Genomic DNA, 46,033 nt, shown 5'->3' with positions numbered 1-46,033 from the left:
CCTGGGCGGCAGCTGACTGCTCGACGACGACGCACTCGCGGGTCGGGATTTTCTGAGCTGCCTGGGCGGCAGCTGACGTGCCCCCGGCAATGTACGTGCTGGGCTCGATTTTCTGAGCTGCCTGGGCGGCAGCTGACGCAGGCCAGGGCGATAACCAAGCTCGCGACGATTTCTGAGCTGCCTGGGCGGCAGCTGACATCCTGGCGACACCGTACTGAGCCCGTTCGGCTTTCTGAGCTGCCTGGGCGGCAGCTGACTTGATATGGAGCTGCCCGCCTGGGTGGCATAATTTCTGAGCTGCCTGGGCGGCAGCTGACGGGTGCTTTACGTATGCAGGCTCCGCGCTCAATTTCTGAGCTGCCTGGGCGGCAGCTGACGAGCGCGTGCAGCTCGACCAGCGCCCGGATGCTTTCTGAGCTGCCTGGGCGGCAGCTGACTCGGCTTGGTCGACGCTACACTTATACGACACTTTCTGAGCTGCCTGGGCGGCAGCTGACTAGCATCCACACCGCACCATCGACCGGAGTCTTTTCTGAGCTGCCTGGGCGGCAGCTGACCCGCCCGATATTCGTGTCGCGCTGCTGTTGCTTTTCTGAGCTGCCTGGGCGGCAGCTGACGCCGGGTTCGAGCCTGAGCGTGCCAAGCAACTTTTCTGAGCTGCCTGGGCGGCAGCTGACGAATGCATGCCTTTCCGTACGCTTTGGTATATTTTCTGAGCTGCCTGGGCGGCAGCTGACGCCTATCTCGACCGACTGATCCTGACGCTGATTTTCTGAGCTGCCTGGGCGGCAGCTGACGGCTCTTTCAAGCTGGCTTGGAGCGACAACCCTTTCTGAGCTGCCTGGGCGGCAGCTGACGACAACAATTGGCACGTGGTGCGCGGCGACAATTTCTGAGCTGCCTGGGCGGCAGCTGACGAGACCCTCATCGCCGACCCCGCGACGGACAATTTCTGAGCTGCCTGGGCGGCAGCTGACAAGGGTGCCGTCGGTCACGCCTCGATCTCTATTTTCTGAGCTGCCTGGGCGGCAGCTGACGAGACCCTCATCGCCGACCCGGCGACCGACCATTTCTGAGCTGCCTGGGCGGCAGCTGACATGCCGCGCCATGCATCACGCATCACGCTCGATTTCTGAGCTGCCTGGGCGGCAGCTGACACGCTGAACTCGACGACCCACACCCAGGGGTTTTTCTGAGCTGCCTGGGCGGCAGCTGACCGCTCGTACGACATGAAGCTGCGCATCATCGATTTCTGAGCTGCCTGGGCGGCAGCTGACAGATCATCGACGACTGGAAGGCCTGCCCATACCTTTCTGAGCTGCCTGGGCGGCAGCTGACATCGGCTACAACCGCGCCTGCCACCTGGTCGATTTCTGAGCTGCCTGGGCGGCAGCTGACTGCTCGACGACGACGCACTCGCGGGTCGGGATTTTCTGAGCTGCCTGGGCGGCAGCTGACAGTCTGCCAGGGTATTAACCTGACCTGTCCACGTTTCTGAGCTGCCTGGGCGGCAGCTGACAGCTCGGCCAGGAGTTGCTTGAACCCGTCGAGTTTCTGAGCTGCCTGGGCGGCAGCTGACACGCAAGCGCAACCATTAGCGTCACGGTGTCCTTTCTGAGCTGCCTGGGCGGCAGCTGACGATCTGACGGGCGTACCCACCTACGACTATGATTTCTGAGCTGCCTGGGCGGCAGCTGACCTGGTCATCCGCAATAACATCGAAGTCTTCATTTTCTGAGCTGCCTGGGCGGCAGCTGACCCAGCAAGAAACCTCGGGTGGTGCAGTTCAGCTTTCTGAGCTGCCTGGGCGGCAGCTGACTACTCCGAGTGGTCAACGGGGGCTTATGCCACTTTCTGAGCTGCCTGGGCGGCAGCTGACGAGCTGGTCGAAGAATCAAGCCACAAGGTGTTTTTCTGAGCTGCCTGGGCGGCAGCTGACGCGCCCAAATACTTCACCGGGTTCCGCGATGATTTCTGAGCTGCCTGGGCGGCAGCTGACCGGCAGCGAGCCAGCGGGGGAGCGAGCCAGCGTTTCTGAGCTGCCTGGGCGGCAGCTGACACGTTTGACGAAACGGCATCCGGGGCTCTCAATTTCTGAGCTGCCTGGGCGGCAGCTGACATGCAGCGCCTCGGCCAGTGTCCGAAAGTGTTTTTCTGAGCTGCCTGGGCGGCAGCTGACGAGTTAGGGACATCCTACTTTCGGGGGTCATGTTTCTGAGCTGCCTGGGCGGCAGCTGACCACCGGGGACTGAGTGAAGGTCTCGTTCGTCTTTTCTGAGCTGCCTGGGCGGCAGCTGACTCTGCAAGCGCCCAGTGATGACCCTGGCGTATTTTCTGAGCTGCCTGGGCGGCAGCTGACTTGGTACGTCACTAGATCCGCTCCCAGCGAAATTTCTGAGCTGCCTGGGCGGCAGCTGACGAGCATAACGGTAACTACCATGCCCAGCGTAAGTTTCTGAGCTGCCTGGGCGGCAGCTGACAAAGAAGCCCACCACTAGGGACAACTGGTGGCTTTCTGAGCTGCCTGGGCGGCAGCTGACGAGTCCAGGCCCACAGCGGTGTCGAGGTAGCTTTTCTGAGCTGCCTGGGCGGCAGCTGACTAGAGCTTATCACGGCTAAATATCTGATTGTTAAAGAGCATTCACCTAAAGAAAGCGCCACACCCTTTTCCAGGAGGTGGCGCTAGGATTTTGATTTAAAAGGGTTCTATAGAACTTTCCCAAAAAGGGTCAAAACCACGGCACTGTCGCTTCACGACTCAGCCCATAGTGATTGAAGCGTCCTGCTACCGGGGTTTCTTGGGGTTCGCCATGCTCGATAAACAACGCAAAGCGTTGGCCGCTAGAGCGACTGTTCACTTGCACGAACGGCAATGAGATCTTGCGCTCAGCAGGTGCCGACATGCATTGGCGCGCTTCTTCTTCGCTGATGTCGTGCCGGCGTGCGTAACGCTTGACCCGGCTAGGCCCGCCCGTATTGAACTGGCGGCGTACCACACGACGATGACTCACTTCCGCCGGAACCGGTGCAATGTCCGCCAACTCGACATGATCACGCATCCCTGCCAGCCACGGGAGCGCCATGAGCTGTTCCAGGCGATTGTGTCGAGCGTGGAGCCGAAGCCGATCCCCCGGCGTGCGCGCACGCACGCCGGTTTTGTGGTCGGGCAGGCTCACGCCGATATCATCGGCCTGCAGATCAAACAGTGCCCGATGAAGCTTGCTGTAAAGTGCGTTCATCAGCATTGCCGCCGGAAATTCCGGGTCCGGTCGCAGCCGAATGTCGAGATAATGATCCATGGCTTACCCCGCTTCGCCGAAGACACCACCGCGAATCAAGGTCGCCATCACGAAGTGCTGCTGCTCCGTATTCGGCACTTGATCTTTGAGCATCCAGTTATCCAGCAGCGAGTAGAAGTCCACCTTCTGCTTGGGCTGGCGATAGGCGCTGCCCTGAGTGGTCACGGAGCCATAAGGCTCGACGGCGATGGGACCAAGGTCGCTGCCATCTTCCGGCGTTGGGTACCAGGTATCGATGGTGCGAATGGCATTGCCCAGCTTCTGGGAGTGAATGCCGGCCACGCCACCTACTTGATAAAGCGTCTTGCTCTTGTCACCGCGTCCACGCTCCAGAATCAGCTCTTGCGAAGGGAAGACCTCTTGCCCATTACCGACATGCGCAAACGCGATCACCTCAAGAATCAGATGGCGTTTACCCGCCAAGGCGTCGGCAATATCTTGCGCCAACTCCGAGGTCTGCGTATCGCTGTCGAAGCCGCGTAATGACAAACTCAATGCATCGAAGGTCCACTCTTGCGCGACCTTGCCATGCTCCATGCGCCGAATACGAACCTCGACTTGTTCGGCGCCGACCCGGTTACGCCACATGAAACGCCCATTCGCCAAATTGTGAGCATAACGCCGGGCCAGTTCGTCAAACCCTTGCGTCTGCACATACTCGGTAACGGCCTGTTGCAACTTGGCTTGATAGTCGGCGTTATTGCATGCCGATGGCGTACCAGCGCCTCCCAGTACACGTAGTGTGAAACGCGCCATCAATGTATCGGTATCATGCGGCAAGGTAGCGACATCGACGGTCTGGAGGTTGGGGTTCTCGATTGCAGCATCGAGCTTCGCTGGGTCCTGCTCCTTGGCCTTGAGGCGGTTGGAGATCGTACCGCGTACCGACTTTTCACGAACCGTGACTGGCTGCCAGTCGTCCAGCGCGTCGCGCTGGGACCATTGCCCGGCGTACAACAGCGCATCGGAGGGATCGAGCTTGCGCTCGAAAGCGAGAACGGAGGCGGTTTTCAAAGCGTCGTCTTTCTTAGCCATTATTGGGCTCCTTGTCATTAAGCGCTATGTGCACGCTGGGCATAGTCGTTGTTAAGGCGATAAAGGCCGGCATCGAGATCGTTATCGACGTACCAAAGCAAGTCTTCGGGACACGTCAAACGGTGAGGACTAATCCATTGACCGATGGAATAAATGCTTTCCACGAAGCGAAACGGGAGCTGCGTATCTCGCGCATTCGCCACGCTACCCGGCTCGAACTGCTCCGATATGGCGCCATAACCGACCGGAATCGGCACCAACCAGCCCGGATAAGAGCGCCGTACTTCCCAACGCACCTGCTCACTCTCGGAATCGACATGGCATTCGTGGTTGAGGCGCGAAAGATCGAGCCAGGCATCCAGCGCTGTCGCGTTTTCGTCTTTGGCTTGAAGCGTCTCGGTGTGTTCAGCCAGACGGTCATCGCGTAACACCAAGGCAAACCCTGGCAACCAACGGCGCTTCAAACGCTTGAACTGTTTTTCACGTTCACTCGAGTCGTCATCCAGCGCGATCCACACCGGGCGTTGCCGGTCAGGAGAAACACGAGAATTGGGCATCACACTGCCACCCGCGATGCGCATCCCGGCCACGATATCTCCCGCCTGTTGTGCAATATGCTGGCGCTGTTCGTCCGAGGCTTTGGCATCGATAGCGAATATCAGGGTGATATCCAGGTGCATGCGCCCTTCTTCGACAATCGACGCCGTACCACCGGTTTTATCGACAGGGTTACGGGTAAGATGAAAGGCGCGGGTATAACCGCCCTCGGTCGCTTGCGCCTCAACGTCATGACACACCACCCCGACACGCTCCAACGATACGTTGATATCCGCTGCGGCGAGCTTGCGTTCCAACGCTTGCATCATGCCCACAAAAGCACTCATGGCCGGAAAGCCCCACGTCATCGGGCTCGAAATCGCATTCGCGTTTTGTACGCGGAGACGCGGAAGTATCAATAAATTTGCAATCTCATGCATCCTCTAGCCCCTTAAGCCAATCACTTAACTCCTTTTCTAGAGATGTCACCCAGCGACGATCACGGTCCAATTGACGTTGGTAGGAAGCATTCTGACGAAGCTCTTGCTTCCAGTGATGGAATTCAACATCTCCCACAGGAAGCCTGTGACCTAATGCAGCATTTAACCAATTAGCAAACCTGTTAATAATTTCGTTAGGCCAATCGGTATTTTTGCGGCCTTCATGGAAATGGCTGTCATCTTGAGCACGCCCCGGATCCAGCCAAAAGGCCTCCGAATCAGGTAGCAAACACTGTTCGCGCGCACTCCAACCTGGTTCAATTTCTTGAATCCTGGCAGCAAACAACACCATTTCGTCAATTAGTGAGGAATTAATCCAATCTATTTTGGAACGGGTATGAAGGTTGGGCGAGGGGTCACTATTAAGAAACCAAGAGAGATGGCTTAAAAGGCGCCTTACACTCCCTAAACGTTCAAATCGCTCAAAGATAGATATCACACCATAAGGTGGTGAGGTTTCACGCTTCTCCCACTGTGGTGGCAAAGAAGCTAGCAAGTAGTTATTACCACCTCGCTCACTATTCAGTTGCGAGATATTCTGCGGCTTGGTACCACCCATCTTTTGTGTGGCGATATCGGGGTAAGCATGAACTTCTTGCTCGCTAAGCCGCTCCTCGCGCTTAGCCTTGCGTGCTTCTTTGGCCACGTCACTGAAGCGATCATGATTGATCGTCTGGAATACGTGATGCGCCAGCGAGGTTGCATAGAGCGGCGCCAGCAGGTGGAAGTCGTCATTATCGACCGCATCTTCACCCGTCAGCCAATACATTTGCTTGGCAAGGGTATGAGAAGCGTGCTCACCGCGAGGCTCGGTAATGCCAGAAAAGGCCTTCATCCAAGCTTGTGACTGCTCTGCATTATCGCTCAAGGCACGCGCTAGCTCGGCGTCTTCCTCAAGCACCCGCTCTAGCAATGATTTGCCTTCGTACTCGAGCTTCAAGAATTTATAAACATCAAGAGCGGCGGCATTACCCACAACATCGCCATCGAAGTCCGTTGGCAACACATGACTTCCCACCGCTTTATGCGTAGCAAGAGACTCAGGAGGTACATATAGATTAGAGCCCTTGGCATCAGGGTGGATGGGTTTGAGGGAGTGGGTCACGACTTGTAGTTGACTGACACGTCGTGCGGCGTCATTGAGCCAGTTTCCACGCTGGAATTGTTCAACCAACGCTTGATACTTGAGGTCATCGGGAGCCAGTTTTTCCGCTTTGGCATCGAAGCGCTCATTCAGGAAAAGATCTATTAAATTTCGTATGTTTGATAATCCATTACTATAACTATCAGGCACGGGCCAAGCCCCTTTGCATGAGAGTGGAATTCGTGCAAAATGAGCCCTGAGGGTTAAACCCTCAGGGCTTTAGCAGGCTAAAACCTGCTACTCTGCTCTTCTAACGATGTGGTAGCTAACCACACTAGAATCCTCCTTTCTCTTCCACTTCTGGGAGAGATCAGTCATACGAATAGTGCCTTTTACCCGTGAGTGTTGCCCCACTCACGGGATTACTTTAGTGTGTGTAAAAAGGCGCTGTCAAGCAATAATTCAAAGCCGATTGCTGACGCACCTAAAAGTGTAATGGATAAAAAGCAATGCCCTACTGCTCCTACCTACCGTACAGGTAGCTTAGAAGATTACCCTATTGGGTGCTCAAGCAACGTATGCTGCCGTAAAGGCAGCCAGGGCTGGCCTCAAGCCAGCCCTCACTTCTTCACAAACCCCAGCACGGGGTGATAGCACCATCCATGCGTGCTTTCGGGTACGCTGACGATGCCGAATGTCCGTGCAGCTCGATCAAGCGAGATATCCAGGTCCTCGGCGAGGTCGGCAAGCGTCGTCAGATAGTCGTCGGCTCCCCAGGGTTGAATCCGGTCGCCTTGCTTCGCCGCCAGGTCGATTCGCGTCAGCAGGCTCTCTTCCACTTCCACGTAGAGCGTTTCGCCACGCTTGGTGCCATCTTCCACGCGGTGCAGTGTCCAGGTTTCACCGCCTTCGTCGGGTAACAACGCGAGTGCCACATCTGTCTGCGTTTGCTGACGAAATGGCTGACGCTGGATCAATACGCCGGTCAAATGCATGTGCGGCACGACATACCAGCTATAAGCCCCTAGTGGTGGTAATGGCGGTGTTTTGCCCAACCTGAGCTCTTTCTTGGTTAATGGTGCGGCGCGCTGCTCGATCATCTGCGTTGTCAGCCGCTGATGTTCCAGGTCCACCAGACTGTCACGAGGTTGCAGTTCCTCACGCGATAGCACACGCGGGCGAGCATCAATGACCTGGTACTCATCCGGCGTGAGCAACGCGTTCAACGAGTGATTATTGAGCCGCCAAGACTCGTCGGTCTCGAACCCCGGGCGCTGGAAGGCGAGGCGCCCAGAATCTTCCAGGTGTTTGAGGTTGGTCTCCAGGAGTTGGATATTCGGCGTGTCGCAACGCTTGTCGCGATGACGCCAGACACGCCCGGCAAGCTGAATGATCGAGCGCATGGAGGAGGGCTCGACAATCGCCCAGTCGTAATCGTGATCGCGACCGACTTCGGTTACCGGCGAGCCTAGAACGATAAACAAATGATCGGCTTCGTCACTGCCATCAAGGAGACGCCGAATGTCGGCCTGCTCGAACACTCGATCCGGTTCGGCACGTTGCAGCGTTTGGTCCAGGCGTCGCTCGATCGCCGAGCGCATGACGAGCGGATGGCGGGAATGATAGACACACAGGTGAATCCGCTGGTCATCGAGGGCGCCCAGTTGAAACAGTTCGGTGGCGACATCCACCAGTGGGTCGATATTGGCCATGCGTATCAGGCCAAAGCTCACGCGCTTGCCCGTTACCGGGTCGCAAGAATGGTGACGCTCGTGTAGTTGAGCAGCTTGGTCACGTAGCAATGCGGCCAGGCCAGCGCGAATTTCTTCCGGCCGTTTCCCCAGAGGCGGCATGGGGATGAGCTCCCCCCGCCGCCGCACAGGGCTATCGGCCAAGCGCTTGAGCCGACGTTCGGCAAAGGCGGCATGCGCGGCGCTGAACGCGTCACCATCGGCACAGTCATGATGCTGACGGTCATTTTCGTCGAACCACGCGCAACAAATATCCACCGGCAAACCAGGCTCGCCGCGATGGCGCTGGTACGCTTCGCGCCCACTGCGGTAGGCATCGTACAAACCCCGCACCAGGGCAGGGGGCAAGGTGGCCGATGACAACAACACGCGCGAGCCGAGCAATCCAGCCCAATGCACTAATCGCGTCAATGCGGGTAGATCGTTGATATCGAAGTCGTCGATTTCATCGAGCACCAGATCACTGCTCATCAGACGCAACATGGGGACGATTTGCTGGCCCCCTCGCGTGCTTTCGGTCGCCGGCACCAAATGATCCACGGTGCATACCAGAATGGGGGCGGCCACCAGCGAACGCGTCCCTGGTTCTTCTCCCAGCCGTTTGAGCAGCGGGTGACTCTCGAAGTTACCCTCGAACACGACGTGGGCATCTTCATCGATCAGCCCCTGTCGAGAAGCAGAACCGCTGGCCTCGGCTTCACGCTCGTAGTGATCGAAAAGGGCTTTATTGGCACTGCCGCCGACGCGCACCGCGAGTTCGTCCTCTCCCAGGTGGAGGCGTTCACGCAAGGCTTGGCCGGTTTGCAGCGTGAGCGTGCGCAGCCCCAGCGCGATACTAAAGCGTGCACCCTGCTCCGGGTCGGCCAGCGCATACATGATACGCCCATTGGCCAGTGTCTTTCCGCAGCCCGTGGATGCCATGTTGATACCGAAAAAACCTTGGCGCTGGCTGCGCTCACGCAGCGACTGGGCAAGATCGAACGCCTTGTCCTGCCAGCGGAAACGCGCATGGTTACTACGTTTGCGGAAGCCTTTATGTCGTGCCAGGCGTGGCAGATGGCTATCCATACTGGGGAGCGCCCGCGCCACCACGGCCGCATGCTTCTCGACACCCAGAATGTGTTCATCCAGCAATTGATTGGGTTGCCCCGTCTTGCGCACGGTATTAGCGACCAGCGGATACTGCGGCTCACCGAGCACACGGTGCCTTGGGTCTTCGAGGCTTGAGTAGTGATGATCGGCAAGCATCAGGCACAGGCGGGAGAGATGCATGACATAAGGGCTATCGAGCCAATTCGTGTCATCGGATAATCGCGCCAGTAGCCGTTTCGCCTGCTTGGCAGCCCGCTCCCGCCAACGACGTGTGTCCACCGGTAGGCCATGCTTGAATTGCCAATAAGGCGTGATGCGTGCCGGCTCTTGCGTCGAGGGAATTTCATTCCATTGCGCGTCGATGAGCCCTAGCAGATCATCCAACTGCTCCATTTGGAGCGTGACATTGCGGCTCCCCCGGGTCGACGGGTCCGACGTGTCGTCGGGAGGCTTGAGAGGTAAACGATGATGGCTAATGACTAACCAGCCAAGCGCCGCCGCTAACGGCGGCAAGCGGCGGAATATGGCGGAAGGCTCGGCATCGAGCCCATCGCGCTCCAATGCCTTTAGCCAGTCTTGCGTCTGATAGCGGCCTTCGGCGAGCCGCGTTAACCAGGTCGCGTCATCGTCATTACCGACAAAGACTTGGAAAAGCCGCAACGACACCCACTCATGGCGGTACAGGTTGCGCCCTTCCAATTTCCCTTGCAGACGTTGCTGGAACGCTACGGTCGCTTTACCCAAATCGTGCAAAAGCGCCGCCATGGACGCCAGCAACAGTATATCTTCGCCACTGTGCCAGTCGTTTTCGTCTTCGCGGCGCAGAATATCGCGCGACGTCGTATTGGTCGGCACTGCCCCTTGTAGATTGAAGCGCTTGGCATCGCCCACTACCCACACCAGTTCACTATGGTCATGGCCACGAATCCAGTGGCACGCCACGGCGGTATTCTTGCGCGCCGTCTTGCGTAGCAATTTCCTTAGTGTGTCGAGCCCTTCGAGCGTAATCGGGGTTTGCCAGGTACGCTCTCCACGGCGTTCGGCGAACTGATCAAGAATGCGCCGCGTTTCCTTGAGCGCGTTCTTATTGCACTGGGAAACCAGCAGCACATTCATGTGTCAGGCCCTCCGAGGTCGAGGGCCACGGCTTTGAGCGTATCGATCATGAAGTCGAGGGATTCGGTACGCGTCAGCCGCTCAATGCAGGCCTGGCGAAACTCTTGTTCCTCGTCACCTCGCATAGCGGACAAGAACGCTTGCGGGAGGATGATGGCGTCCTTGACCAGGTCCGCGACATCAAAGACCAAGCCACCCCGGCGGGTCTTGCCATGCAATACCGCCAGACCGTGGGGAATCCCCAATACCCAGGTCGCCGTTGCCGCCAGACCGTAGGCGAGGTAATTGCCATGATCGAGAAATCGATTCGCGGGATCGGTCCCACTGCCACGCTTGGCACGCGTGAACTGGCCATACGTCACCGCTTGAGCCGCTAGCTTGAACAACGTCTTGGTCAAACGAGCTTCGAGCGTCAGTAATTCCACGTTATCGGATGCACTGACAATCGCTTCTCGATGTTGTGCCAGTGCATCACTCAAATGCTGCGCTGATATGTCAAAACCCGCTTCCTTGAGCGGCCGACTTTGCCAGAGCGATTCAATGCGCGATAACCGCGCCATCTGAAACGCGCGAGCCGCGTCGAGGCGCTTATCATCATCGAACCAGAAGCGCACCCAATGCTGTAGATACTCCGTGGGCCGGTATTCGCTCTGCGGGGTCAACCAGGCGACATCCACGTCCACTTCATTAGCCGCGAACAGTGGCGTACCACCGCCACCGCAAAAGCCGACCAACACACCGGCCTTGGCCAATTCGCGCATCGCCGCCTGAGTAATCGAGGTGCCGGTCCCCAGCAGCAGCGATGTCGTATTGGCTATAGGGATGTTCCAGTAACGCGACTGCTTGCCCTCGTCGGTGACGTACTCAACACGGCCTCCATTGACCAGGACCCGGCAATGCTGGAGGTAATACAGGTTCGCACGCTTCGAGTGCAGGATCGTCTTTAGATCCGACGGTGACAAATCATCCATGGAACCTCCGGCATTGGGGGCGGCTACAACGGCTTACGCTCTGTTACCCTCATATAAGCAAAGTCGATTGAGCCCGACTACCCCATGGATAAAACACCAGGGGAATTTTCCGGCCGGTTTCGCAAGGGGAAGATCATGAGGGGTACGTCATGAAGGAGACGGCATCGTTCGCCTGGGATACCTGGGCGCGGTATCACGTGATCGAGCTGCTGGCGTACTGGGAGGGACGCGTCACGGCCTCCGCGCTGCGCGAGGCCTTTCAACTGGGCAAGGACCGGGCGCAGCAGGTGCTACGCATTTATCGCGAGGATGTCGCGGTGGATAACCTTGCCTACGATACTTCTCGCAAGGCCTGGATACCGACACCGCAGTTCACCCCATACTTCATTCGCGGCCATGTGGATGAGTATTTGCACCTGCTCGGCACGCACGATGCGTTGAATCCGCAGTTCGTGGGGCTTGGTCTGGGCGCGACCAATACGGAATCAGTGCCAATGCCGATTCGCGATGTCTCGCCCGAGGTCGTACGAGCCGTGGTCTCGGCGGCGCGTGAACGGCAGCGCCTAGAGGTCGTCTACGCGAGTTTTTCATCGCCACGCGGCGAGGACAGGGTCATCGCCCCGCATACGCTGGTCTATGCCGCGGGCCGCTGGCATGTCCGCGCGTATTGCGAGAAGAATGCGGCGTTTCGCGACTTCGTGTTATCGCGCTTTCGTGGTGTGCCTGAGGCCATTGGCGATGCCTTGCACGCCGCGGCCCAAGCGAACGATGCAGACTGGGAGAATCGCCTGACACTGGAGATCATCCCCGATCGGCGCCTCAGCCAAGCGGAACGCGAGCTCATCGCGCAGGACTACGCCATGGAGGAACACATGCTGGCGATCACCTGCCGCTGCGCGCTCGCCCAATACGTGCTGCGCGAATATGGGATCAACCATCGCCACGTGGAAGGCGATCCGCGTGCCCAGCAAATCGAACTCGGCAATCGCGAAGCCCTACGCCAGTGGCTTTATTGAGGCAAGCGACACCTGCGTTTGCGGGGCTTGGACGATAACGCCTGGCGCTTTGTGATTCGCACATTGATGACACGCATATGGCCAAGTCACGCGAAAATGGTCTCGCACTGTACGGTTTATTTTGCGCTATCTTTGACATAGGATTCTATCTTCCTAGCGCTGCAACGTCGGCAAGATAACGTGCTGAACGTATAGCGTTGGAAAACATTATTCAGGAGTAAGGTCATGAAACGTCGCGTAACGAGCAGCCGTACCCTGCGTGCAGCAGGCTCCGTGATGGATGTTTGGCCAGTCGAAAACTACGCCCAGTACATGCCCAAGGGCAGTGATCAAGAACGTATTGCCCAACATTGGACAACTGTTGGCAGTCACCTCCGTTCAGCCTTGAGCCAATATGCCTTCAACCACGCCACCAAACGGTGAGCAGCCTTCTCAACGCGACCTCTCCCTTCAAGACGGGCAACAGGTCGACGAGGAAACTCAAAAGGAGTTCGTCGGCCTTATTGAGCAGTTGCATCATGGACAGCTTTCCGAGGAAGAGCAGGTACGGTTAGGCGATCTGATCGTCAGTGCCCCCACACCCGAGCCACAAAACCAATCTGTCGCCATGATGCGGCAAGTGAGCTATCAAGGCCCTCTCCCGCCTCCAGAGCAACTGAATGCCTATGATGAGGAAACACGTCGCCTCATCGTAAATATGGCCGTCGACGAGCAGCACCATACGCACGACATGCGTAGCAAGGGTTTAGAGGGTGCTATCAAGAAAGATGAACGTGGCCAACGATACGGGTTAGCCGTTGCCATCGTCGGCCTCGTGGCAGCCACCGTGATCGCACCCTTCAGTTCTGTTGCTGCGGGCGTCATCGGAACGCTGGATCTCGTTGGCATGGTCGCGATATTCGTTGCTCCTCGCATTCTGGAAAAGCAACGCACAGGTAGCCAGCCACCAGAAGACGACGCCTAACGCACCCTACCCTGAATCCCACCGACTATTTTGCGCTTACGGTTCACCCCCGCGCCTGCGGGGAACGGATCCGCAAACCCTACCGGATCATGTTTCGAGACGGTTCATCCCTGCGCCTGCGGGGAACGGCTCATTGGAGGCATTGCCATCGCGCAGGACTACGCCATGGAAGAGCACATGCTGGCGATCACCTGCCGCTGCGCGCTCGCCCAATACGTGTTGCGCGAATACGGCATCAATCATCGCCACGTGGAAGGCGATCCCCGTGCCCAGCAAATCGAACTCGGCAATCGCGAAGCCCTACGCCAGTGGCTTTATTGATTCGGGAGACTTCCTATAAGCGTGAGCAAGCAGTCCTTCACCTCCCGATCACCCCGTCGCGTGCAGTGGTGTCACCTGGGCGCGAGGCAGCTGCGATGCTTGCCACAGTTCATACTTGAGCTGCATCTCCAGCCACATCTCTGCGCTGGTACCCAGGGCTTGCTCGAGGCGTAACGCCATATCCGCCGAGATGCCGGCGCTGCCATTGAGAATCCGAGATAGCGTAGCGCGCGTTACACCCAGTCGCTTGGCGGCCTCGGTAATAGAGAGATCGCCAATGTACTCGCGCAAGACGGCGCCAGGGTGCGCAGGATTATGCATACGCTTCATGCGACGACCTCCTAGTGGTAATCCTGATAATCAACCAAAATGGCGTCCTCACCCTCGAAAGTGAAGGTGAGGCGCCAGTTCCCGTTGACGATGATAGCCCAGTGCCCTTTCAGGCTTCGGGACAAGGGGTGCAGCCTCCAACCCGGCGCATTCATGTCATCAGGGCCTGTCGCGCTATCCAGCGCAGTTAGCTGTATTTGCAGCTTGGTTGCGTGCTTTGCCTGAATGCCAGCAGTGGAGCCGGTTTCAAAGAACTTGCGCAGACCTTTGTGTCGGAAGCTCTTGATCATTCGTATAGTGTATAGACTCGGTATACGAAAAACAAAGGATCGTACTCGGTAACCGCACGCCCAGACGATTCGCAGCCTTTGGTATTACTAGTCCCTCTCGCGCAAAAACCCCCGGCCGCATCGCGACCGGGGGCTCAAGCTTTTTAAGAGACCGGTCGCGCATAACGGCCGACCGAGCCCACCTTATGAAGGTGGCTGTTCCGGGCTGTCGGGCATGTTGATGTTGCCCGGCTCGATCCGGTTGAGGTGCAGGAACTGCATGTGCAGTTCGTACTGGTCGAGGATGTCGCCGATCACCTGATCGCGGGTGTAGCCCATCAGGTCGTAACCCTGGCTACCCTCGAGCAGATAAACCTCCAGCCGGTAGTAGCGCGAGTCGGCATGCGGGGCGTGCATCGCGAATCCAGGCGTCGAGAAGCCCTGACTCCAGATCTGGTAGGTGAAGTTCTGCTCGTCCTCGAAGTCGACGTTGAGCGACATGTAGTCGTCGCCATTCTGCACGCCTTCATTAATTTCGACGAATACGCCTTGCTCCTGCAACGAATCGCGTACGGCTTCCATGGCCGGCTTACAGGTTTCGTCCATGAAGCGCCGCGCCTGCTTCTTGCCAGGAAAGCTCATGGCGCGCCGGAGACGCTGCTGCCAGTTGCGGGTATCGCGTTCTCCACCGCCACCGGTACGCCCGGAAAGTTGGCCGGCCAGGCTCAGACGCCGGCTGTCTTCCTTGAAGGCCTCGAGCTTCAGTGCTTTGAGCAGTCCTGCCATCATGAAGAACAGCACGACCGAGAACGGCAAGCCGGTGATCACCACCGCACTCTGCAGCGTCGTTAGTCCCCCAGCGAGTATCAGCGACAGGGTCAGCACACCGATCACCGCCGACCACAGAATGCGCATCCAAATCGGCGCGTCGCTGTTGACGTTCTTGAGCTTCGAGGTGAAGTTCGAGAGTACCAGCGCCCCGGAGTCCCCGGAGGTAATAAAGAACACGATCGCCAGAATACTCACCGCCGCAGTAGTCAGGATTGGCAGCGGATACGATTCGAGGAACAAGTAGATCCCCGCAGGCGGATTGTTCATCACTTGCTCGCCGAACTCGCTGGCGCCGTTCATCGCCATGTCGATGGCACTGTTACCCAGCAACGACATCCACAGGAACATGAAGATGATCGGCAGCGTCATGGTACCGAGCACGAAGGTGCGGATGGTACGGCCACGCGAGATACGCGCCAGGAACAGCCCGACGAACGGACCCCAGGCAATCCACCAAGCCCAGAAGAACAGCGTCCAGCCGTTCAGCCAGCCGGTCGGCCGGTCGAAGGCATAGGTATTGAACGACAGGCTGACGAAGTTGGTCAGGTAGTCGCCGATGTTCATCACCAGCGCATTGAGCAGGAAGATCGTCTTGCCGGCGAACAGCACGAACAGCAGCAGCAATACCGCGAGCAGGATGTTGAACTCGGAAAGGCGGCGGATGCCACGCTCCACCCCGGTCACCGCGGAGATGGTCGCGAACAGCACGATGCCCAGTACCAGCACCACCTGGGTCCAGGTGCCTTTTGGGATGCCGAACATATAGTCCAGCCCGAAGTTGAGCTGGATGACCCCGATCCCAAGGCTAGCGGCAATGCCGAATACCGTCCCCATCACGGCAGCGGTATCGACTACGTGGCCGATCATGCCGTAGATCCGGTCGCCGAAGATCGGATAGAGCGCGCTACGGATGGTCAGCGGCAGGTTGTGCCGGTAGCTGAAGAAGGCTAGTGACATGCCTACCAGGGTGTAGATACCCCAGCCGGAAAGCCCCAGTGCAGGAAGGTCAGCTCCATCGCGTGGCGTGCCGCGGCGACTTGATCATCGGGCGCGTTTGGCGCGTTATAGAACTGCGTCAGCGGCTCGGCCAGCGCGAAGAAAATCACGCCGATGCCGATCCCCGCGGAGAACAGCATCGCCGACCACGAGAAGATATTGAAGTCGGGTCGTGAGTGTTCAGGCCCTAGGCGGATATTGCCATAGCGTGACAACCCCAGATAAATCACGAAGACCAGGTAGATCACCACCGTCAAGAAGTAGTACCAGCCGAAGGTATTGGAGATCCAGCCGAGGATGGCATTGATGACCGAGTTGGCCTGGTCGGTAGCGATCATCGCCCACAGCGAGAAGGCGACGATGCCAACCACCGAGCTGTAGAACACCGGCCCATTGAGGCGATCGCGTGACGGCGCCTCATTATTAGATTGTGTCGTCATAGGAATTCCTGATCTGATTCAGGCAAGGTTTGCGTTCACGGCAGCAGACGCACGACTCGGCACGCCGCTTTTACTAGCTTAGAAGCAATACGGAAAAGTGCCGTTTATTGAACAGGCGTATAAAGAAAACAATTCTTTATGCCTCAGTCAAGCCTTGTGCCGCACGCTGGACCATTGGTCATCCTGACATGGTAGCTCCGCAGTACTCAGTGACAGAGCCTTTCCATACTTCCCTCTCTCCTGCCGAAAACGCTATCCTATTGCGTTTTCGCGTCCTTGATCGGATGCTTTTCCAGCCTCGACGATCTCCCTGCCAATTAGTTGAGCTAAGCGCTTGGCAAGCGTTTTGTTATGTTATAACCTCCTCGGCATTCAAAGGAGTTGTTATGTCACATCGTCACCGCCCGGATGGGCCTTGTCACTTTTCACTGATGTCGATGGGCGCCGGGCGCCGCGTGCTTTTGGCACTGCTGCCGCTGGGCCTGTTGTGGTTGGCCGTGGCGTGGGCCATGGGAGTCTTTGCATGAGTCGCTTGAGCCTCGAGGCGCTGACCCTCGCCCAAGGCGGGCGCACGGTGCTGGAGAACGTCAACGGGACGTTCGAAGACGGCGCGATCACTGCGCTGGTCGGTGCCAATGGGGCCGGCAAGAGCACCTTGATCCAGGCGATCATGGGGTTGCTGTCGCCGCTTTCCGGCCATGTGCATTGCTCCATGCCCAAGGAGCGCCGCGCCTGGCTGCCGCAACAGCTTGCGCTGGATCTCACCTTTCCGATGAGCGTCGAGGAGTTGATGCTGACCGGGCGCTGGCCCACTCACGGCACCTTCAAACGCTACGGCCCGGACGACTACCGCCACATGCATGGGGTCATGCAGCGCCTGGGGCTGAGCGGCCTGGCGCACCGTCCGCTCGGCGAGCTTTCCGGCGGCCAGCGTCAGCGGGCGCTACTCGGCCGCACGCTGATGCAGGAGGCGGAACTGCTGCTGCTCGATGAGCCCTTCGCCAACGTCGATACGCACACCGTGGAGATTCTCTGCGACAGCTTGCGCGACGTCGCCAATGCCGGCGCCACGGTCATCGTCGTCTTGCATGACATGGAGCAGCTGGCACGCCTGGCGGATTGCGTACTGCTGCTGGCGGGTGGCCACGGCCAGTGGGTCGAGCCGGCTACACTGCTCGAGCGGCATCATGCGCCGGCGCGCCGCCACGCGCATCCCCAGGCGCCTTTTATTTCCCTGAACCTGCCGGACGTGCCGCCATGCTCGACCTATTGACCACGCTGGATGCGTGGCTCATCGCCCCGCTGACCGATTACGCCTTCATGCGCCGCGCGCTGGTCGGCGGCCTGGCGCTGTCGTTGGCAGCACCTCCCTTGGGCGTGTTCCTGATGCTGCGCGGCATGAGCCTGGTCGGCGATGCCATGGCCCATGCGGTACTGCCGGGCGTGGCACTGGGCTTCGTGCTGGCGGGCTTCTCGCTACCGGCGATGAGTCTCGGCGGCCTGGTGGCCGGCCTGTTGGTGGCCGGGCTGGCGGGCAGCGTGTCGCGTATGACCGGCCATCGCGAAGACTCGGCAATGGCTAGCTTCTATCTGATTTCTCTGGCGCTGGGGGTCATGCTGGTCTCGCTACGCGGGAGCAGTGTCGATCTCACCCATGTGCTGTTCGGCTCCATCCTCGCCATCGACGACACCGCGCTATGGCTGATCGCCTCGGTGGCCAGCGCTACGCTGCTGGTCATGGCACTGATCTTCCGCGTGCTGGTGGTCGAATGCCTCGATCCGCTTTTCCTGCGCGGCCAGGGGATTCGCGGCGGCCTGGTGCATGGCGTTTTTCTAGGGCTGATGGTGCTCAACCTCACCGCCGGTTTTCAGACGCTGGGCACGTTGATGGCGGTGGGCCTGATGATGCTGCCCGCCACCACTGCACGCTTCTGGTCGCAGCGGCTGGAGGGCTTGATCGGCTTGTCCATCCTCATCGCCATGGTCTCGAGCACCGGCGGCTTGCTGGTCTCGTACCACCTGGGCCTGCCCTCCGGCCCGTGCATCATCCTGGTCGCCGGCATTGCCTATCTCGCCTCGGCGCTGTGTGGTCGTCACGGCAGTCTGCTGGCACGCGTACGGCGTCGCGCCACGCCGTTGGAAACAGACGAGAAAACTTGCACGCCATCATGAGCCTGACCGGCCTTATCACCGACAAGAGGGAAACTGCATGTCCAAGTCTTTGACGTTACTGCTCGGCGCCGCCGTCCTGACGCTTTCCAGCGCAGCGCGTGCCGAGGCGCCGCTGAACGTCGTCGCCAGCTTCAGCATTCTCGGTGATATGGTCGAGAACATCGGCGGCGAGCATATCGACGTCACCACCCTGGTCGGCCCGGATGGCGATGCCCATGTCTTCTCCCCCAGCCCCACCGATGCACGCGCCGTGGGCGAGGCCGACCTATTCGTCGTCAACGGCCTGCATTTCGAAGGCTGGCTGGACCGCCTGGTGGAGGCCAGCGGTTATGCAGGGCCGGTCGTCATCGCCAGCCAGGGCATCGACGCCCTGAGCTTCGACGAAGAGCGCGAAGAACACGCGAACCACGACCACGACCACGACCACGACCACGACCACGACCACGACCACGACCACGATGATAGCCATGGTGCTGACCAAGAGCATGGCCCGGAAGACCCGCATGCCTGGCAGGACCTGCAAAACGGCAAGCGGTACGTGGAGAACATCCGTGACGCGCTCGTCGAGGCGGACCCCGCCCACGCCGATGACTATCGCCGCAACGCCGGGCAATACATCGAAGCCATCGACGCTCTGGATAACAAGGTTCAACAGCGGATCGGCGAGATTCCCGAGGCCAATCGCGTACTGATCACCAATCACGATGCCTTCGGCTATTTCGCCAATGCCTATGGGCTGGACGTGCTCTCCCCGGTAGGACTCTCCACCGCCGCAGAGCCCAGCGCCGCCGATATGGCCAAGCTGATCCGACAGATCCAGGAACGCGACGTCCAAGCGCTATTCCTGGAAAACATGACCAATCCAGCACTTCTCGAACAACTCGCGGACGAAACCGGCGTCGCCATCGGCGGCACGCTCTATGCGGGCGCCCTGTCCAGTGACGGCGAGGCCAGCACTTACCTCGGCATGTTCAAACACAACGTCGACAAGCTGACGCAAGCCCTCGACGACTGAGCCCCTCCGGAAACGACAAAGGGCGGTGCCAAGGCACCGCCCTTTTGCGTATTGCTTAAGGGTGGCAACCTTTCGAGACTGCCCCCTTTTCTGTCTTCTAACTAGCCTGACGATTAGCGGGTTTCTCACGCCCCATCCAAAATGGCGTGGCTAGAAACCAGACCACCGTTACGATTAGCAACGACCACTTCATGGCGACCTCCCCCATCACGCCGAAGAGGTAGAGCATCGGGAATAGCACCGTCAGGACCAGCATCGCGAGCGAGACGATTTGTAGTATCAGACGCATACGGATTACTCCACTTTCGATGAGGTGGTGGAAGTCGTTGCACTGGCGGTTGTCCCCAGCGCGCTGGCGTCATGGGGCGCCTGCCGTTTCTGGGCCAGGAAGCTCAGGGCGATGAAAAGCAGCGCGGCAATGAACCAGCCGGGAAGCGCGACGAAGAAGATTTCGATGTCGGCAAACTGCACCAGGCCCAGGCAGATCGCCAGCGTGATCAGCCAGGCGCCCAATACCGGCATGGTCAGCGTGTGCCCGGCCTGTTCGGCGTAGAAGCGGGTCAGACCGAGCTTCGGAAGTACCCAGTAATCGATGAATATCACCGCGCCGATCGGCATCAGCAGCAGGCCGTAGAGCGCCACGAAGCCCAGCAGCTGCATCGCCACCCCCGGGAACATCGCCACGAAGGTGGTCAACAGCCCGGTGCCGATCGTGACCCGGAAGCGCGAGACATGCGGCACGATGGCCTGAAAGGCCAGCCCGGCGCGATAGATGGTGGGGTTGGCGGTGGTCCAGCCGGCAATGATCACGCAGATCAACCCCGCCACGCCCAGCGCCTGGTCGGCCAGCGGGCCGGGCAGCGGGTTCGGAATGTTGCCGGCCCGGGCGGCACTGACGACTGCTGACTCCGATGTGAGCCCGGCCTGGTACATCTGGAAGGCGAACAGCATGGAAGCCGCCAGCCAGGCCATGAAGTGGCCCACGTACATGCCCGCGGCGGAGGCGATGCTGTACCAGCTCTTGCGGGCAAAGCGCAGCACCGACAGGTCGGCCATGCCGACATGCATTGCCATGTTGGCGAACCAGGCAAAGAAGATCACATGCCAGAGGGTGAAGTCCGGCTGCCCGGGCACGTGCACCCCGGTCCAGATCGCCGTCTCGGCCAGTGCCCACAGGTCGCCGGCGGAGCCGACCTCGGTGCCGGTGGCATCGATGAACCATTTCAGCGAGACGATACCGAAACCCAGGAAGATCAGAACCATCCACGGGGCGGCGATGTTGGCGAACCAGGAAACGAAGCGATAGCCGTAGGCCGCCACGATCGTGATAACCGCACCCACCACGAGCACGGCGAGCACCCAGCCGAGGCTGTTGGGCGCCAGGTCTGCCAGGGTGGGTAGCGGGAAGCCGAACCACACCCCCACCGCGGTTGCCGACACGGTGATCATCGCGCCGGCCAGAAAGCAGAACGCCAGACCGTTGGCCAGGTTGTAGAGGATCACGGTATGGCGGCCGGCGATCTTCTCGAGCTGGTAGTAGAGCGTCAGGCGCGCCCGGGTACCGATGGGAGCGGTGAGCAGCATCCAGCTCAGTACCGCAAGCGCGTTGCCGACGATAAGGCCGACGACAACATCGAAGGCCGACACGCCGGCGAGCACGAACAGCGGACCGATCATCAGTTCGGTACCGGCGGTATGCTCGCCGGCATACATGCCGATGAAGTTCTTGAAGCCGAGTCGTGATCGCTCGGGCACGGGTTGGCGTTCGTACTCGCCGCCGACGGCGGTCGGGTCGTTATCCGCGGTATCAGGGGTCATGTCGCTCATGGCGCATACCTCCATTGTTGTGATTGTCGTCAGGCTCAGGTCTCGAGATAGACCACATGGCTGCGGGTGTACTCGTAGAGGCCGTGCTTGCCGTCGGCGCCGCCGATCCCCGACTTGCGGGTGCCGGCGTGGAAGCCCTGCATCGCCTCGAAGTTCTCGCGGTTGACGTAGGTCTCGCCGTAGTCGATCTCGCGGCAGGCGTGCATGGCGCGGGCCAGGCTGCGGGTATAGACCGACGAGGTCAGACCGTAGTCGGAGTCGTTGGCCAGGGTGACCGCCTCGTCGAGATCGTCGACGATCTGGATCGGCAGCACCGGACCGAAGATCTCGCGGCGCATGATCTCCATGTCGCTGCGGCAGCCGCTGAGCACCGTGGGCTGGTAGTGAAAGCCGGCGCCCAGATCGGCGACCCGGCCGCCGGTCAGCAGTTCGGCGCCGTCCTGGGTGGCGCGTTCGACCATCGCGACGACCTTGTCCAGCCCCTCGCGGTTGATCAGCGGACCCATCTCGATATCCGGCTGGGCCAACGGGTCGCCGTAGGTGGTATCGGCCATGGCGCGGGCGATCTTGTCGGCGAACTCGTCGGCGACGCCGCGCTGCACGTAGACCCGCTCGGCGCAGTTGCAGACCTGGCCGGTGTTGATGATCCGCGAGGCGCGAATGGCCTTCACGGCCAGGTCGATGTCGGCATCGTCGAGGACGATGGCCGGGGCCTTGCCGCCCAGTTCGAGGTTGACCTTGGTGATGTTGTCGGCGGCGCTGCGCATGATCCGCGAACCGGTATCGACGCTGCCGGTGAAGCTGATCATGTCGACCAGCGGACTCGCCGTCAGCGCCTGGCCGGTGCTGGCGCCGTCACCGCTGACGACGTTGAACACCCCGGCGGGCAGGCCTACCTGGTCGAGCAGGCGGGTGAATTCGAAGCAGTTGTTGGGGGTCTCCTCGCTGGGCTTGATCACCACGGTATTGCCGGTGACCAGCGCCGGCGCCATCTTGCGGGCGATCAAAAAGAACGGGAAGTTCCATGGCAGGATGCCGGCGACCACGCCGAGCGGCTTGCGAAACAGGAAGATATTCTCGCCGGGGCGGTCGCTCTCGATGATCTCGCCTTCGATGCGCCGCGCCCACTCGGCCATGTAGTCGAGATAGTCGGCGGTGAAGTTGACCTCGACCTCGGCCAGCCCCGAGACCTTGCCCTGTTCCTCGGTGATCACTCGCGCCAGGGTCTTGGCCTCGCCGCGGATCCTGTCGGCAAGCAGACGCAGGTAGTTGGCGCGCTCCACGGCGGGCAGCCGCGCCCAGGCCGGCTGGGCGTCGTGGGCCGCGCTCAGCGCCCGCTCGACATCGGCCCCGGCGGATACCGGGACGCGCGAGAGGCGTTCGCCGTTGGCCGGGTTGCGCACCTCGAGGTAGTCGTTCGCCTCCACGAAGGCGCCGTTGATGTAGTTCCGGTAGGTCCTGTTATCACTGCTCATTTTGTGACTCCGTTAGTTAGCGTCTGCATTACAAGACACCATGGTTCAATAAGTGCTCGACGTGGCCGAGGGTGATGTACCTGGCTGTTTGTAGCGGGCCACCGTCTGCTGTGCGGCCTGGCGCATCAGGCTGATGTCGATCCCTACGGCAATAAAATCGAACCCCCACTCGGCGTAGCGGCGAGCATCCTCTTCGGCTGGCGCGAGAATGCCGGCAGCCTTGCCTGCATCCCGCGCTGCGTCGAAGGCACGGCGAATCATCGCTTGGACGTCGGAGTGGCCCGGGTTGCCGACATGTCCCGTGCCGGTGGAGAGATCGGCGGGACCGACGAAGACCGCATCGACCCCGTCCACGGCGGCAATCGCCTCGACGTTGTCGATGCCCGTCGGCGACTCCACCTGGGCGATCAGGCACAACTCTTGGTGGGCCGTCTCTATGTAATCGGGGACAGCGTCCCAGCGGGTGGCGCGGGTCAGGCCGCCGCCCACACCGCGAATACCGTGGGGCGGAAAGCGCATTGCGCGTACCAGTGCCTCGGCCTGCTCAGCGGTATCAACCATCGGTACCATCAATGTCTGGGTACCGACATCGAGCAGTTGCTTGATCAGCGCCGGATCGTGATTCACGGCACGTACCACTGGGGCGCTGCGATAAGGCGCCACGGCCTGTAGCTGGCCGAGCACTGCCGGGACTGGATTAGGGGCGTGCTCACCGTCGATCAGTAACCAGTCGAAACCGGTAGTGGCGAGGATCTCGGCGGCGTAAGCAGTACCGAAGCCGGCCCAGCAGCCATAGCGAGTTTCGCCGGTCAGCGCTGCCTTGAATGGATTCTTGGGAAGTTCCACGGTCGGCTCCTATTGCAGGTTGACGAACATGCCACCGTCGACCAGCAACGAAGCACCGGTGATGTAGGCGGCCATATCGGAAGCGAGAAAGGTGATCGGTCCTGCCAAGTCATCCGGCCGACCCAACCGGCCCAGCGGCGTGCGGTCGATCATATAGTCGCGCTTTTCACTATCGGCGAGGTCGTCCTTGTTGATATCGGTCTCGATGGTGCCGGGCAGTACGGCGTTGCAACGGATGCCATACGGCCCCAGTGCGACGGCACAGGATTGCATTAACGACACCAGTCCCGCCTTGGTCGGCGTGTAGTGAGTCTGCATACCGCCACCGACGAGGGCGCTGATCGAACTTACGGCAATAATCGCGCCTCCCGTTCCCTGCTCTTTCATGCGGTTAGCGGCAGCCTGGACCGCAAAGTAGGCGCCGTTGAGGTTGGTGTTGACGGTTTCCAAATACGTCTCGCGTGGCATATCCAGGAAGCTATGGAACGGACAAATGCCGGCGTTGTTGACGAAGACGTCGACACCGCCGAAATGCGTCACTGCCGACTCGACCAGCTTTTCGCCAGTTTCCGGGTCGCCAGCGGGGGCGCCCACCGCACTGGCATCGCGGCCCAGCGCTCGGATTTCCGCGATCAGATCGTCGACGAGCGGCTGGCTCGAGGCACTCCCGCTGTAGCCAATGACGACATTAGCGCCTTGACGAGCGCACTCGACGGCCGCCGCGCGGCCAATGCCTCGTGAGGCGCCAGTGATGATGACGGTCTTATCGTTGAGCAGCATGAAAGACTCCTGAGTCATGAATTCTGCGCCGGGATAGCGGAGGGAAGGCGGTAGAGGCGTCGTGCATTATCGATGAACAATGCTTGCTTCTCCGCCGCTGAAGCATCGGCGACAATATCCGCGTAGGCGTGCCAGACATCGGCGTAACGGGCATAGAGGCTATCGACCGGAAAGTTGGAGGCGAACAGACAACGCTCCACGCCGAAGGCGTCGATCGCTTCGAGAATCAACGGGCGGATGCTGCCTACCGTCCAATGATGGTCGAGCATGCCGAAACCGCTGAGCTTAATAGCGACGTTGTCGCGCGCGGCCAGACGCCGTAGGCCGTCACGCCAAGCTCGCCAGCCTGGGACGCCATGACGGTCAACGTACATCCCGGCATGGTTGAGCAAGAACAGCGTATTGTAGTGTGCGTCGGCAAGTTCGGCGGCTCGGTACATCTGCGACGGATAGATCTGCAGGTCAAACGACAATCCATGTCGCTCCAGCAGGCGGAAATTTTCACGCCAGACAGGCTCGTCCATAAAATGGCGCCCGACGTAGTCATAGAGCGGATCAGTGTGGACATTGAGGATCTGGCGCACGCCTCGCACCCGATCGCTCATCGCGAGCTGCTTCTCGAGCACTTGGGCGGTATCCGGTTGCGAGAAGTCGGCACCTACTACCAGCGCCGAAGGCAACACTGGGTCACCGTCGTCGTCGAGCCCCGCAAGCCAACGGGTCTCCTTGACCGGATCGACGGCATCGGCTTCGATATGCACAGCGCCGAGTAGCTCAATAGCATCACTCTCTCGGCGCAGGTCGGCGGGACCATAGTCACGGGCCATCGGTCGGTAGTCGCCAAGGAGATTGGGCTCGGGGTGCTCAAGCCAAGGTTGGTTGCCCAGACCGAGATTCCAAAAGTGCGCATGCGCATCGATCACTTGCATGGTTGTCATTCCTTGGGCCGTAACGTGAATACTTCTTCCAGCGCCACGCTTTGAGGTGAAGCATCCAATTCGGTATCCATAATATCGGCCATGGCATTCCACCAACGTTGCATCACCGGCAGCGCCGGCAGGTCATCAATATGATGATCCTCGGCAAGCCACATGATCGCGAACAGGTGACGCGATTGCGGATCGAAGAAGATGCGGTACTCCTCGACGCCCGCCTCGCGCAGGGCTTCGACCAACTCAGGCCAGATCGCATCATGACGCCGCCGATACTCGGCTTCCTGGCCGGGATATAGGGTCATTCGAACGGCGTGAATCGGCATCTCGTCTTCTCCGCAGCTCAGTGCTCGTAGGGACGGACTAAATCGCTTTCGGGGTTCAAGCGTACACCGAAGCCAGGCGCGTCGAGTGCTGAAGCGCGCATACGCCCGTTCTGCGGCACTGGCTCGTCCAGCAGTAGCGGATTGAACATCGGCACTACTTCGTCAGCGTCAGGCGCCATCATCAAAAACTCAGAAAACGGGCTGTTATGGCGGGTGATCACGAAATGGTAGCTGTAGACCGAGGAGCCATGCGGCACCACCAGCTTGTTGTGGGCATCGGCCATCGCCGAAATCTTGACCAGCTCGGTGACGCCGCCACACCAATTAACGTCGGGTTGGAGAACGTCGCAACAGTCCATCTCCAGCAGCATGCGGAACCCCCAACGCGTCGCTTCGTGCTCGCCGGTATTGACCAACATCCCGGGTGGCATATTGCGTTTGAGATCTGCGTATCCCCAATAATCATCGGGCGGCAGAGCTTCCTCGACCCACTTGAGCCCATACTCCCGGGCACCATGGGCCAATTTGGTGGCGTAATTGAGGTCAAGGCTCATCCAGCAATCGAACATCAGCCAGAAGTCGTCGCCGACCCGTTCACGCATGTCAGCGAGCTGAGCGAGGTTCTTTTTCAGCCCCTCATCACCCTCAGCCGGGCCATGGCGGAGCGGCATCTTGCCGCCGATGAACCCCATTTGCTTGGCGAGGTCAGGGCGGGCACCAGTGGCGTAAAAGGTCAACTCGTCGCGTACCGGGCCGCCGAGCATGGCGTGCACAGGCTCTTGGCGCAGCTTGCCCAAAAGGTCCCAAAGCGCCAAATCGACGCCAGAGATAGTATTAAGCACTACCCCCTTACGACCGTAGAAGAGTGTGGCGTTAAACATCTGGTCCCAGATTTTCTCGAGATCGGTAACCTTCTGGCCTTCGATGAAACGCGCCAAATGTTTTTCGACAATGAAAGCGCCGATCTCGCCGGCAGTTGTCACCGCGAAACCCACCGTGCCATCGCTGGCCTCGACCTCAACGACCAAAGTGCCGAGCACATTGAGCCCAAAGCTGCTGCGCGTCATGCGATATTCCGGATACTTGCTCATCGGAGTCGAAATCTGACTATCGATCCAGTGCCCTTCCCCTTGGTCGTGATAATCAGCACCACCACCGCGAACGGTATACGCACGAACATGCTTCACAGTAGGCATCGCCATGGCGTCATCCTTATTTAAAAGAGTCCAAAACAGGTTGTAGAAACAATAGATACTCGTGACAGCGCCACTTGACTAATACGCAGAGCGGCACAATTGATACCTTTTTGTTATCAGTTAGCCGAGAGGCCGCATATGATGGGAAACACGAGATAAAGCTTAATCTATGCGAGATCCGCAGTGTTATACCAATGTCGCATGCCAAATCGCTGAGATAGGCTGCCGTTATCGATAACCTGAAACTGCTCTCACTAAAGGATGTGGTCCATGCCCGATGCGACGCACCAAGCGATGCTGCTCAACCGCCTTCGCTACAAACATCTGTTGCTGATCTCACTACTCAATGAGCATCGCAATCTTCATCAGGTAGCGCGCACGCTGAACATGTCGCAACCTGCGGCAACACGCATGCTCCGCGAGATCGAATCCACCTTCGAGTGCCAGCTGTTCGAGCGCACTCCACGCGGCGTCCTTCCAACCCAGCTCGGTGAAGTGCTGATTGAATTTTCCCAAAGCGCGCTGACTCGACTAGGGCGCTGTGCCGAGTCGCTACAACGCCACCAGTTGGGCGATCAAGGACAACTCGTGCTGGGTGCAATCATGGGTGCAGCTCCTGACCTAGTAGCCGAGGCAGTGATCGAAATGAAGCGCCAGCGCCCACTATTGCAGGTGCGTATGCTCGGCGAAACGAGCGATCAACTAGTAGAGCTACTAGCCCATAACCGAATTGATATCGCCATCGCTCGCTATGTGACTGCACTTCAGCACAACCTATTTGACTTCGAATCGCTGGATAACGAGACCATGCTGGCAGTGGTACGTCATGACCATCCCCTAACCGGCTCCGTAGAGCTTCCGTTGGCCCCGCTGCTTGAGGAATGGCCATGGATCCTCCAGCCATTGGAGAGTCCGGCACGTCAGGTGCTGGAGAAGGAGTTCGAGATGGCTGGCTTAATGTCACCACGTGACATCATTGAGTGCGGTTCCATTTTTGCAGGTCTGCAATTGGTCAAGCGTGGTAACGGCATATTGGTACTGCCAGAATCAGTACTGCGAGACTATTTGAAATTTGGGGAAATCGAGGCACTACCGATCTCCGTCGGCAGAACGCTATCGCCGTTTGGGATATTGACTAGGAAGGATGAGACACTTAGTGAACCCGTTCGTCATTTTTGCGAAATATTAAGAAATATGGGTAAGGATTGACCTCAAAATGACGAAGCAGACGCGCCGCTCGCAAAACAATCGAACGGCACACGAGTACCAATTATGCACTCATTTTGTTGCTACGTTACTGGCTGATTTTCTTCAGTCCATATTGCAGAACCTTAAAGATCGAACGCTTTTTGCACCACCGGCCAGGCAGGCTCGCCGTCGCGGGTGGTGACGCCATCCAGGAAGCCTTCCACCTTATCGGCGTTGTCGCGCATCCAGGCGATGGCGGCTTCGTCCTTGGGCATTTCGTCCTGATCGTAGCGGCGGATCATGTCGCTCTGATCGTCGGCGGTGAAGTCCAACTGATCGAGCAACTTGGTGGCGTTGGGGTGCGCCTCGGAGAATTCCTTCGTGACCAAGGTGCGCACATCGCTGCGGCCGCCGTCTTCACCCCATAGATCTTTGGGGTCATCAAGGTAGGCGAGATCATACTTGATGTTCATCCAATGCGGCGTCCAACCGGCGAAGACGATCCATTCCTGGTTGTTGATAGCGCTATCGGCGGCGCCCAGCATGCCCGGCGTGGAGGTCTCGGAAAGTTCCCAGTCGCCCAGGCCGTAAGTATCGCTGTCGACGCCGGCGTTGAGCTGTTCGCTCATACCCGTGCCGGTCTCGATGGAATACACCGTGCGGCCGAAACGCTCAGCGTTTTCCGGCGTGTCGAGATCCTCGGCGGAGGTCACGCCGGCCTCGGCCACATAACGCGGCACCGCGAAGCCGATGCGCGCGCCGTCGACGTTATTGCCCAGATCAACCAAAGTGCCTTTTTCCATGGCGGTGTCGTACATGCCTTGTTGCGCTGGCAACCAGCCCGCCAGGAAGGCGTCGAGCTCATTTTCGTTGAGCGCTTGATAGGTGATGGTGGTACCGAGTTGTTCTTGCTGTGGCGTGTAGCCCAGCGTCTCGAGTAGTTGCGCGGCGAGTTCGGTCTTCACCGTGACACCTGGCCACGGCGGCACTGAAAAGCGCACCTCGGTAGTATCGTCCTGGGCCTGCGCCATTCCAAGCGGAGCGACGGCCAGACAAGCGCCGAGTAGCACAGCGCGCGTACCGCGAGAGACCAGAGAGGGTGATGCGTTCATGCCAGTTCTCCTTACCTAATTGGTTTTTATTGGGAACGCGCAGCATGATAACACTGTTTTATGTGAGTGCGATTTCTAGACGATCACCCCTCTCGGTGGCCTCGAACGATCAGGTATCGAGCGGGTGCGGCGGGTGCTCGCGCTGCTCCGGGGGCGGCGGAAAGTACTGGTAAAGCCAGGTTTCACTCAGCGCTTCGCCGTCGCCTTCCAGGACCATTCTCATATCGATGGGATCGACCGAATCCTCCGTGGGATACCAGTCGAAAATCACGCGAATGCCCTCGAACTCTGCGACCTGAAAAATCTGAATGTCGCTCGTCTTGCCGCGCGACACTTCCAACTGCGCCATGATCGGGGGTCCGTTCTTGGCAATACGCAGGATATCGCCGCCAACGTAATCCACCGCGAAACGCCGCGCCCACTCCCCAGGATAGTGCTCGCCGGGCGCCCAACCTTCGGTGAAGCCACCCATGCCGCTGCGGGTCGCACGAATACGCGCTAGATCCGTGGTCACCGGCGGCCTCGCATTCCAATAAAGACGGTACCTGAAGTTCAGTGAATCCCCCGGCTCGACGGCTTCGCTGGGCTTCCAGAAGGCCACCACGTTATCCATGGTTTCACCGGTGGTGGGAATCTCCATCAACTGGATTTCGCCCTTGCCCCAGTCATTGCGTGGCTCGACCCAGAGGCTGGGACGCTCGTGGTAATTGCCGATCACGTCTTCGTAGGCCTCGAAATCGCGCTCGGTCTGCAACAACCCGAAGCCCTTGGGTGCATCGTCGGCGAAGGCGTTGTACTGCAAGACCGGCGGATTGTTGAGCGGTCGACATACCCATTCACCGTTACCCCGCCACATCGTCAAACGGTCGGAATCGTGAATCTGTGGATGAATGGTGTCGCACATACGCCGCTGGTGGGTGCCGCAGCTGAACATACTGGTCATCGGGGCGATCCCCAGCTGTTCGATAGCCTCACGCGGATAGAGGTATTTGTCGATCTCCATGACCACGCGCTCTTCCTCACAGTGGATGACGAAGCGATAGGCGCCGGCCACCTTGGGCGAGTCGAGCAGAGCATAGGCGGTAAAGGTGGTGCTGTCCGGGGCCGGCGTCTCAAGCCAGAAGCGTGTGTAGGTGGGGAATTCTTCCTTCGTCGACTCGGCGAACGTGTTGACCGCCAGCCCGCGTGCCGAAATACCGTATTGGTAGGTGTCATCCACGGCACGGAAATAACTGGCGCCGAGAAAAGAGACGATATCGCGCTCGGTGAGCGAAGGCGCTTTGAAGACGCGGAAACCGGCAAAACCCAGCGTCTCTTCGTCCTCGAACTGAGAGACGTCGACGTCTGCCTTGCCATAGCGGAACAGTGACGGGTCGAAGTGGATCTCGCGGGCCTGGCGCGAGTCCGGGTCGAGGGCGTACATGCGCACGGGTTGATTGAAGCCCATGCCGACGTGGAAGAACTGCACGTCGAGCTCGCCATCGAGACCGTGCCACAGCGAATGCCCCGGATCGTAACCGATGGCGTTGTAATCCTGCGGGGTCATATTCGCGAGCGTAGGGGGCAACTCGCGTACGTTGTTTTGATAGCTGGAATTGGCCATTTCCTTGGCCACGCGCTGCAACCATTCGAAGCTGAAGTCGCTGGGCTCGCCATCGGCGATCTCGGGCATGTCGCGCGTCGCCGCCAGCAGCGGCGCGGCGGGCAGTCCATAAAAGGCCGCCAAGGCCAGAGAGCGCTTGAGTAAGGTCCGTCGATCCATCATAGGGCTTCTCTACCAAGAAGGTGGGAGTTCCTTGCCAAACACCTTCATCAGACGTTACCCGAGGCAAACGGTTCCCGCATCAAGCGCCTCTTGCGTACTTTCAACGTAATATCTCCGCCATCCACATTCCTTAGCATATAAAAAACCCGATGCGTTGGCATCGGGTTTTCAGGTTCATGCGACCGCGTGGCTTACTGCCCCAAGCCTTTGGAAAGCTCAGGCTGAACGACCTCGATCCAATAGCCATCGGGGTCTTTAACGAAGGCAACGTCCTTCATCTTGCCGTCTTCCGGGCGCTTCTTGAATTCGACCTGGTTGGCGTCGAACCACGCCACCGCAGCGGGAAGATCCGGCACCGAGAAGCAGATATGCCCGAAACCCTGGGGCTCGGCGTTACCGTCGTGGTAGGCGAAACCTTCCTGGTCTTCGGTGCCCCAGTTGTGGGTCAGCTCGAGAATGCCCTTCTGCGCGAAGGTATAGGCGTTGCGCTCGGCCGGATCCTCCGGCACGTCCTCGTCATCGCCGAGATTGGCGAGGAAGTAGAGCGTGAATTGCATTTCCGGAAAGTCGAGCTTACGCAGCACACGCATGCCGAAGACGCGCGAATAGAACGCCAGCGAGCGCTCGGGATCCTTCATGCGCAGCATGGTGTGGTTGAAACGAAACCCCTGGGTTTCGGCCGACGGCGTCTGCACGCCGGGATATTGTTCGCCCTGGAAGCTCATGGCGTCCTCCTGATCGCAGGAATGTGAGTCGGTGTCTGGTTGGGAGAAAAGATGAGGGCGCTGGATGAAATTTCCAGGGGGCGCCGGCTACCGTGAGCCTGCCCCATTAGACAAATGTCGCACGGACTGAGATAATTCGCAGACTAATATTTATCTGACTTTTTCCCTGATTGCCTCGGCCCCGCGGCCGGGGCCGGATATCGTTATGCTGCGCATTTCCACCGATCACTGGCTCTTGGCGTTACGCACGGTGCTGGCCGTCTGGCTGGCGCTGTTCCTGGCGTTGCGTCTGGACTTGTACCAGCCCGCCTGGGCCATCCTCGCGGTGATGATCGTCACCCTGCAGCCGGTGATGTTTACCGGCGGCACACCGCCCATCGGCATCATCATCGGGCGTGGCGTGGCACGCTTCTTCGGCACCCTGTTCGGCGCCATCGCCGGCTTGGTACTGATCGCGTTCTTCGGCCAGCAGCCGATGTTATATCTGCTGTTCTCCGGCGCCTGGCTGGCGTTCTGCATGTATTGGGTGATGCTCGAGCAGGACGAATACCTGGGCTACGTGATGATGCTCAGCGGGTATACCGCCACGCTGGTGTCGTTGACCGCCCTCGGTACGGGAGTCGAGGACATCTGGACCATCGCGCTGGGGCGCTTTACGGAAACCGCACTGGGCATCGGCTGCGGCGTCTTGATGCACCTGCTCATCGCACCGCGTTTCGGGAGCCGGGCGCTCCCCGAGGCGCTCTCCGGATTCCTGAAACGCGCCGCCGAGGAAACCCTGGCCACCCTGGACAGCCCACGCCCCCGCGCGACGCAGGACGCACGTCTCAAGGCGCTGCTCGGCGACTATCAGCAGTTCGAGAAGCTACGCGGTCTCACCCGCCTGGAAACCCGGCGCTTGAGTCGTTTCATTCCCGCGCTGGACCGCTTCGCCAGTGACAGCCTGGCGCTGATCACCGCCATCCGCGAGCTGGAAACCGCCCTCGACTACCTGCGCGCCTGTGAGGACGGCGAGCACTGGCTGGCGCAATTGAACGCGCATGCCGCGCCGCTACTCGCCACCATCGCCGAACAGCCGGCCGGCGAGCCGCAGGAAAAACTCACGCTGCCGGATTTCGAGTGGGACCCGGACCGCGTGAGCCCCCGCAGCCGCGTGCGCGCCGAGCTGGTCCGCCAACGTCTCGGGGAGGTGCTCGGCCTGCTCCAGCACGGCCGGCGCCTGCGCCATGCACTGAACGACCCGGCCTCGGCCAAGGTGCACACCTTGCCGCGAGAAAAGCGTACCCGCACCACGCACAACGAGCACTTCGTCGCCCGCTTCAACGCCCTGCGCGTCTTCGTCGCCTTCGAGTTGCTGGGCCTGTTCTGGATACACAGCGGTTGGCACTCCGGCTATCTCGCCATGATGCTGCTGGGGGTGTTCACCATGCTGTTCGCCAAGGCGCCCAATCCCGCCGCCGTGGTCTATCAGTTTCTGTGGGGCACGCTCGCCGCCGTCACCCTGGGCGCGGTCTTGCTGTTTCTGGTCCTGCCGGTGATCAACGGCTTCCCATTGCTGGCCATCGCCATCGGCATACCGGTCATGGTCGGCACGCTCCTCACGCCGCATCCGCGCTGGGCGGCCATGGGGCTCTCCGGCGCCATCACGCTGATGACGCTGCTGAATCTGCACAGCACCTACACCTTCTCGCCCACGACCTACATCAACGGCGGTCTCGCCTCGGTGATCGGCACCACCACGGCGATGTTCACCTATGCACTGATGCGCCAGCGCTCGCCCGCCGAGCGTATCCGCACCCTGCTCGGCGCCTATTGGCAAGGCGTGGCGCGCTTGATGCGCGAGCCCGCGTTACCCAATCGGGCGCGTCTGGAGAGCCGCCTCTACGACCGGCTAGGGCGCATCGTCGCTTTAGGCGGTGCGGATGACACGCTGCGCGAGGCGCTCGACCTGCACGCCCTCGCCTTATGCGTGTGGCGCATCCGGCGGCTGCGCGAGGATCTCGCGCCGCATCGCCGGGAGCTCGAGGCCTGGCTGGACGATATCGGCCAGCGCCTGGTCGCGCGGCGACACCACTCGCCCGAGGTCTGGCACGAGCTTGCCGATCAGGCCCGCGACTGGGTCGATCGCTTTTATCACGCGCCCCAGCTCTCCGTCGCCACGGCGGGGGAAATCGCCATGCTGGGGCATCTCATGCGTGAGGCGCCCGGCGTCACGTTGGAGGCCCAAGCCGACGACGCGCCCCAAACCGCCTCGCACGACCGCCACGAGGCGCCCATCCGGCAGGAGACGCCACATGTTCGCTGAATGGACGTTTCTCGGTTTTCTGATACCGCCACTGGCCGTTCCCGTTCTCGTCACGCTCGGCCTCTATCTACTGCTGCGGCGCGTGTTCACGCGCCTGGGTGTCTATCACTGGTTCTGGCAACCGGTGCTCGTGGACATCGCACTCTACGCCCTGTTGCTGTGGTCGGTACTCGCCCTCGCCGGTGCCTTGCCGATCGCCCACTCACAAGAAGGATGACGCCATGACGCTCTCCCCGCGCGCACGCCGATACGTGCGCCCGCTGCTGACCCTGGCGATACTCGCGCTCGCCGTGATCGCCATCGCGCAGATATGGAATCACTACATGCACGACCCCTGGACGCGCGACGGCCGCGTCCGGGCCGATGTTATCAATCTCGGTACCGACGTCTCAGGGCTGGTCGAGGACCTCCAGGTCGAGGACAACGACTTCGTGCATGCCGGCGATGTGCTATTCACCATCGACAAGCAGCGCTACGCGTTGGCCTTGGCCGAGGCAAAGGCCAATCTCGACAGCCTCGAGCAGCAGCGCGCGGAAGCCAAGGCCGCCAACGCCCGCCGTCAAAAACTCGGCGACTACGCCTCGCAGGAAGATCGCGATGACGCGCGCTTCGCCTACTCCAGCGCTCAGGCCCAGGTCGAGCAAGCCCAGGTCGCGGTCGAGCAGGCCAAGCTCGACCTCGAACGCGCCACCGTGCGCGCCCCGGTCGACGGTTATGTCACCAACCTGCTGCTGCGCCCCGGCGAGTACGTCTCGGCCGGCGAAGACGCCGTCACCCTGGTCGATGCCGGCAGCTTTCATGTGACCGGCTACTTCGAGGAAACCAAGCTCGACGCCATCGATATCGGCGCGCCGGTACGCATCCAACTGCTTGCCAGCGACACGCCGCTCTGGGGCCATGTCGACAGCATCGCACGCGGCATTTCCGACAAGAGCCTCGACAGCCAAGGCAACGGCCTGGCGAACGTCAGCACCTCCTTCGACTGGGTCCGACTCTCGCAGCGCATCCCCGTGCGCATCGCCCTCGACGAGGTCCCCGAGAACGTCCAACTCTCGGCCGGCCTCACCGCCACGGTCTATCTCAACGACACGCGTGACGAACACCGGCAAGCCCCAGACTGGCAGCGTAGCCTCACCCGCTGGTGGGAATCGCTGGTCAGTATTTGATGCCCGCGGGAGCGGGGCAAGCTCACGCCACGGCGACCCAGTGCCCCGCTTGTGGCTAGGTATAGCAGCGCCCTGAACGCGTGCTTGACAGCCCTCTAGGCTGTTCTAGGTTGAATAAACCCAAGGTCTCAAAGACCAAAGGTAAACATTTGTAATTAAAGGAAAATTACTGCCTGACGTGTTTGCAGCTGTACCGGCTTGACCCCCGCCCGTGCGGCATCTGGCGAAGGGTCGCAGACACGGAGTCAGCTAGCGACAAGGAGTCACTATCATGAAAGCACTGACCTGGCACGGCACTCACGACGTTCGCGTAGATAACGTGGATGATCCCAAGATTCAGGAACCGCGCGATGCGATCCTCAAGATCACCGCGACCGCGATCTGCGGTTCCGACCTCCACCTCTACAACGGCCTGATGGCGGGTATGCAGGCAGGCGACATCATCGGCCACGAGTTCATGGGCGAAGTCGTCGAAACCGGCTCGGCGGTGAACAATCTGAAAAAGGGCGATCGTGTGGTCGTGCCCTTCACCATCGCCTGCGGCGATTGCTTCTTCTGCAACAAGCACTTGTATTCACTGTGCGACGAGTCCAACCCCAACGCCGACATGGCCGCCAGCGCCATGGGCCATTCGCCGTCCGCGTTGTTCGGTTATTCGCACATGCTCGGCGGCATTCCCGGCGGCCAGGCCGAATATGTGCGCGTGCCCTATGCGGATGTCGGCCCGATCAAGGTCGAGTCCGAACTGCGCGACGATCAGTTGCTGTTTCTCTCGGATATCTACCCGACCGGCTACATGGCCGTGGACAACTGTGACATGGAGCCCGGGGATACCGTGGCCATCTGGGGATGCGGCCCGGTCGGCCAGTTCGCCATTCGCAGCGCCTGGATGCGTGGCGCTGGCCGTGTGATCGCCATCGACCGGGTCCCCGAGCGGCTCAAGCTGGCCAACGAGAAAGCCGGCGCGGAAGTCATCGACTTCGAACGCGACGACGTCTACAGCAAGTTGCTTGAGATGACCGGCGGGCGCGGGCCGGATTGTGCGATCGACTGCGTCGGGGCCGAGGCCCACGGCCGGGGCGATCCCGAAGCCGAGCGCCGCAGCGCGGACTCGACGGAGGAGAACCATCCGACGGCGATCAACGAGATGATCATGTCGGTCCGCAAGGGTGGCCGCCTGTCACTACCGGGGGTGTATACCGACAAGGTCGACGGCTTCGCGCTGCACGCCTTGATGAACAAGTCGTTGTCGGTCAAGAGCGGGCAGACCCACATGCAGCAGTATCTCAAACCGCTGCTCAAGACGGTGGAGCAAGGGCTGATCGATCCTTCCTTCATCATCACTCATCGCTATCCACTGACCCAGGCGCCCGAGGCCTATGCCAACTTCAATGCCAAGCAGGACGGCTGCATCAAGGTGGTGATGACGCCGTAGGACGGGCCGCCTGATCACGTGGCCCCGCGGGGCTCGCAGGATGCAAACGCCCCACTGCATGTGAGCTCCTCCCGAAGGCTGGGCATTCAGCCCAGGCTTCGGGTTCTTGCCATGCCACAAGCGCGCCAATCCTCACGATTCGCCCCGCTCGTATCAGGCGCCGTCGGCACGCTTCGCCTCCTCCTCGGCCTCCAGCTCCAACGCCAGTTCCAGTTGCCCTTCTTCCTGCGCGGCTTCTTCCGTCCAGGCCGTGCCCAGCGGCGTGGTGTCCGAGGCCACCATCACGTAGTGGCCCTGCTCGGGCGATTCGCTGGTGGGGTAATAGCGAATGCAGTAAAGCCCGAACAGCACCATGACGATGTGCATGACGGCCAGGTCCCACAGGAAACCATCCGGCCCCAGCCATTCCATCAGCACCCCGGCGCTGGCCGGTCCTAGAATTGCGCCGATGCCCAATGCCAGGACGAGACTCGCACTGGCCGCCACGGTCTGCTGATCGGTGAGGAAGTCATTGGCGCAGGCCAGAAAGATCGAGTAGAGCGTGAGCGTCGTCGCGCCCAGCAGCGCCCCAAGCAGCGTCAATGCCATCGGCGACCAGCCGCTGACGAGCGCACCGACCAGCGCCAGCACCACCGCGACCAGGGCGACGCCGACGATCACCCACTGCCGGTCGGCCTTGTCGGACAGCTTGCCCAGCGGCCACTGCAGGATCGCACCACCGAAGATGAAGGCGCTCATGAAGATCGAGACCTGGGCAACGCTCAAGCCGCTATTGGTGGCGAACACCGCCCCCATGCCGAACACGGCACCGTTGGTGATGCCGGTCATGAAGCAGCCTACCGTGCCCAGCGGCGAGAGCCGATATAACGCGCGCAGGCTCATCGCCTCGGGCTGACTGAGCTCGGGCTGCGGCGTGTAGCTGATCAAGATCGGCACCAGGGCGAGCGAGACCAGGATCGACACCAGCAGGAACAACGCCATGCCCGAGGGGTCGGCACTGCCCAGCAGCAGTTGCCCACCGCCCATGCCGAGATAGCTGATCACCATGTAGATCGCCAGCAGGCGCCCGCGCAGCCGGTTGGAGGCATAACCGTTCAACCAGCTTTCGGCGACGACGTAGAGCCCGGCGTACGTAAAGCCGGTGACGAAGCGCATGGCCGCCCACACCAGGGGCTCGACGAACAGGGCGTGAATCAGGATCGCCACCGAGGTGATCGAGGCCAGCGCGGCGAAGACCCGCACATGCCCGACCTCGCGCAGCTTGCGCGGCGTCAGCACCGAGCCGACTAAAAAGCCCACGAAGTAGGACGACATCACCAGTCCCGTGATCGTGTTGCCGAAATCCGCCGCCGAGGCCCGCACCCCAAGCAGCGAGCCCTGCAGGCCATTGCCCATCATCAGAAGCCCTACGCCGAGCAGCAGCGTCCATAGGCTCCAGGCGGCAGACAAGGTAGTAGGGCGGCGAGCAGTAGTCGCATTCATCGCATCGATCCATGGCCAGTGAGATAGCATCACTACCTCAGGATAATTCTCTTTGCTGGCGGGGAACATGACGCGGCCATTCCCGGTTGAGCGAGGACGAAGACATGCGGTAAACTAATTAGCAAACTAATTAAATTATCCGACACGAGGTTGCATGAATCCCGTCATCGAACTGCTCAACGCCCACCGCTCGATCCGCCGCTTCACCGATCGCAAGATCGCGCCTGAATTGCTGCGGGAACTCATCCAGGCCGGGCAAAGCGCCGCGACGTCCAGCCATGTTCAGGCCTACAGCGTCATACACGTGAAGAATCCCGCCAACCGCGAGACCCTCGCCGAACTGGCGGGCGGACAGGACTACATCGCCACCTGTTCCGATTTCCTAGTGTTCTGCGCCGACATGAAGCGCCCCGCCGAGGCCGCCGAACGCGCTGGCGCCGACGCCACCCGCGGCATGACCGAACAGTTGCTGGTCGCCAGCGTAGACACCGCGCTCATGGCGCAGAACGTCGTCGTGGCCGCCGAATCCGAAGGGCTGGGCATCTGCTACATCGGCGGCATTCGCAATAACCCGCAGGCAGTGAGCGACCTGCTGCGCCTGCCCGAGCACGTCTATCCGGTCTTCGGCCTGTGCCTCGGTTATCCGGATCAGACCTCGGAGGTCAAACCGCGCCTCCCGGTCGAGGCCATCCTCAAGGAAGACTACTACCGCGACGATCAGGCCCAGGTCGCCGCCTTCGACGCTTCCATGCGCGAGTACTACCAAGCGCGCAGCAACACGCAAAAAGACACCACCTGGTCGCAGAACCTCACCCCGCTGTTCGAGCACAAGGTGCGCCCGCACATGCGTGACTTCCTTGTCTCGCGCGGTTTCGAGATGAAATGAATGACAGCCGCACCCGCCCCCGCGTGAGACGGGCGGGCGCAACGGTCATCAGCGACTACCTGGCTAGGCGGTCGTCGCGGCGCGTCTGGCGCCGCGACGTCGCACCAGCGCATCCACCCCCGCCATGACGATCATCGAGGCGCCCACCAGCGGGAAGATCACGCCGCCAATGGCGAGCAACGCCAGCACGCCGCGCAAGCGACGGGGATCCCTGGGTTCGGGGGGAATCCCCAGCTTGCCGCTCGGCCGGCGCTTCCACCACATCACGCCCGACGAGACGCACAGCAGCACAATCCCCGCGCAGGCCAGCGCCAGTATCAACTGATTGGCGAGCCCGTATTGCTGACCCATATGCACGTTGATGCCCCACTCCAGCGACTTGCCCAGCGGGCCGTAGTCGGCGTAGTTCATGTCCAGCAGTGGCTCGCCGCTATACCGGTCCAGATGCACGACGCGCTGCCGCGACAGATCGTCGGGGTAGATCGAGCCGGTATAGACGCCGATGGGACCGCTCGGCAGGCTGACGGCATATCCTGGGGCCAGCCCCAGCTCGTCGAATTCCGCCACCGCGCCGTTGAGGCCGATGCCCGGCGCGCCCTCGTGCCCAGGCGTCGATTCCGGCAGCCGCGCCTGCTCCAGCGACCAGGTGGTCATCTCCCGCTCCGCCAGACGTTCATCGGAGACCGGGACGTTGACGCGCACACCATCCGGATAGCCGAAGTTGTGACCGTTGGCGAGTTCGTTGACCTTGCTGCCCCACACCGTGGACCACGGCATGCCGGTAATCGCCAGAAAGAGAATGAAGCCCCCGACGAAAATGCCGGTGACGGCGTGAAGGTCACGCCAGAACATTCGCTTCGACGGGGTCGCACGTACCGATATCACGCCGCCGCGTCGGCCGCGCGGCCACCACAGATAGATCCCGGTCAGCACGAGCAGGATCGACCAGCCGCCGACGATTTCGATGATCAGGCTCGCCGTCTCGCCGAAGTAGCTGAGGCTGTGGATGGTGCGCACGATCCACATCACGCTGCCGCGATAGGGAATCGTGCCGGTGACCTCGCCGGTGTAAGGGTCGACGTAGACGGCTTGCTTGCCGTCGGCGGTGGTGATGTCGACCTCCGCGGCAAGGTTGGAGGCAGCCGGCGGCACGTAACGAAACGCCTCGCCGGGATGCGCCGCCATGGCAGCATCCAACTGTTGCTGCGGCGATACCGCCGCTGACGATTGCGCCTCGACGCGCACGATGTCCGCGTTGAGCCACTGGTCGATCTCATCCTTGAAAAGGTAGAGCCCGCCGGTCACCGCCAACGAAACAAGAAAGGGAATCGCGATGAGACCCGCGTAGAAATGCCAGCGCCAGACCGCCCGATAGAGGTCGCTGGCGTCACGTGAAGAACGAGACGAAGAACGAGACATAGAGCCCTCGCAGGGTGCTTTCAGCCACCTTGGGGTAGCTGCGTACCATCATTGGCCGATCTCGGCCTACCGATGCGTCAGGCAGACACATTCGGACCGGGATCGACACCGCTTATGCATGGCGGCAAAAGCGAGGTGGGGCTCGGGTCAGCGCGTTGGGGAAGGTGGTAACGATGGCATGCGCCGCGAGCACCCTCGGCACGCGCGGCGCGATGACGGCGGCGTTGTCCGCTATCGAGGCGGTGAAAGCCCCCTCGATGACCGGGAAATGGCCGAATAGGGAGCAGTAGGGGCACTGATCGTGCAGGCCGACCGATGCGACGTGACCGCCCCGCGAGTGGTCACCGTGCCCGGCCTCTTCGTGCATCATCGCGTGCGCAGGCATCGCATCGTGCCGCAGGGAGGCACTGGCCTGCCCGACCACCGGGCCGCACACCACCAGCAGCATGGCGAACAAGCTCAGCCAGGCAGTGAAACGACGCATGGATGTACGCGGGGAAAAAGGCATGGACTCGGCCGTGGGGTCGTCAGACGCATTCCATACTATCGCAGCCCTCTTTCCTACACAGCCGAATGATCGCGCGTGTTCACGGATGGGGGCGAGGGCTCTTCACGCAACCCGGGCCAGAGACGGCCTGCAGCGTTATGATGCAAGATGGGGTGCGACAATCCGCCTCGTGGATCGACCGCGCGTCGCGGCGCTTTATTTCGCTTTTTCACGCAAGGAGAGTTCATCATGCGCACCATCGGTTTGCTCGGCGGAATGAGCTGGGAGTCCACCGAGAGCTACTATCGGGCGCTGAACGAAGGCGTGAAACAGGCGCTGGGCGGCTTTCACTCGGCGAAGATCGCGATGGTGAGCGTCGACTTCGCCGAGATCGAGACCTTGCAGCGCGACGGACGCTGGGACGCGGCCGGAGAGGCGCTGGCCGCCGCCGCGCGCCAGATCGAGCACGCCGGCGCGGATTTTCTGCTGATCGCCACGAACACCATGCACAAGGTGGCACCGCAGGTGGAAGCGGCCATCGACATCCCGCTGTTGCACATCGCCGACGCCACGGCCGAAAGCCTGGTCGCCGACGGCATCACTCGGGTCGGGCTGCTGGGCACGCGCTTCACCATGGAGCAGGACTTCTACAAGCAACGCCTGAGCGAGCGTTACGGTATCGACGTGATCGTGCCCGATGACACCCAACGCGAACGCGTGCATCGGGTGATTTTCGAGGAACTGTGCCTCGGGCGCATCGAATCCGCCTCGCGGGACGCGTTTCTCGCAGTGATCGACGCCTTGCATGCGCGGGGCGCACAGGCGGTGATTCTCGGCTGCACCGAAATCGCCATGTTGATCAAGGCAACCGACACTCAGGTACCGCTCTACGACACCACGGCGTTGCATGCCCAGGCCGCCGTGAAACGCGCCCTCTCCGACGCCCTCTTGCCGGAAGACACTCCATAGCCCGGGAGGCTCCATGTCAGCAGATACCACGCAAGACCGCATCAGCCTGCACCCCCACACGCATCGCGTGTGGGTATGGGACGGCGACACCTTGCTCGCCGACAGCACGCACGCCGTCGAGCTGCGCGAGCGCGGGTATCCCCCGCACCAATACCTGCCCGAAAGCGACGTGCAGATGGCGCAACTGTTGCGCTCCACCACCGTGACGCACTGCCCCTTCAAGGGCGACGCCACCTACTACAGCACTGACGAACATCCCGACATCGCCTGGCAATACGCCAACCCGCTGGCGAATATGGCGGCAATTGCCGACCGACTGGCGTTCGATGACAGCGTGGTGACGGTGCAGGTGGACGCCGGGTAAGCGGGCACGTGCGTGCCATCAGCCAGTCACGAGGCCACGCAGATCGCCATTGGCACCTGGATCGGTGCTTGGATGGATACTTGGCGTCAGTGCACCACGTTGCGGATGAAACGTAGCCGCCCCGCGCCTTCGTTGCGGTAACGGTGGAACTGGTCGCTGGGGTAGACGTGAAAGTCACCAGCCTCGATCGTCACCTCGCGGTCCGCGAGCTCCAGGGTCAGCGTGCCCTCGATCACCACCAGCATCTCGTGCCAGCCGGTGCCGTCGGCGACGGACTCGTAAGTGTCTCCCGGCTCCATCGACCAGGACCACAGCTCGACTTCCTGCCGCGCCGGCTTGCTCGCCAGCAGCCGGGCGTGACTGTCGGGGAATCGCCCCACCCAGGCGACTTCGTCGATGCGCGCCGAGTCCTCACTGTCCGGCGGCTGAACCAGGGCGTAGAACAGCACCCCCAGCGCCTCGGCGAGTCGATCCAGCGTGCTCAGGCTGACATTGACGTCGCCCTTTTCGATATTGACCAGCATCCGCCGACTCACGCCGGCCCGCTCGGCCAACACCTGCTGGCTCAGCGACGCCCCCTGACGCAGACGCCTCACGTTGGCGGCGACGTGCACCAGGACATCGGGGCGCTCGCTAGACTTGTGCACTATATTGCCCATCCGTACAATCGCGGTTCTCTCGAATGCCAGCGTCCGAGCATGTCGGCAGGATGCGACTGGCGCCGTCAGAAGGGCAGCATGCCGCAGAACAAAGGAGGTGTCATGTCAGTCGCCATGCGCGAATTCGTGGCCAGGGTTTGGCCGGTGGCCATGCTGATCGTGGCAATGTGCTCCATCCAGACCGGGGCGTCCATCGCCAAGACCTTGTTTCCGGTCATCGGCGCCACCGGCACGACCTCGATTCGCCTAATCCTCGCCGCGCTGATACTGCTGGTCGTGATGCGGCCCTGGCGCCAGCGGTTCAGTCGCCGTGCCTGGAAGTCAACCGTGATCTACGGCGTCGCCCTGGGCGTCATGAACCTGCTGTTCTACCAGGCGCTGCAGACGGTTCCGCTGGGGATCGCGGTGGCGCTGGAGTTCACCGGGCCGCTGACGGTGGCGATGCTCTCCTCGCGGCGTTGGCTGGATCTGCTGTGGGTGGCATTCGCCGTGCTCGGCCTGACATGTCTTCTGTTGCTGGGCGATGACAGCAACGGCGCGGTCGATCCCTACGGCGCGACTTGCGCGCTGGGGGCCGGGGTCTGCTGGGCGCTGTATATCCTGTTTGGGCAAAAGGCGGGCTCGGTCAACGGCGCCCAAAGCGCCACGCTGGGCATTACCATCGCCGCGGTGGTAATCGCGCCCGTCGGCCTGATCGATGTCGGCCCGGCGATTTTCGCGCCGGAGGTCCTCCCGCTGGCACTCGCCGTCGCCGTGCTTTCCACCGCCCTGCCCTACACGCTCGAAATGGTGGCACTGCCGCGCCTGCCGACCCAGACCTTCGGCACGCTGATGAGTCTGGAACCGGCGATCGGCGCGCTCTCCGGCCTGCTATTCCTGAGCCAGCTTTTGAGTGGCCTGCAGTGGCTGGCCATCGGCCTGATCATCGTCGCCTCGATCGGCACCACGCTGACGGTGCGCCGGCGCGATACCTTCGAAACGCCGGTACCGGACTGAGAGGCCCGGCCGCTTGGGCGTCGTTTCAAGGCCCAGCGGCCCCTCATGCCCTACGGCGTATCGAGGACCCCGAGACCGGACAGGATGCGGTAGGCCGCCTCGACGCGCGCGTCATTGGGATAGTTCTTGTTGGCCAGCATCACCAGCCCCGTCTGTTCGCCGGGAAGCATCACGATGTAGCCGCCGAAGCCGTTGGTGGAGCCGGTCTTGTTGGCCCAGACATCATCGCGTGGCGCCTGCGGCGGCACGATCGCCTCGGCTGCGTTGGGCTCGAGGATCATGTCGTAACCGTTGCCGGCGCGCAGGGTATCGAGCGCCACGGGCAGCGGATACTGCTCCCAGATCAGGGCCTGGGTCATGTCGCCGACCCGGTAATGGCCCTGGCGGGTCGCATCGATGGCCTGCTGAAGCTCGGCGTCGACATCCGCGAGATGCAGGTTGGCTCGCACCAGCCCGGCCAGATCGGCGGCCGTGGTCTTGAGCCCGTAGGCTTCGTCGTCGAGCACGCCGGGCGAGACACGGATCGGCTGGCCGTCCTTGGCCTCGCCCATGGCGTAGTGCGCCATGTGCGCCTCGGGAACATCGTACCAGGTGTCCCGCATGCCGAGCGGCGCCAGCACCTTGGCGCGCATCGTCGGCACGAATTCGCCCCCCAGGCTCGCCGCCGTCTCCAGCCCCAGCAGGCCGATCCCCAGGTTGGAATAGGTACGGCTCTCGCCGATGGGCTCGCTTGGCTGCCAGTCTCGATACCAGGTCATCAGCGATGCATGGTCGGTCACTTCGTCAGGCACGAACAGCGGCAGCCCGCCGCCGGTGTGAGTACCGAGGTTGCGCCCATCGATCCTGTCGAAGGCGCTGCCTTCGAGCTCAGGCAGGTAACGGCTCACGGGCGCCTCGAGGTCGAGCTCGCCCTCGACGGCGGCCAACGAGGCCAGGGTCGCGGTCAATGTCTTGCTGAGCGAGCCGATCTCGAACAGGGTGTCGTCGTCGACAGGCGTGCCGGTCTCGCGGTTGGCGTCGCCGTAATGGGCGACCGTCGTGCCCTTCGGCCCGACGAGGGCGACCGCCATGCCGGGGATCTGCTGCGCCTCCATCAACGACGCGACGATGGGGTCGAGCACCTCGCGAGCTTGCCTGTCCGGCGCGTCATCCTGCGCCAGTGCCACATTCCACCCACCCAGTAACGTCAGCGATACCCCCAGCAGCCACCCTTTCATTGCGCTTCCTGCTCCCCTATCGATGAGCCAAATTCCTGAGCCGGTATCATGCGGCAAAAAAGCGACTGCTGGAACTGGCTTTCATAAAAGTTATGTTATAACGTATTAATCGCTTTTCAGCCACCATACCGCAATGAGTACCAGGAGATCACGATGCGTCACCCTTCAGTCCATGCCGCTCTCGCGCTCGGCCTGCTATCGCTGGCGAGCGTGCCACCGGCCGTCGCGCAGCAGGATGACCACGACCACCATGCACATGAGCACGATCACAGCCACGATCATGACCATGAGCATGAGCATGAGCATGAGCATGAGCATGAGCATGAGCATGAGCACGATCACTCCCACGATCATCACGACAGCGATATCTACGCCGGTTACTTCGATGATGATCAGGTCGAGGATCGCGCCTTGTCAGACTGGGAGGGCGACTGGCAGTCGGTCTATCCCTATCTGCAGGACGGCACGCTGGATGACGTCTTCGCGCACAAGGCCGCACAAAGCGATGACAAGACGGCTGCCGACTACAAGCAGTACTACACGACCGGCTATCGCACGGACGTCGACCGCATCGTGATCGAGGGCGATCAGGTCTCGTTCTACGGAGACAACGGCAAGCGCACGGGGGAATACACCTACGACGGCCATGAAATCCTCACCTACGAGGCGGGCAATCGCGGGGTGCGCTATATCTTCGAGCGCGATGGTGGCAGCGCCGACGCGCCTCGCTACATCCA

At 60.9% G+C, this 46,033-nt stretch carries 42 protein-coding genes, 1 pseudogene and 1 CRISPR repeat array (1 of these 44 cut by a window edge); of the genes and pseudogenes, 18 read left to right on the top strand and 25 right to left on the bottom strand.

Annotated elements, in window-relative coordinates; all coding sequences use genetic code 11:
* Positions 1-49: 49 nt before the first annotated feature.
* Positions 50-2,600: a CRISPR direct-repeat array (repeat unit 28 nt; unit sequence TTTCTGAGCTGCCTGGGCGGCAGCTGAC).
* A 129-nt stretch (positions 2,601-2,729) separates the two neighbouring features.
* The 6 genes from cas6f to cas1f form a co-directional block, all read right to left on the bottom strand.
* Positions 2,730-3,299, bottom strand: coding sequence for a type I-F CRISPR-associated endoribonuclease Cas6/Csy4 (gene cas6f / locus LUN51_RS06010; RefSeq protein WP_277810535.1), 570 nt, complete (start codon positions 3,297-3,299; stop codon positions 2,730-2,732).
* A gap of 3 nt (positions 3,300-3,302) precedes the next feature.
* The gene (csy3, locus tag LUN51_RS06005) at positions 3,303-4,334 is read right to left on the bottom strand and encodes a type I-F CRISPR-associated protein Csy3 (protein WP_277810534.1); all 1,032 of its coding nucleotides are present in this window, start codon (positions 4,332-4,334) and stop codon (positions 3,303-3,305) included.
* A 17-nt stretch (positions 4,335-4,351) separates the two neighbouring features.
* The gene (csy2, locus tag LUN51_RS06000) at positions 4,352-5,311 is read right to left on the bottom strand and encodes a type I-F CRISPR-associated protein Csy2 (RefSeq protein ID WP_277810533.1); all 960 of its coding nucleotides are present in this window, start codon (positions 5,309-5,311) and stop codon (positions 4,352-4,354) included.
* On the bottom strand, positions 5,304-6,665 hold the full coding sequence (gene csy1, locus LUN51_RS05995; RefSeq protein ID WP_277810532.1) for a type I-F CRISPR-associated protein Csy1: 1,362 nt from the start codon (positions 6,663-6,665) through the stop codon (positions 5,304-5,306). The genes csy2 and csy1 overlap by 8 nt, the downstream gene beginning before the upstream one ends.
* 410 nt (positions 6,666-7,075) lie before the next feature.
* Complete coding sequence (gene cas3f, locus LUN51_RS05990; protein ID WP_277810531.1) at positions 7,076-10,414, bottom strand: type I-F CRISPR-associated helicase Cas3f; 3,339 nt, start codon at positions 10,412-10,414, stop codon at positions 7,076-7,078.
* Positions 10,411-11,385, bottom strand: coding sequence for a type I-F CRISPR-associated endonuclease Cas1f (gene cas1f, locus LUN51_RS05985; protein WP_277810530.1), 975 nt, complete (start codon positions 11,383-11,385; stop codon positions 10,411-10,413). The genes cas3f and cas1f overlap by 4 nt, the downstream gene beginning before the upstream one ends.
* 149 nt (positions 11,386-11,534) lie before the next feature.
* Between cas1f and LUN51_RS05980 the strand changes: the two genes are divergently transcribed.
* The 4 genes from LUN51_RS05980 (at position 11,535) to LUN51_RS05965 (ending at position 13,686) form a co-directional block, all read left to right on the top strand.
* The gene (locus tag LUN51_RS05980) at positions 11,535-12,401 is read left to right on the top strand and encodes a WYL domain-containing protein (protein WP_277810529.1); all 867 of its coding nucleotides are present in this window, start codon (positions 11,535-11,537) and stop codon (positions 12,399-12,401) included.
* 225 nt (positions 12,402-12,626) lie between these two features.
* A complete protein-coding gene (locus LUN51_RS05975; RefSeq protein ID WP_178998341.1) occupies positions 12,627-12,824 on the top strand; it encodes a hypothetical protein in 198 nt (65 codons plus the stop codon).
* Positions 12,796-13,365 (top strand): DUF2335 domain-containing protein, encoded by a 570-nt coding sequence (locus tag LUN51_RS05970; protein ID WP_277810528.1) that lies wholly within the window; start codon positions 12,796-12,798, stop codon positions 13,363-13,365. The genes LUN51_RS05975 and LUN51_RS05970 overlap by 29 nt, the downstream gene beginning before the upstream one ends.
* 165 nt (positions 13,366-13,530) lie before the next feature.
* Entirely contained in the window at positions 13,531-13,686 is a 156-nt protein-coding gene (locus LUN51_RS05965) for a hypothetical protein (RefSeq protein WP_179702992.1), read from the top strand.
* A gap of 48 nt (positions 13,687-13,734) precedes the next feature.
* Here the strand turns inward: LUN51_RS05965 and LUN51_RS05960 are convergent, their stop codons facing one another.
* The 3 genes and pseudogenes from LUN51_RS05960 to LUN51_RS05950 form a co-directional block, all read right to left on the bottom strand.
* Positions 13,735-14,016 (bottom strand): HigA family addiction module antitoxin, encoded by a 282-nt coding sequence (locus tag LUN51_RS05960; protein ID WP_040240739.1) that lies wholly within the window; start codon positions 14,014-14,016, stop codon positions 13,735-13,737.
* A gap of 11 nt (positions 14,017-14,027) precedes the next feature.
* A complete protein-coding gene (locus tag LUN51_RS05955) occupies positions 14,028-14,306 on the bottom strand; it encodes a type II toxin-antitoxin system RelE/ParE family toxin (RefSeq protein WP_040240736.1) in 279 nt (92 codons plus the stop codon).
* A gap of 183 nt (positions 14,307-14,489) precedes the next feature.
* Positions 14,490-16,552 (bottom strand): annotated as a pseudogene (locus tag LUN51_RS05950) (choline transporter).
* 386 nt (positions 16,553-16,938) lie between these two features.
* On the opposite strand from LUN51_RS05950, the gene LUN51_RS05945 reads away from it, so the two are divergent.
* Genes LUN51_RS05945 through LUN51_RS05930 form a run of 4 tightly spaced genes read left to right on the top strand, consistent with a single transcriptional unit; the run spans position 16,939 to position 19,739 of the window.
* A complete protein-coding gene (locus LUN51_RS05945; protein ID WP_175575924.1) occupies positions 16,939-17,079 on the top strand; it encodes a hypothetical protein in 141 nt (46 codons plus the stop codon).
* On the top strand, positions 17,076-17,825 hold the full coding sequence (locus LUN51_RS05940; RefSeq protein WP_277810527.1) for a metal ABC transporter ATP-binding protein: 750 nt from the start codon (positions 17,076-17,078) through the stop codon (positions 17,823-17,825). The genes LUN51_RS05945 and LUN51_RS05940 overlap by 4 nt, the downstream gene beginning before the upstream one ends.
* On the top strand, positions 17,810-18,724 hold the full coding sequence (locus LUN51_RS05935; RefSeq protein WP_277810526.1) for a metal ABC transporter permease: 915 nt from the start codon (positions 17,810-17,812) through the stop codon (positions 18,722-18,724). Before LUN51_RS05940 ends, LUN51_RS05935 begins: the two co-directional genes overlap by 16 nt.
* A 37-nt stretch (positions 18,725-18,761) precedes the next feature.
* Positions 18,762-19,739 (top strand): metal ABC transporter substrate-binding protein, encoded by a 978-nt coding sequence (locus LUN51_RS05930; protein ID WP_277810525.1) that lies wholly within the window; start codon positions 18,762-18,764, stop codon positions 19,737-19,739.
* Positions 19,740-19,836: 97 nt separating this feature from the next.
* Here LUN51_RS05930 and LUN51_RS05925 read toward each other — a convergent pair whose 3' ends face one another.
* From LUN51_RS05925 to rhmD, 8 genes are read right to left on the bottom strand one after another with little or no spacing between them, the layout of a single operon-like run.
* Positions 19,837-20,028, bottom strand: coding sequence for a hypothetical protein (locus LUN51_RS05925; protein WP_224113981.1), 192 nt, complete (start codon positions 20,026-20,028; stop codon positions 19,837-19,839).
* 5 nt (positions 20,029-20,033) lie between these two features.
* Positions 20,034-21,566 (bottom strand): purine-cytosine permease family protein, encoded by a 1,533-nt coding sequence (locus tag LUN51_RS05920; protein WP_277810524.1) that lies wholly within the window; start codon positions 21,564-21,566, stop codon positions 20,034-20,036.
* A 35-nt stretch (positions 21,567-21,601) separates the two neighbouring features.
* Positions 21,602-23,041: an aldehyde dehydrogenase gene (gene aldA, locus LUN51_RS05915; RefSeq protein ID WP_277810523.1), complete on the bottom strand. Its 1,440-nt coding sequence runs from the start codon at positions 23,039-23,041 to the stop codon at positions 21,602-21,604.
* A gap of 45 nt (positions 23,042-23,086) precedes the next feature.
* Complete coding sequence (locus tag LUN51_RS05910; protein WP_224113984.1) at positions 23,087-23,887, bottom strand: HpcH/HpaI aldolase family protein; 801 nt, start codon at positions 23,885-23,887, stop codon at positions 23,087-23,089.
* A gap of 9 nt (positions 23,888-23,896) precedes the next feature.
* Entirely contained in the window at positions 23,897-24,667 is a 771-nt protein-coding gene (locus LUN51_RS05905) for an SDR family NAD(P)-dependent oxidoreductase (protein ID WP_277810522.1), read from the bottom strand.
* Between the two features lie 14 nt (positions 24,668-24,681).
* The gene (locus LUN51_RS05900) at positions 24,682-25,596 is read right to left on the bottom strand and encodes an amidohydrolase family protein (RefSeq protein ID WP_277810521.1); all 915 of its coding nucleotides are present in this window, start codon (positions 25,594-25,596) and stop codon (positions 24,682-24,684) included.
* Between the two features lie 5 nt (positions 25,597-25,601).
* Entirely contained in the window at positions 25,602-25,925 is a 324-nt protein-coding gene (locus LUN51_RS05895; RefSeq protein ID WP_277810520.1) for an L-rhamnose mutarotase, read from the bottom strand.
* A 17-nt stretch (positions 25,926-25,942) separates the two neighbouring features.
* Positions 25,943-27,127, bottom strand: coding sequence for an L-rhamnonate dehydratase (gene rhmD / locus LUN51_RS05890; protein WP_040240716.1), 1,185 nt, complete (start codon positions 27,125-27,127; stop codon positions 25,943-25,945).
* A 264-nt stretch (positions 27,128-27,391) separates the two neighbouring features.
* On the opposite strand from rhmD, the gene LUN51_RS05885 reads away from it, so the two are divergent.
* Complete coding sequence (locus tag LUN51_RS05885) at positions 27,392-28,330, top strand: LysR family transcriptional regulator (RefSeq protein ID WP_277810519.1); 939 nt, start codon at positions 27,392-27,394, stop codon at positions 28,328-28,330.
* Between the two features lie 122 nt (positions 28,331-28,452).
* On the opposite strand, the gene LUN51_RS05880 is transcribed toward LUN51_RS05885, so the two are convergent.
* From LUN51_RS05880 to gloA, 3 genes are all read right to left on the bottom strand, one after another.
* Complete coding sequence (locus LUN51_RS05880; RefSeq protein ID WP_277810518.1) at positions 28,453-29,421, bottom strand: ABC transporter substrate-binding protein; 969 nt, start codon at positions 29,419-29,421, stop codon at positions 28,453-28,455.
* Positions 29,422-29,530: 109 nt separating this feature from the next.
* The gene (locus LUN51_RS05875; RefSeq protein ID WP_277810517.1) at positions 29,531-31,186 is read right to left on the bottom strand and encodes a glucan biosynthesis protein; all 1,656 of its coding nucleotides are present in this window, start codon (positions 31,184-31,186) and stop codon (positions 29,531-29,533) included.
* 191 nt (positions 31,187-31,377) lie between these two features.
* Entirely contained in the window at positions 31,378-31,911 is a 534-nt protein-coding gene (gene gloA, locus LUN51_RS05870; protein ID WP_040240709.1) for a lactoylglutathione lyase, read from the bottom strand.
* 205 nt (positions 31,912-32,116) lie between these two features.
* On the opposite strand from gloA, the gene LUN51_RS05865 reads away from it, so the two are divergent.
* The 4 genes from LUN51_RS05865 (at position 32,117) to LUN51_RS05850 (ending at position 36,817) form a co-directional block, all read left to right on the top strand.
* Positions 32,117-34,216, top strand: a complete 2,100-nt coding sequence (locus LUN51_RS05865; protein WP_277810516.1) for an FUSC family protein — start codon at positions 32,117-32,119, stop codon at positions 34,214-34,216.
* Positions 34,206-34,433 (top strand): DUF1656 domain-containing protein, encoded by a 228-nt coding sequence (locus LUN51_RS05860; protein ID WP_277810515.1) that lies wholly within the window; start codon positions 34,206-34,208, stop codon positions 34,431-34,433. The genes LUN51_RS05865 and LUN51_RS05860 overlap by 11 nt, the downstream gene beginning before the upstream one ends.
* Before the next feature lie 4 nt (positions 34,434-34,437).
* A complete protein-coding gene (locus tag LUN51_RS05855; RefSeq protein WP_277810514.1) occupies positions 34,438-35,382 on the top strand; it encodes an efflux RND transporter periplasmic adaptor subunit in 945 nt (314 codons plus the stop codon).
* A gap of 271 nt (positions 35,383-35,653) precedes the next feature.
* Positions 35,654-36,817 carry a zinc-dependent alcohol dehydrogenase gene (locus LUN51_RS05850; protein WP_277810513.1) on the top strand — a complete coding sequence of 388 codons (1,164 nt, stop codon included), beginning with the start codon at positions 35,654-35,656 and terminating at the stop codon, positions 36,815-36,817.
* 153 nt (positions 36,818-36,970) lie between these two features.
* Here LUN51_RS05850 and LUN51_RS05845 read toward each other — a convergent pair whose 3' ends face one another.
* Positions 36,971-38,299, bottom strand: a complete 1,329-nt coding sequence (locus LUN51_RS05845; protein ID WP_277810512.1) for an MFS transporter — start codon at positions 38,297-38,299, stop codon at positions 36,971-36,973.
* 154 nt (positions 38,300-38,453) lie between these two features.
* On the opposite strand from LUN51_RS05845, the gene nfsA reads away from it, so the two are divergent.
* Positions 38,454-39,185 (top strand): oxygen-insensitive NADPH nitroreductase, encoded by a 732-nt coding sequence (nfsA, locus tag LUN51_RS05840; protein ID WP_277810511.1) that lies wholly within the window; start codon positions 38,454-38,456, stop codon positions 39,183-39,185.
* Between the two features lie 63 nt (positions 39,186-39,248).
* Here the strand turns inward: nfsA and LUN51_RS05835 are convergent, their stop codons facing one another.
* Entirely contained in the window at positions 39,249-40,604 is a 1,356-nt protein-coding gene (locus tag LUN51_RS05835; protein ID WP_277810510.1) for a PepSY-associated TM helix domain-containing protein, read from the bottom strand.
* 112 nt (positions 40,605-40,716) lie between these two features.
* The gene (locus LUN51_RS05830) at positions 40,717-41,088 is read right to left on the bottom strand and encodes a DUF2946 domain-containing protein (protein WP_277810509.1); all 372 of its coding nucleotides are present in this window, start codon (positions 41,086-41,088) and stop codon (positions 40,717-40,719) included.
* Positions 41,089-41,340: 252 nt separating this feature from the next.
* Here LUN51_RS05830 and LUN51_RS05825 point away from each other — a divergent pair, with 252 nt between their 5' ends.
* On the top strand, positions 41,341-42,060 hold the full coding sequence (locus LUN51_RS05825) for an aspartate/glutamate racemase family protein (protein ID WP_277810508.1): 720 nt from the start codon (positions 41,341-41,343) through the stop codon (positions 42,058-42,060).
* Between the two features lie 13 nt (positions 42,061-42,073).
* The gene (locus LUN51_RS05820; RefSeq protein WP_247620828.1) at positions 42,074-42,424 is read left to right on the top strand and encodes a DUF427 domain-containing protein; all 351 of its coding nucleotides are present in this window, start codon (positions 42,074-42,076) and stop codon (positions 42,422-42,424) included.
* Between the two features lie 86 nt (positions 42,425-42,510).
* On the opposite strand, the gene LUN51_RS05815 is transcribed toward LUN51_RS05820, so the two are convergent.
* Positions 42,511-43,071 (bottom strand): helix-turn-helix domain-containing protein, encoded by a 561-nt coding sequence (locus tag LUN51_RS05815; protein ID WP_277810507.1) that lies wholly within the window; start codon positions 43,069-43,071, stop codon positions 42,511-42,513.
* A 114-nt stretch (positions 43,072-43,185) separates the two neighbouring features.
* On the opposite strand from LUN51_RS05815, the gene rhtA reads away from it, so the two are divergent.
* Positions 43,186-44,079 (top strand): threonine/homoserine exporter RhtA, encoded by an 894-nt coding sequence (gene rhtA, locus LUN51_RS05810; protein ID WP_277810506.1) that lies wholly within the window; start codon positions 43,186-43,188, stop codon positions 44,077-44,079.
* 50 nt (positions 44,080-44,129) lie between these two features.
* On the opposite strand, the gene ampC is transcribed toward rhtA, so the two are convergent.
* Positions 44,130-45,296: a class C beta-lactamase gene (gene ampC, locus LUN51_RS05805; protein ID WP_277810505.1), complete on the bottom strand. Its 1,167-nt coding sequence runs from the start codon at positions 45,294-45,296 to the stop codon at positions 44,130-44,132.
* Between the two features lie 153 nt (positions 45,297-45,449).
* On the opposite strand from ampC, the gene LUN51_RS05800 reads away from it, so the two are divergent.
* On the top strand, positions 45,450-46,033 hold the 5' portion of the coding sequence (locus LUN51_RS05800; protein WP_277810504.1) for a ZinT family metal-binding protein. 160 nt of this gene lie beyond the right edge of the window; 584 of the gene's 744 nt are visible here — the first part of the coding sequence; its start codon is at positions 45,450-45,452; its stop codon lies off the right edge, out of view.

The organism is Chromohalobacter canadensis, from assembly GCF_029544075.1.
GTDB lineage: Bacteria > Pseudomonadota > Gammaproteobacteria > Pseudomonadales > Halomonadaceae > Chromohalobacter > Chromohalobacter canadensis_A.
This window is presented reverse-complemented; position numbering and strand designations above follow the sequence as displayed.

Excerpts from the sequence above, each read along its gene's own strand:
- LUN51_RS05960 (WP_040240739.1), bottom strand. The coding sequence starts at position 14,016 with ATGAAGCGTATGCATAATCCTGCGCACCCTGGCGCCGTCTTGCGCGAG.
- LUN51_RS05875 (WP_277810517.1), bottom strand. The coding sequence starts at position 31,186 with ATGATGGATCGACGGACCTTACTCAAGCGCTCTCTGGCCTTGGCGGCC.
- rhmD (WP_040240716.1), bottom strand. The coding sequence starts at position 27,127 with ATGGCGATGCCTACTGTGAAGCATGTTCGTGCGTATACCGTTCGCGGT.
- aldA (WP_277810523.1), bottom strand. The coding sequence starts at position 23,041 with ATGAGCAGTGATAACAGGACCTACCGGAACTACATCAACGGCGCCTTC.
- LUN51_RS05970 (WP_277810528.1), top strand. The coding sequence starts at position 12,796 with ATGCCTTCAACCACGCCACCAAACGGTGAGCAGCCTTCTCAACGCGAC.
- LUN51_RS05860 (WP_277810515.1), top strand. The coding sequence starts at position 34,206 with ATGTTCGCTGAATGGACGTTTCTCGGTTTTCTGATACCGCCACTGGCC.
- cas6f (WP_277810535.1), bottom strand. The coding sequence starts at position 3,299 with ATGGATCATTATCTCGACATTCGGCTGCGACCGGACCCGGAATTTCCG.
- LUN51_RS05900 (WP_277810521.1), bottom strand. The coding sequence starts at position 25,596 with ATGCAAGTGATCGATGCGCATGCGCACTTTTGGAATCTCGGTCTGGGC.
- rhtA (WP_277810506.1), top strand. The coding sequence starts at position 43,186 with ATGTCAGTCGCCATGCGCGAATTCGTGGCCAGGGTTTGGCCGGTGGCC.
- cas3f (WP_277810531.1), bottom strand. The coding sequence starts at position 10,414 with ATGAATGTGCTGCTGGTTTCCCAGTGCAATAAGAACGCGCTCAAGGAA.
- LUN51_RS05880 (WP_277810518.1), bottom strand. The coding sequence starts at position 29,421 with ATGAACGCATCACCCTCTCTGGTCTCTCGCGGTACGCGCGCTGTGCTA.
- LUN51_RS05935 (WP_277810526.1), top strand. The coding sequence starts at position 17,810 with ATGCTCGACCTATTGACCACGCTGGATGCGTGGCTCATCGCCCCGCTG.
- LUN51_RS05905 (WP_277810522.1), bottom strand. The coding sequence starts at position 24,667 with ATGCTGCTCAACGATAAGACCGTCATCATCACTGGCGCCTCACGAGGC.
- csy3 (WP_277810534.1), bottom strand. The coding sequence starts at position 4,334 with ATGGCTAAGAAAGACGACGCTTTGAAAACCGCCTCCGTTCTCGCTTTC.
- ampC (WP_277810505.1), bottom strand. The coding sequence starts at position 45,296 with ATGAAAGGGTGGCTGCTGGGGGTATCGCTGACGTTACTGGGTGGGTGG.
- gloA (WP_040240709.1), bottom strand. The coding sequence starts at position 31,911 with ATGAGCTTCCAGGGCGAACAATATCCCGGCGTGCAGACGCCGTCGGCC.
- LUN51_RS05920 (WP_277810524.1), bottom strand. The coding sequence starts at position 21,566 with ATGAGCGACATGACCCCTGATACCGCGGATAACGACCCGACCGCCGTC.
- LUN51_RS05940 (WP_277810527.1), top strand. The coding sequence starts at position 17,076 with ATGAGTCGCTTGAGCCTCGAGGCGCTGACCCTCGCCCAAGGCGGGCGC.
- LUN51_RS05850 (WP_277810513.1), top strand. The coding sequence starts at position 35,654 with ATGAAAGCACTGACCTGGCACGGCACTCACGACGTTCGCGTAGATAAC.
- csy2 (WP_277810533.1), bottom strand. The coding sequence starts at position 5,311 with ATGCATGAGATTGCAAATTTATTGATACTTCCGCGTCTCCGCGTACAA.
- LUN51_RS05965 (WP_179702992.1), top strand. The coding sequence starts at position 13,531 with ATGGAAGAGCACATGCTGGCGATCACCTGCCGCTGCGCGCTCGCCCAA.
- LUN51_RS05865 (WP_277810516.1), top strand. The coding sequence starts at position 32,117 with ATGCTGCGCATTTCCACCGATCACTGGCTCTTGGCGTTACGCACGGTG.
- LUN51_RS05980 (WP_277810529.1), top strand. The coding sequence starts at position 11,535 with ATGAAGGAGACGGCATCGTTCGCCTGGGATACCTGGGCGCGGTATCAC.
- LUN51_RS05825 (WP_277810508.1), top strand. The coding sequence starts at position 41,341 with ATGCGCACCATCGGTTTGCTCGGCGGAATGAGCTGGGAGTCCACCGAG.
- LUN51_RS05925 (WP_224113981.1), bottom strand. The coding sequence starts at position 20,028 with ATGCGTCTGATACTACAAATCGTCTCGCTCGCGATGCTGGTCCTGACG.
- LUN51_RS05975 (WP_178998341.1), top strand. The coding sequence starts at position 12,627 with ATGAAACGTCGCGTAACGAGCAGCCGTACCCTGCGTGCAGCAGGCTCC.
- LUN51_RS05885 (WP_277810519.1), top strand. The coding sequence starts at position 27,392 with ATGCCCGATGCGACGCACCAAGCGATGCTGCTCAACCGCCTTCGCTAC.
- LUN51_RS05955 (WP_040240736.1), bottom strand. The coding sequence starts at position 14,306 with ATGATCAAGAGCTTCCGACACAAAGGTCTGCGCAAGTTCTTTGAAACC.
- LUN51_RS05930 (WP_277810525.1), top strand. The coding sequence starts at position 18,762 with ATGTCCAAGTCTTTGACGTTACTGCTCGGCGCCGCCGTCCTGACGCTT.
- nfsA (WP_277810511.1), top strand. The coding sequence starts at position 38,454 with ATGAATCCCGTCATCGAACTGCTCAACGCCCACCGCTCGATCCGCCGC.
- LUN51_RS05820 (WP_247620828.1), top strand. The coding sequence starts at position 42,074 with ATGTCAGCAGATACCACGCAAGACCGCATCAGCCTGCACCCCCACACG.
- LUN51_RS05830 (WP_277810509.1), bottom strand. The coding sequence starts at position 41,088 with ATGCGTCGTTTCACTGCCTGGCTGAGCTTGTTCGCCATGCTGCTGGTG.
- cas1f (WP_277810530.1), bottom strand. The coding sequence starts at position 11,385 with ATGGATGATTTGTCACCGTCGGATCTAAAGACGATCCTGCACTCGAAG.
- LUN51_RS05845 (WP_277810512.1), bottom strand. The coding sequence starts at position 38,299 with ATGAATGCGACTACTGCTCGCCGCCCTACTACCTTGTCTGCCGCCTGG.
- LUN51_RS05895 (WP_277810520.1), bottom strand. The coding sequence starts at position 25,925 with ATGCCGATTCACGCCGTTCGAATGACCCTATATCCCGGCCAGGAAGCC.
- LUN51_RS05945 (WP_175575924.1), top strand. The coding sequence starts at position 16,939 with ATGTCACATCGTCACCGCCCGGATGGGCCTTGTCACTTTTCACTGATG.
- LUN51_RS05855 (WP_277810514.1), top strand. The coding sequence starts at position 34,438 with ATGACGCTCTCCCCGCGCGCACGCCGATACGTGCGCCCGCTGCTGACC.
- LUN51_RS05835 (WP_277810510.1), bottom strand. The coding sequence starts at position 40,604 with ATGTCTCGTTCTTCGTCTCGTTCTTCACGTGACGCCAGCGACCTCTAT.